44 protein-coding genes and 6 pseudogenes (1 of these 50 running past the window's edge) are annotated in these 51241 nt (G+C 54.4%); 28 read left to right on the forward strand and 22 right to left on the reverse strand.

Translation table 11 applies throughout. The features are described 5' to 3' along the window. Positions 1–44, reverse strand: the start of a protein-coding gene (mafA, locus tag Q9I99_RS03595) for an adhesin MafA (protein ID WP_301666883.1). The gene continues 898 nt to the left of window position 1, outside the view; 44 of the gene's 942 nt are visible here — the first part of the coding sequence; its start codon is at positions 42–44; the stop codon falls past the left edge of the window. Between the two features lie 118 nt (positions 45–162). After that, positions 163–1263 carry an anhydro-N-acetylmuramic acid kinase gene (locus tag Q9I99_RS03600; protein WP_301666994.1) on the reverse strand — a complete coding sequence of 367 codons (1101 nt, stop codon included), beginning with the start codon at positions 1261–1263 and terminating at the stop codon, positions 163–165. Positions 1264–1415: 152 nt separating this feature from the next. On the opposite strand from Q9I99_RS03600, the gene Q9I99_RS03605 reads away from it, so the two are divergent. Beyond that, positions 1416–2990: an inorganic phosphate transporter gene (locus tag Q9I99_RS03605; protein WP_301666882.1), complete on the forward strand. Its 1575-nt coding sequence runs from the start codon at positions 1416–1418 to the stop codon at positions 2988–2990. A gap of 117 nt (positions 2991–3107) precedes the next feature. Then, positions 3108–3233: pseudogene (locus tag Q9I99_RS03610) on the forward strand (IS5/IS1182 family transposase); the annotation flags it as partial. Positions 3234–3344: 111 nt separating this feature from the next. On the opposite strand, the gene hemN reads toward Q9I99_RS03610, so the two are convergent. Continuing rightward, positions 3345–4766 (reverse strand): oxygen-independent coproporphyrinogen III oxidase, encoded by a 1422-nt coding sequence (gene hemN / locus Q9I99_RS03615; RefSeq protein ID WP_301666881.1) that lies wholly within the window; start codon positions 4764–4766, stop codon positions 3345–3347. A 134-nt stretch (positions 4767–4900) separates the two neighbouring features. On the opposite strand from hemN, the gene fnr reads away from it, so the two are divergent. Next, positions 4901–5635 carry a fumarate/nitrate reduction transcriptional regulator Fnr gene (fnr, locus tag Q9I99_RS03620; protein WP_301666880.1) on the forward strand — a complete coding sequence of 245 codons (735 nt, stop codon included), beginning with the start codon at positions 4901–4903 and terminating at the stop codon, positions 5633–5635. 112 nt (positions 5636–5747) lie between these two features. On the opposite strand, the gene Q9I99_RS03625 is transcribed toward fnr, so the two are convergent. After that, positions 5748–6698: a CysB family HTH-type transcriptional regulator gene (locus tag Q9I99_RS03625; RefSeq protein ID WP_301666879.1), complete on the reverse strand. Its 951-nt coding sequence runs from the start codon at positions 6696–6698 to the stop codon at positions 5748–5750. Between the two features lie 363 nt (positions 6699–7061). Between Q9I99_RS03625 and Q9I99_RS03630 the strand changes: the two genes are divergently transcribed. The 3 genes from Q9I99_RS03630 to Q9I99_RS03640 all read left to right on the forward strand — a co-directional run bounded on the left by Q9I99_RS03630 (position 7062) and on the right by Q9I99_RS03640 (position 9554). After that, positions 7062–7757, forward strand: coding sequence for an OmpA family protein (locus Q9I99_RS03630; protein ID WP_025458266.1), 696 nt, complete (start codon positions 7062–7064; stop codon positions 7755–7757). Between the two features lie 362 nt (positions 7758–8119). After that, a complete protein-coding gene (gene thiL / locus Q9I99_RS03635; RefSeq protein ID WP_301666878.1) occupies positions 8120–9076 on the forward strand; it encodes a thiamine-phosphate kinase in 957 nt (318 codons plus the stop codon). Continuing rightward, a complete protein-coding gene (locus tag Q9I99_RS03640) occupies positions 9069–9554 on the forward strand; it encodes a phosphatidylglycerophosphatase A family protein (RefSeq protein ID WP_301666877.1) in 486 nt (161 codons plus the stop codon). Before thiL ends, Q9I99_RS03640 begins: the two co-directional genes overlap by 8 nt. A 59-nt stretch (positions 9555–9613) precedes the next feature. On the opposite strand, the gene ettA is transcribed toward Q9I99_RS03640, so the two are convergent. Then, the gene (gene ettA / locus Q9I99_RS03645; protein ID WP_301666876.1) at positions 9614–11290 is read right to left on the reverse strand and encodes an energy-dependent translational throttle protein EttA; all 1677 of its coding nucleotides are present in this window, start codon (positions 11288–11290) and stop codon (positions 9614–9616) included. Positions 11291–11525: 235 nt separating this feature from the next. Here ettA and Q9I99_RS03650 point away from each other — a divergent pair, with 235 nt between their 5' ends. The 3 genes from Q9I99_RS03650 to pgmB all read left to right on the forward strand — a co-directional run bounded on the left by Q9I99_RS03650 (position 11526) and on the right by pgmB (position 15891). Continuing rightward, on the forward strand, positions 11526–12878 hold the full coding sequence (locus tag Q9I99_RS03650; protein WP_301666875.1) for an SLC45 family MFS transporter: 1353 nt from the start codon (positions 11526–11528) through the stop codon (positions 12876–12878). A gap of 76 nt (positions 12879–12954) precedes the next feature. After that, entirely contained in the window at positions 12955–15213 is a 2259-nt protein-coding gene (locus Q9I99_RS03655; RefSeq protein WP_301666874.1) for a glycoside hydrolase family 65 protein, read from the forward strand. Between the two features lie 12 nt (positions 15214–15225). Further along, positions 15226–15891, forward strand: coding sequence for a beta-phosphoglucomutase (gene pgmB, locus Q9I99_RS03660; RefSeq protein WP_301666873.1), 666 nt, complete (start codon positions 15226–15228; stop codon positions 15889–15891). 161 nt (positions 15892–16052) lie between these two features. Here pgmB and nadB read toward each other — a convergent pair whose 3' ends face one another. Then, complete coding sequence (nadB, locus tag Q9I99_RS03665) at positions 16053–17561, reverse strand: L-aspartate oxidase (protein WP_301666872.1); 1509 nt, start codon at positions 17559–17561, stop codon at positions 16053–16055. Positions 17562–17612: 51 nt separating this feature from the next. Next, the gene (gene nadA, locus Q9I99_RS03670; RefSeq protein WP_042743379.1) at positions 17613–18725 is read right to left on the reverse strand and encodes a quinolinate synthase NadA; all 1113 of its coding nucleotides are present in this window, start codon (positions 18723–18725) and stop codon (positions 17613–17615) included. Positions 18726–18880: 155 nt separating this feature from the next. On the opposite strand from nadA, the gene Q9I99_RS03675 reads away from it, so the two are divergent. From Q9I99_RS03675 to Q9I99_RS03695, 5 genes are all read left to right on the forward strand, one after another. Next, entirely contained in the window at positions 18881–19819 is a 939-nt protein-coding gene (locus Q9I99_RS03675; protein WP_301666871.1) for an NUDIX hydrolase, read from the forward strand. 97 nt (positions 19820–19916) lie between these two features. Then, positions 19917–20183, forward strand: a complete 267-nt coding sequence (locus Q9I99_RS03680) for a hypothetical protein (RefSeq protein ID WP_500793371.1) — start codon at positions 19917–19919, stop codon at positions 20181–20183. After that, positions 20180–20656 (forward strand): immunity protein RhsI2 family protein, encoded by a 477-nt coding sequence (locus Q9I99_RS03685; RefSeq protein ID WP_002258798.1) that lies wholly within the window; start codon positions 20180–20182, stop codon positions 20654–20656. Before Q9I99_RS03680 ends, Q9I99_RS03685 begins: the two co-directional genes overlap by 4 nt. Positions 20657–20790: 134 nt before the next feature. Next, positions 20791–21672 carry a carboxylating nicotinate-nucleotide diphosphorylase gene (gene nadC / locus Q9I99_RS03690; RefSeq protein WP_301666870.1) on the forward strand — a complete coding sequence of 294 codons (882 nt, stop codon included), beginning with the start codon at positions 20791–20793 and terminating at the stop codon, positions 21670–21672. A 27-nt stretch (positions 21673–21699) separates the two neighbouring features. Continuing rightward, positions 21700–21840, forward strand: a complete 141-nt coding sequence (locus tag Q9I99_RS03695; protein WP_304666183.1) for a hypothetical protein — start codon at positions 21700–21702, stop codon at positions 21838–21840. Positions 21841–21902: 62 nt separating this feature from the next. On the opposite strand, the gene Q9I99_RS03700 is transcribed toward Q9I99_RS03695, so the two are convergent. Next, positions 21903–22142, reverse strand: a complete 240-nt coding sequence (locus Q9I99_RS03700; RefSeq protein WP_003676454.1) for a hypothetical protein — start codon at positions 22140–22142, stop codon at positions 21903–21905. A gap of 267 nt (positions 22143–22409) precedes the next feature. Between Q9I99_RS03700 and Q9I99_RS03705 the strand changes: the two genes are divergently transcribed. Together Q9I99_RS03705 and xth are read left to right on the forward strand one after the other, a co-directional pair. Further along, entirely contained in the window at positions 22410–22691 is a 282-nt protein-coding gene (locus Q9I99_RS03705) for an ArsR/SmtB family transcription factor (RefSeq protein WP_250314812.1), read from the forward strand. Positions 22692–22750: 59 nt separating this feature from the next. Further along, on the forward strand, positions 22751–23521 hold the full coding sequence (xth, locus tag Q9I99_RS03710) for an exodeoxyribonuclease III (protein ID WP_301666869.1): 771 nt from the start codon (positions 22751–22753) through the stop codon (positions 23519–23521). Between the two features lie 63 nt (positions 23522–23584). Here xth and Q9I99_RS03715 read toward each other — a convergent pair whose 3' ends face one another. The 3 genes from Q9I99_RS03715 to Q9I99_RS03725 form a co-directional block, all read right to left on the reverse strand. Then, positions 23585–24517, reverse strand: coding sequence for an AEC family transporter (locus tag Q9I99_RS03715; protein ID WP_301666868.1), 933 nt, complete (start codon positions 24515–24517; stop codon positions 23585–23587). A 104-nt stretch (positions 24518–24621) separates the two neighbouring features. Next, complete coding sequence (locus Q9I99_RS03720; protein ID WP_301666867.1) at positions 24622–25299, reverse strand: YiaD family glycine zipper/OmpA-like lipoprotein; 678 nt, start codon at positions 25297–25299, stop codon at positions 24622–24624. 79 nt (positions 25300–25378) lie between these two features. Beyond that, positions 25379–26260, reverse strand: coding sequence for a YoaK family protein (locus Q9I99_RS03725; RefSeq protein WP_301666866.1), 882 nt, complete (start codon positions 26258–26260; stop codon positions 25379–25381). A 130-nt stretch (positions 26261–26390) separates the two neighbouring features. On the opposite strand from Q9I99_RS03725, the gene Q9I99_RS03730 reads away from it, so the two are divergent. The 3 genes from Q9I99_RS03730 (at position 26391) to ileS (ending at position 30714) form a co-directional block, all read left to right on the forward strand. Beyond that, a complete protein-coding gene (locus Q9I99_RS03730; protein WP_003676442.1) occupies positions 26391–26762 on the forward strand; it encodes a hypothetical protein in 372 nt (123 codons plus the stop codon). A 100-nt stretch (positions 26763–26862) separates the two neighbouring features. Further along, a complete protein-coding gene (gene ribF, locus Q9I99_RS03735; RefSeq protein WP_301666865.1) occupies positions 26863–27783 on the forward strand; it encodes a bifunctional riboflavin kinase/FAD synthetase in 921 nt (306 codons plus the stop codon). A gap of 141 nt (positions 27784–27924) precedes the next feature. After that, on the forward strand, positions 27925–30714 hold the full coding sequence (gene ileS / locus Q9I99_RS03740; RefSeq protein ID WP_301666864.1) for an isoleucine--tRNA ligase: 2790 nt from the start codon (positions 27925–27927) through the stop codon (positions 30712–30714). 852 nt (positions 30715–31566) lie between these two features. Here ileS and Q9I99_RS03745 read toward each other — a convergent pair. Continuing rightward, entirely contained in the window at positions 31567–31695 is a 129-nt protein-coding gene (locus Q9I99_RS03745) for a hypothetical protein (protein WP_301666863.1), read from the reverse strand. A gap of 13 nt (positions 31696–31708) precedes the next feature. Further along, positions 31709–32353 (reverse strand): annotated as a pseudogene (locus Q9I99_RS03750) (opacity family porin); the annotation flags it as partial. Positions 32354–32730: 377 nt separating this feature from the next. Here Q9I99_RS03750 and lspA point away from each other — a divergent pair. Then, positions 32731–33225 (forward strand): signal peptidase II, encoded by a 495-nt coding sequence (lspA, locus tag Q9I99_RS03755; protein ID WP_301666862.1) that lies wholly within the window; start codon positions 32731–32733, stop codon positions 33223–33225. A 29-nt stretch (positions 33226–33254) separates the two neighbouring features. Next, entirely contained in the window at positions 33255–34223 is a 969-nt protein-coding gene (gene ispH / locus Q9I99_RS03760; RefSeq protein ID WP_301666861.1) for a 4-hydroxy-3-methylbut-2-enyl diphosphate reductase, read from the forward strand. 86 nt (positions 34224–34309) lie between these two features. Here ispH and Q9I99_RS03765 read toward each other — a convergent pair whose 3' ends face one another. Next, positions 34310–34969 carry an HAD-IA family hydrolase gene (locus tag Q9I99_RS03765; protein ID WP_301666860.1) on the reverse strand — a complete coding sequence of 220 codons (660 nt, stop codon included), beginning with the start codon at positions 34967–34969 and terminating at the stop codon, positions 34310–34312. Positions 34970–35128: 159 nt separating this feature from the next. Here Q9I99_RS03765 and Q9I99_RS03770 point away from each other — a divergent pair, with 159 nt between their 5' ends. From Q9I99_RS03770 to Q9I99_RS11545, 3 genes and pseudogenes are all read left to right on the forward strand, one after another. Continuing rightward, positions 35129–37243 carry a TonB-dependent siderophore receptor gene (locus tag Q9I99_RS03770; protein ID WP_301666859.1) on the forward strand — a complete coding sequence of 705 codons (2115 nt, stop codon included), beginning with the start codon at positions 35129–35131 and terminating at the stop codon, positions 37241–37243. A 187-nt stretch (positions 37244–37430) separates the two neighbouring features. Then, positions 37431–38240, forward strand: a complete 810-nt coding sequence (locus Q9I99_RS03775; RefSeq protein ID WP_301666858.1) for an alpha/beta hydrolase — start codon at positions 37431–37433, stop codon at positions 38238–38240. 199 nt (positions 38241–38439) lie between these two features. Continuing rightward, positions 38440–38574: pseudogene (locus tag Q9I99_RS11545) on the forward strand (zonular occludens toxin domain-containing protein); the annotation flags it as partial. A 419-nt stretch (positions 38575–38993) separates the two neighbouring features. Here the strand turns inward: Q9I99_RS11545 and Q9I99_RS03785 are convergent. Together Q9I99_RS03785 and dnaE are read right to left on the reverse strand one after the other, a co-directional pair. Further along, a pseudogene (locus Q9I99_RS03785) lies at positions 38994–39215 on the reverse strand (hypothetical protein); the annotation flags it as partial. A gap of 79 nt (positions 39216–39294) precedes the next feature. After that, entirely contained in the window at positions 39295–42729 is a 3435-nt protein-coding gene (dnaE, locus tag Q9I99_RS03790; protein ID WP_301666857.1) for a DNA polymerase III subunit alpha, read from the reverse strand. Between the two features lie 12 nt (positions 42730–42741). On the opposite strand from dnaE, the gene Q9I99_RS03795 reads away from it, so the two are divergent. Further along, positions 42742–42903: a hypothetical protein gene (locus tag Q9I99_RS03795; protein WP_301666856.1), complete on the forward strand. Its 162-nt coding sequence runs from the start codon at positions 42742–42744 to the stop codon at positions 42901–42903. 44 nt (positions 42904–42947) lie between these two features. Here the strand turns inward: Q9I99_RS03795 and Q9I99_RS03800 are convergent, their stop codons facing one another. Beyond that, positions 42948–43127, reverse strand: coding sequence for a hypothetical protein (locus Q9I99_RS03800; protein WP_003711002.1), 180 nt, complete (start codon positions 43125–43127; stop codon positions 42948–42950). Between the two features lie 110 nt (positions 43128–43237). On the opposite strand from Q9I99_RS03800, the gene Q9I99_RS03805 reads away from it, so the two are divergent. The 3 genes from Q9I99_RS03805 (at position 43238) to Q9I99_RS03815 (ending at position 44785) form a co-directional block, all read left to right on the forward strand. Next, positions 43238–43471, forward strand: a complete 234-nt coding sequence (locus Q9I99_RS03805) for an RNA-binding S4 domain-containing protein (protein ID WP_301666855.1) — start codon at positions 43238–43240, stop codon at positions 43469–43471. Next, on the forward strand, positions 43449–43667 hold the full coding sequence (locus tag Q9I99_RS03810; protein WP_301666853.1) for a hypothetical protein: 219 nt from the start codon (positions 43449–43451) through the stop codon (positions 43665–43667). The genes Q9I99_RS03805 and Q9I99_RS03810 overlap by 23 nt, the downstream gene beginning before the upstream one ends. 281 nt (positions 43668–43948) lie before the next feature. After that, on the forward strand, positions 43949–44785 hold the full coding sequence (locus tag Q9I99_RS03815; RefSeq protein WP_301666852.1) for a PHP domain-containing protein: 837 nt from the start codon (positions 43949–43951) through the stop codon (positions 44783–44785). Between the two features lie 51 nt (positions 44786–44836). Here Q9I99_RS03815 and Q9I99_RS03820 read toward each other — a convergent pair whose 3' ends face one another. From Q9I99_RS03820 to pglH, 5 genes and pseudogenes are all read right to left on the reverse strand, one after another. Beyond that, positions 44837–46129: a valine--pyruvate transaminase gene (locus Q9I99_RS03820; RefSeq protein WP_301666993.1), complete on the reverse strand. Its 1293-nt coding sequence runs from the start codon at positions 46127–46129 to the stop codon at positions 44837–44839. 66 nt (positions 46130–46195) lie between these two features. After that, positions 46196–48094, reverse strand: a pseudogene (locus Q9I99_RS03825) (polysaccharide biosynthesis protein); the annotation flags it as partial. A gap of 47 nt (positions 48095–48141) precedes the next feature. After that, positions 48142–49317 (reverse strand): DegT/DnrJ/EryC1/StrS family aminotransferase, encoded by a 1176-nt coding sequence (locus Q9I99_RS03830; RefSeq protein WP_301666992.1) that lies wholly within the window; start codon positions 49315–49317, stop codon positions 48142–48144. A gap of 130 nt (positions 49318–49447) precedes the next feature. After that, a complete protein-coding gene (locus Q9I99_RS03835; protein ID WP_301666851.1) occupies positions 49448–50689 on the reverse strand; it encodes a NeuD/PglB/VioB family sugar acetyltransferase in 1242 nt (413 codons plus the stop codon). Continuing rightward, a pseudogene (pglH, locus tag Q9I99_RS03840) lies at positions 50682–51241 on the reverse strand (glucosaminyl-a1,3-N,N'-diacetylbacillosaminyl-a1-diphospho-di-trans,octa-cis-undecaprenol synthase PglH); the annotation flags it as partial. The gene Q9I99_RS03835 and the pseudogene pglH, both read right to left, overlap by 8 nt.

Here is a 51241-nt window from a genome sequence, read left to right on the forward strand (position 1 = left end):
CAGGCGGTGAGGACGAGGGGGATGAGGAGGAACAGGATTTTCATGGCAGGGTTTGTTTTGTTTTGAACGGGTTTGAGTGTAAGGGGATTTTAAGATTTTGTAAACAAAAGGGGCGAAAATGCCGTCTGAACGGCGGAACGGGCTTTCAGACGGCATTTGCGCTCAATAATAATATCCCGCGCCCAGAATACACGGTTTGGATGCGCCGGTTGCTTTGTGCGGACTACCGGGAATGCGATTAATCCAACACGCCGCCAACCACGCGAACGCGGCGGCTTCCACCCATTGCGGATCGAGATTCAGGTCGGCGGTGCTGTGTAAGGAAACGCGTGTACCGAAACATTCTGCCAAATCTGCCATTAAAACAGGATTGCGGATGCCGCCGCCGCAAATGTACATTTGACGGGCATCTGCTGCTGCGTGTGAGACGGCGTCGCAAACGGTTTGCGCGGTGAATCGGGAAAGCGTCCGTAATACGTCGTATCGGTTTTCGCCGCCGTCAAGGTAGGTTTCGAGCCAATTTAGGGCAAACAGTTCGCGCCCCGTGCTTTTTGGGTGGGGTTGTGCGAAATACGGGTGGGCGAGCAGCCTGTCGAGCAGTTGCGGCAATATGTTGCCTTGTGCCGCCTTTGCACCGTTTTTGTCGTAAGGCAGCTGCCAGTGTGCCTGCGTCCACGCGTCCATCAGCATATTGCCGGGCCCCGTGTCGAAGCCGAAGGCGGGTGCGTCGGGGGGGAGTATGCTGATGTTGGCAATCCCGCCTATGTTTAGTACCACGCGTGTTTCTTTGTCGTCGCGGAACAGGGCTTCGTGAAAGGCGGGGACGAGCGGCGCACCTTGTCCGCCGGCCGCAAGGTCGCGGCTGCGGAAGTCGCCGACGGTAAAAATCTGAGTCAGTTCCGCCAGCAGCGGCAAATCGGCAAGCTGTACGCTGTAACCGTGTTCCGGCGCGTGTCGGACGGTTTGCCCGTGGCAGCCGAGGGCGGTAATGTCGCACGGTGCGAGGTTTTGACTGCACAGCAGTTCGGCGACGGTTTGCGCATACAGGCGGCTGAGTTCTTGCGACAAAATCCTGCTGCGGTGCAGTTCGTCCGTGCCTGTGTCTTGCAAATCCAGCAATTTGCGGCGCAACCGGTCAGGGTAGGGTATAAAGGCGTGCCCTTCCGCGCCCAGCCATTTGCCGCCGTCCATACGTATCAGTACGGCATCCGCCCCGTCCATGCTGGTTCCCGACATGATGCCGATGTAAAGCTGTGTTTCCATCATCACTCCCAAACTGGTGCAAAACGCCATTTTAACGTGTATTGACGCTCGTATACCGATTTGCTGCCGCAGTGTAAATAAATGTTTCAAGAAGGATTGCAAAAGGTTACAATATCCGCGAAAACCCTTCTGTGTTCACTAAGGAATCTTCCATGGCTCAAACTCAAATGAGTGCGAACTTGAAACTGATTAACGCCGTCTTTGCCGCCATGCTGGTAGGTATAGTCGGCTATTTTATCTATTGGGGTTTGGGTTATACCCACTACAATAACAGCGTGCTTTTCATCATCGCCACGATGTTCGGCGTGTTTATGGCGTTCAACGTCGGCGGCAACGATATTGCCAATTCTTTCGGTACCAGCGTCGGTTCCGGCACGCTGACTATTCCGCAGGCTTTGCTGATTGCGGCGGTGTTTGAAGTCAGCGGCGCGGTCATCGCGGGCGGCGAGGTAACCGATACCATACGCAAAGGCATCGTCAATCTGAACGGTATGGACCTCGAACCCATACAGTTTGTGTTTATTATGATGTCCGCACTTTTGGCAGCAGCGTTGTGGCTGCTGTTCGCGTCCCGTAAAGGCCTGCCGGTTTCGACGACGCACGCGATTATCGGCGGCATCGTCGGCAGTGCGTTGTGTATGGCGTTTACGCATAATGCGGACGGGGTGGCGTTGATACGGTGGGGCAAGCTGGGCGAAATCGGGATGTCTTGGGTATTGTCGCCCGTGTTGGGCGGCGCGGTGTCCTATTTCCTGTTTTCGCGCGTCAAGAAAAACGTCTTAGATTACAATGCTTGGGCGGAAGGCACGCTCAAGGGCATCAAGCAGGAAAAAAAGGCGTATAAAGAACAGCACCGCCTGTTTTTCGAGGGTTTGACCGAAGCCGAAAAAGTCGAATACGCCACCAAAATGGCGCACGACGCGCAAATTTACGACGAGCCCGAATTCGATCCGCAAGAGCTGCAATCCGAGTATTATCGCGGGCTGTATGTATTCGACAACCGCAAAGACAATGTCGATTCTTACAAGGCGTTGCACTCTTGGGTTCCCTTTATCGCTTCGTTCGGCGCGATGATGATTTCCGCTATGTTGATTTTTAAGGGCTTGAAAAACCTACATTTGGGGATGAGCAATGTCAACAGCTTCCTGACCATTTTTATGATAGGTGCGGCGGTGTGGATGGGGACGTTTGTGTTTGCCAAAAGCCTCAAGCGTAAAGACTTGGGCAAATCGACCTTTCAGATGTTTTCATGGATGCAGGTCTTTACCGCATGCGGTTTCGCATTCAGCCACGGGGCGAACGATATTGCCAACGCCATCGGTCCGTTTGCCGCGATTATGGATGTTTTGCGGACGAACAGCGTTGCCGCGCAAAATGCTGTTCCACCGATTGCCATGCTGACCTTCGGTATCGCACTGATTGTCGGTTTGTGGTTTGTCGGTAAAGAGGTAATTAAAACCGTCGGTACGAGTTTGGCGGAAATGCATCCTGCTTCGGGTTTTACCGCCGAACTGTCCGCCGCATCCGTCGTGATGGGCGCGTCGCTGATGGGGCTGCCCGTGTCCAGTACGCACATCTTGGTCGGCGCGGTACTCGGTATCGGTCTGGTCAACCGCAATGCCAACTGGAAACTGATGAAGCCCATCGGTCTGGCTTGGGTCATTACCCTGCCTGCCGCCGCCGTATTGTCGGTTGCCAGCTATTTGATTTTGCAGGCAGTGTTCTGATTGTAAAATACTGACGCCGTCTGAACCCGTGTTCAGACGGCATTTCGTTGATGGAATGTGCGGGCTTGTGCCTTATGCACAATCTGTTCTGTCGGGATATGCCGTTTGGTATAGCGGATTAACAAAAATCAGGACAAGGCGACGAAGCCGCAGACAGTACAAATAGTACGGCAAGGCGAGGCAACGCCGTACTGGTTTAAATTTAATCCGCTATATCTTGGTTTCGGAACGGTCGGACACAGAGGTGCGGAACGTTATGATATGCCGCCGCCTGTCCTTGAAAACACTTATCCTGCCGGCAGCAAAATGCCGTCTGAAAAAGCCTTTCAGACGGCATTTGTACGTTAGCCGCAATCACACCGTTTGCGAATATTTCGCCTTGGTTTCCTTGTGGCGCAGGTGGTAATCGAAGACCATGGCGATGTTGCGGATGAGGAAGCGTCCTTTCGGTGTAACGGTCAGCCCGTGGCTGTTCAGGCGCACCAATCCCAAACCGGCGAGTTTTTCCAAATCCGCCAGTTCGTCTTTGAAATAGCGGTCGAACGGGATGCCGAACATACTTTCGTAAATCCGGTAGTCGAGCGCGAAGCGGCACATCAAATCCTGAATGATATTGCGGCGCAGGATGTCGTCCTGATTGAGCTGATAACCGCGCATGATGGGCAGTCTGCCTTCGTCGATGGCGGCATAGTAGGCATCGATGTCGCGTTCGTTTTGGGAATAGGTGCTGCCGATTTTGCCGATGGACGACACGCCGATGGCGACCAAATCGCAATCCGCGTAGGTCGAATAGCCTTGGAAGTTGCGCTGGAGGAAGCCTTCTTTGAGGGCGATGGAGAGTTCGTCGTCAGGTTTGGCGAAATGGTCCATGCCGATGAAGACGTAGCCGCGCTCTGTCAGGGTTTGGACGCAGTATTGCAGCATATCGAGCTTCTCTTCGCTGTCGGGGACGGCGGCGGTATCGATGCGGCGTTGCGGTTTGAACACGTGCGGCAGGTGGGCGTAGTGATAAAGGGCGAGGCGGTCGGGATCAAGCGACAAAACGGTATCGATGGTGGTTTTAATGCTTTCGGAAGTCTGATGCGGCAGGCCGTAAATCAAATCGACGCTGACGGATTTAAACCCTGCTTCACGGGCGGCATCGATGACTTCTTTGGTTTCTTCGTAACTTTGGATGCGGTTGACCGCCGCCTGCACTTTGGGGTCGAAATCCTGAATGCCGACGCTCATGCGGTTGAAGCCGAGCCTGCCGAGCATGAGGACAGTGTCGCGGCTGACTTTGCGCGGGTCGATTTCGATGGAGTATTCGCCGGACGGTATCAGTTCGAAATGTTTGCGGATCATGCGGAAGACGCGTTCGATCTGTTCGTCGCTCAAAAAGGTCGGCGTGCCGCCGCCGAAGTGCAGTTGGGCAAGCTGGTGCCGTCCGTTCAGATGCGGGGCGAGCAGTTCCATTTCTTTTTCAAGATATTCGATGTAGGCATCGGCGCGGCTTTTGTCTTTGGTGATGATTTTGTTGCAGCCGCAGTAGTAGCAGATGGTGTTGCAGAACGGAATGTGAATGTAAAGGGAAAGCGGTTTGTTTAACGCGCCCATACCGCGCAAATGTAAAGCTTTGATATATTCGCCTTCTCGGAAACCGTCATGGAAACGGTCGGCGGTAGGGTAGGAAGTATAGCGCGGGCCGCTGGCGGGCAGGCTGGCAATCAGCGCGCGGTCAAACTCGGGGCGGTCATTGTTTACATTGTGATTGTTCTGTATCTGAATAATTTTCATGGTGTGTGTGCGGTTTTATGATGTTAGTCAAATTTTGGATAGTTTGGTAGAATGCCACAGTATGATAAACCTGTCTTGATATGTGTCAACAAGCACATAATCGGGATGGGGCAAAACACACGAAAAGGTACGGTATGGCTTCGCATAATACTACACATCAGATAAAAACCTTGTGTTCTTCCTGTTCTTTGCGGGAACTCTGCCTGCCTGTCGGATTGCTGCCCAACGAGTTCAGCCAACTCGATGCCGTCATCCGCCAAAGCCGCCGCCTGAAAAAAGGCGAATACCTTTTCCGTGCCGGCGAAGCCTTTACTTCGCTCTTTGCCATCCGTTCGGGCTTCTTCAAAACAACCGTCGCCAGTCAGGATGGCCGCGATCAGGTAACGGGTTTCTTTATGTCGGGCGAACTCATCGGTATGGACGGCATCTGTTCCCATGTGCACAGTTGCGATGCGGTCGCCTTGGAAGACAGCGAGGTATGCGAGCTGCCGTTTACCCACATCGAAGAGCTGGGGCAGAACATTCCCAGCCTGCGTACCCACTTTTTCCGCATGATGAGCCGCGAAATTGTGCGCGATCAGGGCGTGATGTTGCTTTTGGGCAATATGCGTGCAGAAGAGAGGATTGCCGCCTTTCTGTTAAACCTCTCCCAACGCCTTTATTCCCGCGGTTTTGCTGCCAACGATTTCATCCTGCGCATGTCTCGTGAAGAAATCGGCAGTTATCTCGGGCTGAAACTTGAAACCGTCAGCCGCACATTATCTAAATTCCATCAGGAAGGGTTGATTTCCGTCGAACACAAGCACATCAAAATCCTCAATCTGCAAGTGTTGAAGAAGATGGTGTCCGGCTGCTCGCACGCCATTTGATTAACCTGTACGAACATTTCAGACGGCATTCTCAATAAACACAGGGCGGAAGAAAACATCTGCCCTGTTTGTTTTATCTGCCGCAAAATGCCGTCTGAAAACCGGCAACCGCCTAAATCGAAAAATCCTCGCTGATGGGCGTGTACAGAATCCTGTCCACCTTTTCACGGGTCAGGTGCGTTGCAAACGATTGGATAAAGTCATACGCATATCCGCGCAAATAAGTATCGTTGCGTAAGGCAATCCATGTTGGAGAAGGTTCAAACAAATGTGCGGCATCCACAAGTTGCAAATCGTCATCCGTATCCGGGTTGTACGCCATTTTCGCCATCAGTCCCACGCCCAAACCCAAGCGCACATAAGTCTTCAATACATCCGTATCCGCCGCCGCCAATGCGACATCCGGCCGTTCCAAACGGGCTTTGGCGAATGCCCGCGCGATGCTGCTGCCCGCATTGAATGCAAATTCATAAGTAATCAGCGGAAATCTCGCCAAATCTTCAATGCGGAGGGGATTCCTGCATTCAAGCAGCGGATGGTCGTTCGGCACAATCACCGCGTGTGTCCAGTCGTAGCAGGAAAGTCTTCCCAATTCGGGGTGGTCGTCTATCCGTTCCGTAACAATCGCCAAATCCGCCTCGCCGGAGGTAACCATACGTGCGATGGCGGCAGGGCTTCCCTGTTTGATGGTCAGATTGACTTTCGGATAGCGTTTCACAAAATCGGCAACAATCAAGGGCAGGGCATAGCGTGCCTGAGTATGTGTTGTGGCTACCGTCAGCGAACCGCTGTCCTGTCCGGTAAACTCGCTGCCGATATTTTTAATGTTCTGAACATCGCGCAAAATACGTTCCGCAATATCCAAAACCACCTTGCCCGGCTGCGAGACCGAAACCACGCGCTTGCCGCTGCGGATAAAAATCTGAATGCCGATTTCTTCTTCCAGCAATTTGATTTGTTTGGAGATGCCGGGTTGTGATGTGAATAAGGCTTCGGCCGCTTCGGAAACATTCAGGTTGTGCCGGTAAACTTCTAAGGCATATTTCAATTGTTGTAATTTCATGGCGGGTCGGTGTGGATCTGTGTCGGGTGGCTGAACATTGTTTATAATTTATCATATTTTCTTGCCGGTACGGTATGGGGCTTTGCCGTTGTGTTTGTTGTTTTTGTGCAACGGCAATCGTGCGATATGGAAAAAATCCCCCTAAAGTAATGACACGGAATTGATTTTTCGGCATGATAGACTATCAGGAAACAGGCTGTTTTACGGTTGTTTTCAGGCGTTGAGTATTGACAGTCCGCCCCCTGCTTCTTTATAGTGGAGACTGAAATATCCGATTTGCCGCCATGTTTCTACAGCGGCCTGTATGTTGGCAATTCAGCAGTTGCTCCTGTATCTGCTGTACAAATTTAATGAGGGAATAAAATGACCAAACAGCTGAAATTAAGCGCATTATTCGTTGCATTGCTCGCTTCCGGCACTGCTATGGCGAGCGAAGCCCATATCCACGGTTATACCGTGAGCGGCCAATCACAAGAAGTCGTACGCAACAACTACGGCGAATGCTGGAAAAACACCTACTTCGACAAAGCAACCCAAGGCCGCGTAGAGTGTGGCGATGCAGTTGAACCGGCTCCTGTTGCTGTTGTAGAGCAGGCTCCGCAATATGTTGACGAAACCGTTTCTCTGTCTGCCAAAACCCTGTTCGGTTTCGACAAAGACGTACTGCGTGCCGAAGCCCAAGACAACCTGAAAGTATTGGCTCAACGCCTGGGTCAAACCAACGTACAATCCGTACGTGTTGAAGGTCATACCGACTTCATGGGTTCTGAAAAATACAACCAGGCCCTGTCCGAGCGTCGCGCCAACGTAGTGGCAAATTACCTGGTCAGCAACGGTGTGCCTGCCTCTAAAACTTCTGCTGTCGGCTTGGGCGAATCTCAAGCGCAAATGACTCAAGTTTGTGAAGCTGAAGTTGCCAAACTGGGTGCAAAAGCCTCTAAAGCCAAGAAACGTGAGGCTCTGATTGCATGTATCGAACCTGACCGCCGTGTTGACGTAAAAATCCGCAGCATCGTAACCCGTCAGGTTGCTCCGGCTCATGTTCACACCCAACAATAAGCTTTAAAAGCATCTTGCCGATGGGTAGGGTTGGATTCCTCTTCTGTATAAGAGAAGAGGTACGTATCAAACTTTAATCGGTTCTGATGAAACAAAACAAACCCCGCTTTTGCGGGGTTTGTTTTTAGGATGCTTGCGGAAACGGTTATTGTCAGAATATGGGGTAGGGTTTATGCTTCATCAAAATCTTCCTGGTGCTTGAAACTCCGGTTTTGAAGGCGATAGAATTTGGATTTGTTTGTGAGGGAACAAACTCTATCAAATCAGTGCTGTACGCGGTGCTGCGTTTTATGTGCGGTACTGCGTAAAATACAGCAGATCAATAAAAATCAACATGGCGGTGCGTTCGGACATTTTGCGACATGAAAGAATTCGACTTCATCAAACGGTATTTGCAAACAGGCACGGATAAGGATGTCGTATTGGGCATAGGCGACGATGCGGCGATTGTCCGCCCGCGTGAAGGCTTCGATTTGTGTTTCAGTGCGGATATGCTGCTGAGGGACAGGCATTTTTTTGCAGATGTCAAACCTGAAGACTTGGCTTGGAAGGTTTTGGCCGTCAATATTTCAGATATGGCGGCGATGGGCGCGATACCGCGTTGGGTGTTGTTAAGTGCGGCGTTGCCCGAATTGGATGAAGTATGGCTGGAACGGTTTTGCGGCAGCTTTTTCGGTTTGGCAAAAAAGTTTGGCATCACCTTAATCGGCGGGGATACGACTAAGGGCGATATGGCGTTCAATGTAACCATTATCGGTGAATTGCCGAAGGGTAGGGCATTGCGGCGTGATGCGGCGGTTGCGGGCGACGATATTTGGGTGTCGGGGCATATAGGGATGGCGGCGGCGGCTTTGAACTGCCGTCTGAAACAGTGTGTTTTGCCTGACGATGTATTTGCCGTGTGCGAACAAAAGCTGCTCCGCCCCGAGCCAAGGGTTGGGCTGGGGCTTGCGCTGTTGCCGTTTGCCCGGGCGGCGCAGGATGTTTCAGACGGCCTCGCGCAAGATTTGGGGCATATCCTGACCGCTTCTGGCAAGGGTGCGGAAATTTGGGCCGATTCGCTGCCGTCTTTATCCGTATTGAAAGATATTTTACCCCGAGCTCAATGGCTGTCTTATACTTTGGCCGGCGGCGATGATTACGAACTGGTATTTACCGCGCCGGAAAGTTGCCGCAGCCGCGTGCTTGATGCGGGGGAACGGTGCGGCGTGCCGGTAACGCGCATCGGCAAAATCAATGGAGGATGCCGTCTGAAGGTTTTAGATGCCGACGGCAGGGAATTGGAACTACATTCTTTAGGATTCGATCATTTTGGCTGATTTTAAACCTGACTTTGCGTGGCTGTTGAAACGGCCGTTGTGTTTTTTGGCTTTCGGTTTCGGCAGCGGGCTGGCTCCGTTTGCGCCGGGCACATTTGGAACTTTGGCGGCATTGCCTTTGGCATTTGTGCTGGTATTGGCGGGTGTGGACGGATGGCTGCTGGCTTTTTTGTGTATCGTGCTGTTTATGTGGGGCATACGCATTTGCGCGTGTGCGGAAAAGGAAAGCGGTGTATCCGACCACGGCGGCATTGTGTGGGATGAAATCGTCGCCATGATGTTTGTACTGGCTTTCGTTCCGTTCAAGTGGACGTGGTGGTTGGCAGCGTTTGTCCTATTCCGCCTGTTTGACGCGCTCAAACCGCCTCCCGTCGGTTGGTTTGACAAGAATCTGCACGGCGGTTTGGGCATTATGGCGGACGATATGGCGGCTGCGGTGATGACCTTGATTGTTTTGAGGATTGCAATGCTGTTTTAAACGGTGCTGCCTTGTAACAATGCCGTCTGAAAGCCTTTCAGACGGCATTGTTTCGGAGGTTAACGCGTTACCGGTTTATATTTAATCCGTTTCGGTTTCGCGCCTTCTTCGCCGAGTCGGCGTTTCTTATCGGCTTCATACTCCTGATAGTTGCCGTCAAAGAACACCCATTTAGAGTTGCCTTCACAAGCCAAGATATGCGTAGCGATACGGTCGAGGAACCAACGGTCGTGCGAAATCACCATCACGCTGCCGGCAAATTCCAGCAACGCGTCTTCCAGCGCGCGCAGGGTTTCTACATCAAGGTCGTTAGACGGTTCGTCCAGCAGCAACACATTGCCGCCGCTCAACAAGGTTTTTGCCAAGTGCAGACGGCCACGTTCACCGCCCGACAATTGACCTGCAATTTTGCTTTGGTCGCTGCCTTTGAAGTTGAAGCGTCCCAAATATTGGCGGGCAGGGATTTCAAACTGTCCGACCTGCAAAATGTCGCGGCCTTCGGCGATGTTGTCGAACACGGTTTTGTCGTTTTGCAAACCTTCGCGGCTTTGGTCAATCAGGCTCATTTTCACGGTTTGCCCGATTTTCACTTCGCCCGAATCGGGTTGCTCTTTGCCCGCAATCATTTTAAACAGCGTAGATTTACCCGCACCGTTCGGGCCGATGATGCCGACAATCGCGCCCGCAGGCACTTTGAAGCTCAAACCGTCAATCAGCACTTTATCGCCGAACGATTTGGAAACATTTACAAATTCAATCACTTCGTTACCCAAACGCTCGGCAACAGGGATAAAGATTTCCTGCGTTTCATTGCGTTTTTGGTATTCGTAGTTGCTCATTTCTTCAAAACGCGCCAAACGCGCTTTAGACTTGGCTTGGCGGCCTTTGGCATTTTGGCGCACCCATTCCAATTCCTGCTTCATCGCTTTCACGCGCGCGGCTTCGGATTTCGCCTCGTTTTCCAAACGTTTTTCTTTCTGCTCCAGCCAAGACGAGTAATTGCCTTTCCATGGGATACCGTGTCCGCGGTCGAGTTCCAAAATCCATTCGGCGGCGTTGTCGAGGAAGTAGCGGTCGTGCGTTACCGCAACGACTGTACCGGGGAAGCGTACCAAGAATTGCTCCAGCCACTCGACCGATTCCGCATCCAAGTGGTTGGTCGGCTCGTCCAGCAGCAGCATGTCCGGCTTGCTCAGCAAGAGTTTGCACAAAGCCACACGGCGTTTTTCACCGCCGGACAGATTGCCGATTTTGGCATCCCAATCAGGCAGTCGCAGCGCATCGGCGGCGATTTCCAATTCGTGTTCCGCACCGCCGCCCGTGGACGAACCCGCCGCAATAATCGCTTCCAAACGGCCCTGTTCTTCCGCCAGCGCGTCAAAATCCGCATCAGGATTGGCGTACTCGGCATACACCTCTTCCAAGCGTTTTTGTGCAGCAGCCACTTCGCCCAAACCGCTTTCCACTTCCTCACGCACGGTTTTCTTAGGATCAAGCTCCGGCTCTTGCGGCAGATAGCCGATTTTGATGCCGCCCATCGGCACGGCTTCGCCCTCAAATTCCTTATCCACGCCCGCCATAATCCGCAGCACAGTGGACTTGCCCGCGCCGTTCAAACCGAGCAGGCCGATTTTCGCGCCGGGGAAGAAAGAAAGGGAAATGTCTTTAATAATGGTTTTCTGCGGCAGCACAACCTTGCTCACGCGCAGCATAGAATAGACGTATTGTTGGGACATGGTTTTCTCGATTCGGTCAAACAAATTTCAGACGGCCATTTTAACCGATAATTTGATTTAAGCCAGTTTATCCGCGAACCGATATTGCCAAAATCGGGCAGGATTCATAAAATCCGCCTATCTCTTTGAAATTAGACAAACAAAAAAAATAATAATGATAGAGGGTTGCCGCACCGGCAACCATTTCGGATTTTCCAAAGCAAATACTTTTCAAATCAAAAAAAGGATTTACCTTATGTCGGAATATACGCCTCAAACAGCAAAACAAGGTTTGCCCGCGCTGGCAAAAAGCACGATTTGGATGTTGAGCTTCGGCTATCTCGGCGTTCAGACGGCCTTTACCCTGCAAAGCTCGCAGATGAGCCGCATTTTTCAAACGCTAGGCGCTGACCCGCACAATTTGGGCTGGTTTTTCATCCTGCCGCCGCTGGCCGGTATGCTGGTTCAGCCGATTGTCGGTTATTACTCCGACCGCACTTGGAAGCCGCGCTTGGGCGGCCGCCGCCTGCCGTATCTGCTTTACGGCACGCTGATTGCGGTTATCGTGATGATTCTGATGCCGAACTCGGGCAGCTTCGGTTTTGGCTACGCTTCTTTGGCGGCTTTGTCGTTTGGCGCGCTGATGATTGCGCTGTTGGATGTATCTTCCAATATGGCGATGCAGCCGTTTAAGATGATGGTCGGCGACATGGTCAACGAGGAGCAGAAAAGCTACGCCTACGGGATTCAAAGTTTCTTAGCGAATACGGGCGCGGTTGTGGCGGCGATTCTGCCGTTTGTGTTCGCGTATATCGGTTTGGCGAACACAGCCGAGAAAGGCGTTGTGCCGCAGACCGTGGTTGTAGCATTCTATGTGGGCGCAGCATTGCTGATTATTACCAGTGCGTTCACTATTTTCAAAGTGAAGGAATATGACCCGGAAACCTACGCCCGCTATCACGGCATCGACGTCGCTGCGAATCAGGAAAAAGCCAACTGGTTCGAACTTTTGAAAACCGCGCCTAAAGCGTTTTGGACGGTTACTTGGGTACAATTCTTCTGCTGGTTTGCCTTCCAATATATGTGGACTTACTCGGCAGGCGCGATTGCGGAAAACGTTTGGCAGACAACTGATGCCTCTTCCGTAGGCTACCAAGAAGCAGGCAACTGGTACGGCGTTTTGGCGGCAGTACAATCCATTGCCGCCGTTATCTGCTCGTTTATTCTGGCAAAAGTACCGAATAAATACCATAAAGCCGGTTATTTTGGTTGCTTGGCTTTGGGTGCGCTCGGTTTCTTCTCCGTTTTCTTCATCAGCAATCAATACGCGCTGGTGTTGTCTTATACCTTAATCGGTATTGCGTGGGCCGGTATCATTACCTATCCTCTGACAATTGTGACCAATGCCCTCTCAGGCAAACACATGGGTACTTATTTGGGCCTGTTCAACGGCTCTATCTGTATGCCTCAAATCGTCGCTTCGCTGCTGAGTTTCGTCCTCTTCCCTATGCTGGGCAGCCATCAGGCAACCATGTTCTTGGTTGCCGGCGCAGTCTTGCTGATGGGGGCTTTTTCAGTATGCCTGATTAAAGAGACCCACGGCGAATAATCCGTTTCAACACCATCGGCAAAGGCCGTCTGAAACCTTTGCCGATCTGACAATTTTAATAACAGGAGCTTCATAAATGTACACGAGAATCATGGAAGTCAGCCCTTGGACACTGCGTTCGACAAAACTGGAAAAAGAGCACAAACGGTTGCAAGAAAGCCTGACCAGCTTGGGCAACGGCTATATGGGTATGCGCGGCAGCTTTGAGGAAACCTACTCCGCCGACAGCCACTTGGGCACCTACATCGCCGGCGTGTGGTTCCCCGACAAAACCCGCGTCGGCTGGTGGAAAAACGGCTATCCCAAATATTTCGGCAAAGCCATCAACGCGCTCAATTTCAGCAAAGTCAAAATCTTTGTCGACGGGCAGGAAGTGGACTTGGCGAAAAACGGCGTTGCCGGCTTCTCCGTCGAACTCGATATGCAGCACGGCGTGTTGCGCCGCTCGTTCACCGTATTCGGCGTGCGTTTCGATGTGTGCAAATTCCTGTCCGTCGCGCAAAAAGAGCTGGCGGTCATCCGCTGGGAAGCCGTATCCGTTGACGGTAAAACCCACCAAGTCCGCATCGATTCCATCATCGACGCCGACGTGAAAAACGAAGACTCCAACTACGAAGAAAAATTCTGGCAGGTATTGGACAAAGGCGTTTCAGACGGCCTCTCATACATTGCCACCCAAACCGTCGCCAATCCTTTCGGCGTGGAACAATTCATCGTCAACGCCGAGCAAACCTTCTCCGGTAGCTTCAAAGCCCTCGGCGGCAGCCAAACCGACCGGCAGGTCTCCAATTCTTTCGAAGCCGAAGTCGGCGGCACGCCTGAAACCTTTGAAAAACGCGTAATTGTTACCACCAGCCGCGATTATCAGGGCTTGGAAGCAGTGAAAGCCGCAGGCCGCGCCTTGTCGGAAAAAATTGCAGGCGTTGAGTTTGAAACCTTGCTGGACGCACACAAAGCAGGCTGGCTGCACCGTTGGGAAATCGCCGACGTGGTTATCGAAGGCAGCGACGAAGCGCAGCAGGGCATCCGCTTCAACCTGTTCCAACTGTTCTCCACCTACTACGGCGAAGACGCGCGCCTGAACATAGGCCCGAAAGGCTTTACCGGCGAAAAATACGGCGGCGCGACCTATTGGGACACCGAAGCCTACGCCGTGCCGCTCTACCTCGCACTGGCGGAACCCGAAGTTACCCGCAACCTGCTGCAATACCGCCGCAACCAACTGCCGCAGGCGCAACACAACGCGCGCGAACAGGGTTTGGCGGGCGCGCTCTATCCGATGGTAACGTTTACGGGTATCGAGTGCCATAACGAATGGGAAATCACCTTCGAAGAAATCCACCGCAACGGCGCGATTCCTTACGCCATCTACAACTACACCAACTACACCGGCGATGAAAGCTATCTTGCCAAAGAAGGCTTGGAAGTTTTGGTCGAAGTATCCCGCTTCTGGGCGGACCGCGTCCATTTCTCCAAACGCAACGGCAAATACATGATTCACGGCGTAACCGGCCCGAACGAATACGAAAACAACATCAACAACAACTGGTACACCAACACCCTCGCCGCATGGGTATTGGACTACACCCGTGAAGCCTTGGCGAAATATCCGCGCCCCGATTTGAACGTGAGTGCCGCCGAGTTGGAAAAATGGGCGGACATCAGCGCGAATATGTACCGTCCGCATGACGAAGAACTCGGCGTATTCGTACAGCACGACGGCTTCCTCGACAAAGACATCCGCCCCGTGTCCGCGCTTTCGTCCGACGATTTGCCGCTCAACCAGAAATGGTCGTGGGACAAAATCCTGCGTTCGCCTTTCATCAAACAGGCGGACGTATTGCAAGGCATCTATTTCTTCGGCGACCGTTTCAACATGGACGAAAAACGCCGCAACTTCGACTTCTACGAACCGATGACCGTGCACGAAAGCTCGTTGTCGCCGTGTATCCACGCCATCCTTGCCGCCGAACTGGGCAAAGAAGAAAAAGCCGTGGAAATGTACCAGCGCACCGCCCGCCTGGACTTGGACAACTACAACAACGATACCGAAGACGGCCTGCACATCACTTCCATGACCGGCTCGTGGCTCGCCATCGTCCAAGGTTTCGCCCAAATGAAAACTTGGGGCGGCAAACTCAGCTTCGCACCGTTCCTGCCGAGTGCGTGGACAGGCTATGCCTTCCACATCAACTACCGCGGCCGTCTGATTAAAGTCGCCGTCGGCAAAGAAAACGTCGTCTTCACCCTACTCAAAGGCGAACCGCTCGATTTGCAGGTGTACGGCAAAGACATCACGCTCAACGGCAGCCACACCGTCGCGTTGGAAAAATAAGGAGGGCGCAAAATGACTTTTACCGCAGTCCTATTTGACCTCGACGGCGTCATCACCGACACCGCCGAATACCACTACCGCGCATGGAAAAAGCTCGCCGAAGAACTGGGCATCAGCATCGACCGCAAGTTTAACGAGCAGCTCAAAGGCGTGTCGCGCGACGATTCGCTCAAACGCATCCTCGCACACGGCGGCAAAACCGTCAGCGAAGCCGAGTTCGCCGAACTGACCAGCCGCAAAAACGACAACTACGTCGAAATGATTCAGGCAGTCAAACCCGAAGACGTGTACCCCGGCATTTTGCCGCTGCTGGAGGCATTGAGGGCAAACGGCAAAAAAATCGCCCTCGCGTCCGCCAGTAAAAACGGCCCGTTCCTGCTGAAACGCATGGGGCTGACCCACTTCTTCGACGCCGTCGCCGACCCTGCCGCCGTCGCGCATTCCAAACCCGCCCCCGACATCTTCCTCGCCGCCGCCGAGGGCGTGGGCGCGGACATCCGCCAATGCATCGGCATTGAAGACGCCGCCGCCGGCGTAGCCGCCATCAAAGCCGCCGGCGCCTTGCCCATTGGCGTGGGCAAAGCCGAAGACTTAGGCAGCGACATCGCGCTGGTGTCCGATACCGCCGAGCTGACCTACGCCTATCTGCAAAGCGTGTGGAAACAGTCAGGCAGATAAAATATTAAGGAAGTAAAAAGGCCGTCTGAAAAATATTTCAGACGGCCTTTTTACTTTTAGAACAGAGTGATAACCCAACCTACTCAACCCTAAAAACTGAATACCAACTTTCAACCATGCTATTCAAATTTATTTAAACGATTTTCTCTGGCCTGCCAACCTTAACAATCACTATTGAAATGCGCGCCGATGTTTTGCCGCCTTGCGTATGCAGCTTGGGCAACGGCGAGGCTGCATTCGAGCAAGTTGCGGTCTTCGTATTCGGACGCGGTGCGCGGCTCAGCTTGGTTTTGTTTCCAAAGCCGTAGTTGGGCGATGGCACGGCGCAGGCCGGTATCGTTGCGGAGGATGCCCAGATGGCGTTGGTTGAATGCTTGCAGGACGGGGCGGCTGAATGTGTTTTGGAGGTCGTCTGAAAAGATGTCTGCTTCGGCGGAGAGGTTTTCAGACGACCTTTGGGACGGCGCGGTTTGGAATGCTTGTCCGTCCGCGATGATTTGGGCGGCAAGCCTGGCGGTCACGACGCATTCGAGCAGGGAATTACTGGCGAGGCGGTTGGCTCCGTGCAAGCCGGTGCAGGCGGTTTCACCTAAGGCATAGAGCTGCGGCAGGGAGGTTCTGCCGCAAGGGTCGGTTTGGATGCCGCCGCAGGTATAGTGTTGCACGGGGCGGACGGGGATGGCTTGGCGCGTGATGTCCAAGCCACATTGGGACAGGCAGTGCCGATGGATGGACGGGAAATGCCGGCGGACGAATGCTGCGGGTTGATGGCTGATGTCGAGCGAGACAAAGTCTTGCGTTTGTTTGGCGATTTCGGCAGCGATGGCGCGGGCAACAACGTCGCGCGGCGCGAGTTCGGCGCGGCGGTCGTAATGTGGCATAAACCGTTCGCCCGCTTGGTTGGTCAGGATGCCGCCTTCGCCGCGCACGGCTTCGGAAATCAGGAAGGTGCGGCCGTTTTCAGACGGCCTTGCCAAGCCTGTGGGGTGGAATTGGATAAATTCGAGGTTTTCGACTGCGCAGCCTGCGCGTATCGCCATAGCGATGGCGTCGCCTGTGCATTCGGGCGGCGTGGTGGTGGCGGCATAAATCTGTCCCAAGCCGCCGCCTGCGAGTACGGTATGGCTGGCGCGGATGCGGTGGGTTTCTTGCGTTCGGCGGTCGAGGACGGTCAGTCCGCACGCTGCGCCTGATTCGGTTTGGATGTCCAACGCCATCTGCCGCTCGCAAACTCGGATGTTCGGGCGGCGGCGTATTTGGGCAATCAGGCTCTGCATGACGGCTTCGCCCGTGTAGTCGGCGACGTGGGCGATTCGGCGGCAGGTGTGCCCGCCTTCGCGCGTCAGGTGCAAGTCGTTATTATTTTGGTCGAACGCTACGCCCTGCGTCAACAGCCATTCGATTGCCGGTTTGCCCTGCGACAGGATGGTGTGGACGGCGGCTTCGTCGCACAAACCCGCGCCCGCTTCCAAAGTATCGGCGACGTGTTTTTCGATGTCGTCCTCTCCCGACCACGCCGCCGCAATCCCGCCTTGCGCATGACGGCTGGCGGTGTCGTCCAGCCGGTTTTTGCACAAAATGACGATGCGGAACGATTCAGGCAGCGACAGGGCGAGCGTCAGTGCCGCCAGCCCGTTTCCGGCAATCAATACGTCGCAATCGGTTTGCATGGTGTTGTCCTTGTTTGAGAGATCGTCTGAAACGGCAATACGGACGGCAAATCAGGCGGGGCCCATGCCGTTGAACACATCCCCGCGTTTGAGTCCTGCCGCGAAGTCGAGCATACGCTGCAAAGGCAGTTTGGCGGCTTCGCCCAGCTTCCTGTCCAACAGGATTTCGTTACGTCCGCTTGTCAGGGCGTATTTGATACCACCCAGCGAATTCATCGCCATCCAAGGGCAGAACGCGCAGCTTTTGCAGCTTCCGCCGTTGCCCGCCGTCGGTGCGGCGATAAATTCTTTGTCGGGCGCCTGCTTTTGCATTTCGTGCAGGATGCCCAAATCGGTCGCCACGATGAATTTTTTTTCAGGGCGCGATACGGCGGCTTTGAGCAGTTTGCTGGTCGAGCCGACCACGTCGCCCAGTTCGATGACGCTTTGCGGCGATTCGGGATGAACCAGCACCACAGCGTCGGGATGCTCCGCCTTCAACGCCGCCAGCTCCTGCCCTTTGAATTCGTTATGGACGATGCACGAACCCTGCCACAACAGCATATCCGCGCCCGTTTCGCGGCGGATGTAGTCGCCGAGGTGGCGGTCGGGCCCCCAAATCAGCTTCTCGCCGCGCGATTTCAGATACGACACGATTTCCAACGCCACCGAAGACGTGACCACCCAGTCGGCACGCGCTTTCACGGCGGCGGAAGTGTTGGCGTACACTACGACTGTGCGGTCGGGGTGTTGGTCGCAAAACGCCGAAAACGCCTCTTCCGGGCAACCCAAATCCAAAGAACATTCTGCTTCCAAATCAGGCATCAGCACCGTTTTTTCAGGGCAGAGGATTTTCGCGCTCTCGCCCATGAAGCGCACACCCGCCACCACCAGCGTACCGGCTTCGTGTTCCGCGCCGAAGCGCGCCATCTCCAACGAATCGCCCACGCATCCGCCCGTTTCCAAAGCCAAATCCTGAATCAGCGGATCGACGTAATAATGCGCCACCAAGACCGCGTTTTTCTCCTTCAGTAAAGCCTTGATTTCATCTTTCAGACGGCCTGCCGTTTCGCGGTCGGGCGTGTCGGCAACCTTCGCCCACGCCTGACGGATTTGGCAGGCGGAAGTCGGCGTCTGAATGAGGGGCATATCGTAATCGAACGAGCGGCGGGCGGCGGTTTGCATGATGTTTCCTTGTGGCTGTTTTTCAGACGGCATAAAGGTTTGCCGTCTATGTTTCAAATAGTTTTTATATTATGCTCAACTTGAGTATAATATGCAAGGTCGTCTGAAAACCGCTTTGGTTTACAATAAGGTTTTCTCTTGAATGAAAGCCACGCATGGATGCCTACCCCGAAGCCGAAGCCCCGCCGCAAAGCATCGTCGAGCTGGTTCCCGTATTGATTGCCGTTACCGACGGCGGCCTGCGGGTATTAACCGTCGCCCAAGGCACGCTCCTGCCCAACGGCCCGCTCTCCCCTCTGCGCAATTCTCTGCAGGCGGGCGTGAAGCTGTGGGTTGCCAAGCAGACTTCGCAGCCTATGGGCTATGTGGAACAGCTTTACACCTTTGTCGATACCCACCGCCGCAACGAACACGGCATGCCCGTCTTGTACGTCAGCTATTTGGGGCTGGTGCGCGAGGCAGCCGACAGCATCCTGCACCCGGATGCGAAATGGCAGGACTGCTACGACTATTTCCCGTGGGAAGACTTGCGCACCGACGGCGGGCAGCGCGACGCCGTCGTCAGCCGCCTGCGCATTTGGGCAAACTCGGCGGACACGGAGGAAGTCCGCCAAAAGCGGCTCAAGCGCATTCATTTGTGTTGGGGCGTCGAACCGGAAAACTGGTCGGAAGAATACGTTTTGCAACGCTATGAAATGCTGTATGAAAGCGGCCTGATAGCGGAAGCCGCCGAGCCGCAGGCAAACTTCGACTTCGCGCTCACGGGGCAGCCCATGCGCCACGACCACCGCCGCGTACTGGCGACCGCCCTGTCCCGCCTGCGCGCCAAAATCAAATACCGCCCCGTGATTTTCGAGCTGATGCCGCCCGAATTCACGCTGCTGCAACTGCAAAACAGCGTCGAAGCCATCAGCGGCAGATTGCTGCACAAGCAAAACTTCCGCCGCCAGATTCAGCAGCAAAACCTCATCGAGCCGTCGGATACCGGCGTATCGGGCAGCAAAGGCCGTCCCGCACAGCTTTACCGCTTCCGCGACGACGTCCTGCCCGATCGGTTGATTTCGGACATCGGACTGCCGCTGGGCAGCCGTTAGCCCGTTTTCAGACGACCTATAGTGGATTAACAAAAATCAGGACAAGGCGACGAAGCCGCAGACAGTACAGATAGTACGGAACCGATTCACTTGGTGCTTGAACACTTTACCAGGAACTATGGAAGTTTTAAAAAAGATTGGCACCACAGGCAACTCAGCCACAGGCAAACTTTTTCCAGATTTACCTCGCACAAATAAGGGATGGACTGAAAAAACACAAGTGCAATTCAAGCTTGAAGGCCAAGGAAAACCACATGTGAATAAAGGAAAAGGGGTAGTCAATACAGGGCTGGGGAAATCTGGCGGCAAAGAAGCTTTTGAGAAACAGATTATTTATTTTGAAAAAATTGGAGACGTAAAATGAGTTATTTGATTTTGGATGATGATATGTATTTAATCTATGATTTTAAAAAAGTCATGAAAAGAGAAAAAGAATTTATTGAAAAGACAAGATTATTATCATTAAATGACGAAAGTATCTTTGGCATCAAAAAAGACAAAGGCTTATTTGCATCAGAGGAATGGTGGAGTAATATTGATTCCGGACAGATTATCACCAGAAGCGTTTCCGGAGTGATATCGTCAATATATGAAGCGGGAATGGAACGAAGAAATATACCGAATAGTTTTAGTTTTATAGATGGTGAAGGCATCGTAAGGAATGAAAGTATGTATATGATGAATAAATCCGACAGACATTTATTTTGTGAAGGGAAGAAAATCGTCATTTTTTATGCATATAATGAACTAAAAAAATCAAATCAAAGAAAAGGAGACGTAATTGATTTGGAAAACAACTATGTTGAGCAAGTCATTGAAATGGCAATTTCAAAATAATCAGATGACGCCGGAGAGAATTGTTCTCTTTGAGCTAAGGCGAGGCAACGCCGTACTGGTTTTTGTTAATCCACTATAAAATGAAGTTTTGCCCCATCGGTGCAACATCAATCTTTTTCAACAAAGGAAACCCCATGCCGTCTGAAAACACCCTCTTTCCCCTGCCCGACACCCTGTTGCACCCCATGGTGGAACAAGCCTTGAGCGAAGACTTGGGCAGGCGTGGCGACATTACGTCCGCTGCTGTCATCACGCCCGATAAAACCGCCAAACTTTTCCTGATCAGCCGCGAAGACGGTGTTATCGCCGGTATGGACTTGGCGCGCCTCGCCTTTCAGACGATGGATCCGTGCGTCCGCTTCCAAGCTGAAATCCACGACGGACAAGCCGTCCGCGCAGGTCAGACGCTTGCCGCCGTCGAAGGCAACGCCCGCGCGCTGCTCGCCGCCGAACGCACCGCGCTCAACTACCTTACGCACTTAAGCGGCATCGCCACCGCCACCGCGCGTGCCGTTGCCGAAGTCGCCGAATACGGTACAGACATCGTGTGCAGCCGCAAAACCATCCCCCTGCTGCGCGTCCTGCAAAAATACGCCGTCAGGGCAGGCGGCGGCGTGAACCACCGCATGGGTTTGGACGACGCCGTACTCATCAAAGACAACCACCTCGCCTATTGCGGCAGCATCGCCCAAGCAGTTCGTCAGGCAAAACAGGCAGTCGGACCGTTGACCTGTGTAGAAATCGAAGTGGACACGTTGGCACAACTGGACGAAGCCATCGCAGCGGGCGCGGAACGGATTTTGCTGGACAACATGGACGACGAAACCCTGAAAGAAGCGGCAAACCGCTGCCACACGCAAACCGCACACCCCCACACCGTCTATTGCGAAGCATCGGGTGGCATCGGCTTCGACCGACTGAAGCGCGTGGCACAAACCGGCGTGGACGGCATCGCCCTCGGCTATCTGACCCACAGCAGCCGCTCGTTGGACATCGGTTTGGATTTCGTGGCGTGAGTTTTAAGGTGCGGGCGGCTGTCTGATATGTCAGGCGATGAACTGCTTAAGCGTAATCCGGTTATTGCCTCAGGGAGGAAATGCCGTCTGAAATATTCTTCAGACGGCATTTTTCGTGAAGGTCGTGATGCTTTAGAAAAAACAGCATTTCAGGCAGGCGCGATTTAGGCATTTCGGCATTGGAACCATTTGATGAACGGTAGCCGAAAGATACTTCATCAACGGAGCGGTCAGCCGGAACACCTATCCAATGTATCTATATCTGCCCATATCGCCACCGCGTCTTTCACTACCGCCGGCAACGTTAAAGCCATATCGGTATGTATCTGGTTTTCCTTGTCGAGGATGCGGTGCATCGTCAGGAAGGCACGACCGATACGCATCTTGCCCGTATCGTCGTCGGCGATGATGAAATGCAGAACCGGATGTTGGCGTTGGACAGTCTGTCGCGCAGAACGACCTTGATTCACGGAAAATATCCATAATGGTTTTCTTAAAAAATACGGATGATTCCGTTCGGCGGCAGGGTAGGGAGCAGGGTAGGGGCGGAGGTTTTATGCCGTCTGAAAGCCTGTCTTTACGCTTGTTTGCAAAAATAGTGGGAAAAGGAACATACAATCCTGTACAATTAGCTATAAATAATTGATTTATAATATAATTTATAAAGATAATCAAAATCATCCATATCTGCCGCCCGTCAATCCGCTTGGCGGGCGGAAAAGGTTTTAGGAATACCGATGAACACAATACCGCTCCACACCATACTCAAACTTATGGCGCATCCCGAACGTATGGCGATACTGATCCAACTGTTGGACAGCGAACGCAATATCGTCGAACTGGCAAAATCCTTATCCCTGTCGGCTACCGCAGTTTCCAACCATTTGAACCGCCTGCGCGTGGAAGGTTTAGTCGATTTTACGCGTTACCACCGCATTATCGAATACCGCCTGGTTTCCGAAGAAGCGGCGGCGATTCTGCACACGGTTCGCGATTTGGAAAACAAACGCGTGGCATAGTGTTAGAATCCTTTCCTTTTGCCGTCTGAACGTTTCAGACAGCATTTTTCGGAAATGTTATGAAAATCACCACTTGGAACGTCAATTCGCTCAATGTGCGGCTGCCGCAGGTGCAAAACCTGCTTGCCGATAATCCGCCGGATGTCCTTGTTTTACAGGAACTCAAACTCGATCAGGACAAGTTTCCCGCCGCCGCCTTGCAGATGATGGGCTGGCACTGTGTTTGGAGCGGGCAGAAAACCTACAACGGCGTGGCAATTGTCAGCCGCAGCGCGCCGGAAGACGTGTATATCGGGCTGCCCGCGCTGCCGGACGATCCGCAACGCCGCGTGATTGCGGCAACCGTCGGCGGCGTGCGCGTCATCAATGTCTATTGCGTCAACGGCGAGGCTTTGGACAGCCCCAAATTCAAATATAAGGAACAGTGGTTTGCCGCATTGACGGAGTTTGTCCGCGATGAAATGACCCGCTACGGCAAACTGGTGCTGCTGGGTGATTTCAATATCGCGCCTGCCGATGCGGACTGTTACGACCCTGAAAAATGGTATGAAAAAATCCACTGTTCGTCCGTCGAACGGCAGTGGTTCAAAAACCTGCTGGATTTGGGACTGACCGACAGCCTGCGCCAAGTCCATCCCGAAGGCGCGTTCTATACTTGGTTCGACTATCGCGGCGCGATGTTCCAACGCAAACTGGGCCTGCGTATCGATCATATTTTGGTGTCGCCTGCGATGGCGGAGGCGTTGAAGGATGTCCGCGTCGATTTGGATACGCGCGCGCTGGAGCGTCCGAGCGACCACGCGCCCGTGTGTGCGGAATTCGATTGGTAGGATGAAAGGCAGATGCCGTCTGAAACCGTTTTCGGGTTTCAGACGGCATCTTTGTTTGAAGGTTCAAACCGTGTATCGGTAAAGCGCAATCATCAGCGGCATGGTGATAACGCACAGCAGGGTAGTGATGCCGTAAATCGCGCTTGCCTTGCGTGCGTCGTTGCCGTGCACGACCGCCATTTGCGTGATGGTTGCCGCCGATGGGCTGATGGTGGCGAGAAAGCTGATGAGGACGACGGTTTCGGACAGGGCGTTGAGGTGTGCCAGCCCCGACAGTTTGACGACGGCAAGCAGTATCAGCGGAATCAGAATCAGCCGCAGGAATGCCACGGCATACAGCCTTGCCGAACACAAAAGCGCGTGCGGCGGCACGGAGGCAATCAGCATTCCGGCAACAATCATGGCAACCGGCCCGATCATGCTGCCGACGGCGGCGAGGGTGTTGTCCATCAGGCGGGGCAGTTTGATTTGGAAGGCAAACATCAGCAGTCCGGTAAAAATGCAGAGGATGTTGATGTTGGTCAGGATGGTTTTCCATGAAAGTCTGACGTTGCCCGAGACCAGCAGGCGCAGGTGCGTCCAAAACAGGACGGTTTGCACGATGATGAAGCCGCCGGTGTAGATGACCCACTCCGAACCGAAAACGGACATGACCAGCGGAATAATCAGGTTGCCCGAATTGCTGTACACCATCGCGGCGTGTTCCAGACTGTCGAGCCTGAGCAGCTTTTTCAGGATTTTGCCGATGGCAATCAGCAGGATGTGGAAGATGACGGCGAGCTTGACTGAAAGCAGCAGGCCTTGTGCCACTTCGGGCGTGTAGCCGATTTGGAAGGTGTGCAGCATTACCGACGGACTGATGAGGTAGAGGGCGATGACCGACAGCGGATAGCTGTTTTCCGATTTGAGCAGCCCCGATTTCACCAAACCGATGCCCATAAAAACAATCAGTGTCAGTTCGGCGATTTTGCCTGCAAGGAGCAGGGCGGTATCCATAGAATCACCGTGTCAGAAAAAAGGGAAAGATTGTACGCCTGCGGGCGCAAATACGGAAATGCCGTCTGAAAAGCATTCAGACGGCATTGGCGTTGCAGGGCGCGTTATATGTGCCGTGCGGCGTTGACGGCACGTTGGTCGGGGTTGATGAGGATTTCGACGCGGCGGTTTTGCGCGCGGCCTTCAGCCGTAGCGTTGGACGCGACCGGTATATGCGAGCCGTAGCCGTAAACCGTCAGGCGCGAAGCCGCCACGCCGCGCGTCTGCAGATAGTAGGCAACCGCTTGGGCGCGGTGTTGCGAAAGCGGATTGTTGACGGCATCGGAACCCGTGTTGTCGGTGTGCCCGTTGATGGTCAGCGTCGTGTCGGGATACTGCACCAGCGTCTGTGCGGCAGTATTCAGCGCAAATTGCGCATTGTCGCTTAAAACTGCGCTGCCGGTGGCAAAGGTAACGTTTTCAGGCATCACCAGCTTGATTTGGTTGCCTTGGCGTTGGATTTCGATTTGCGTGCCGGCGAGGTTTTGGCGCAAACGCTGCTCTTGGTAGTCCATATAGCCGCCCACGCCCGCGCCGATTGCGCCGCAGGCAAGCGCGGAATTGCGTGCGCCTTTGCCGCTGTGGGTCAGTGCGCCGACGATGCCGCACACTGCCGCGCCGCCCAAACCGTACATGGCGGATTTGCTTGGGGACTGCTGTCCGGTTACAGGGTCGGCAACGCAGCCGGAAAGCGTGAGTGCGGATGCGGTCAGCACGACGGTAAAGGGTTTGAAGAAAGTCATGGTGTTTCCTTCCGTGTATATGTCAAACCGTACAACTATAAACAATCATGCCGTCCAAATAAGCGGCGTTAACCTGAAATTACCCGATTTTTCCCGAAACAACACCGGTTTGTCGGTATTTGCGCCGAAACCGCCGCCATATCCACAAAAAACGGACCTTGACATCGTAACCGACCGAGCCAGCACCCAGTATCAGCAATACCGCCGAAACGGGCAGGGCGAAGTGGTGTCCGATTTTATGGTAGCCCCACGCACCGATGATGCCGCCGAGCAGAAAGGCCTGCATCATGCCGCTGAGCAGCCACATTTTGGGTTTGTTGACGCGGACGTGCGGCAGGCGGGGATGGTGGGTTTTGGAGTAATACAGGGCGCGTGAGATTTCGATGCCCAAGTCGGTCGCCGTACCCGTCATGTGGGTAGAGCGGATGGCGCCGCCCGATAAAAGCGTCATGACTGTGTTGTGCATCCCCATGATGAAGCAGAGCAAGAACAGCGCGAGGGAAGGGAAGACCAAGCCTCCGTCCGTATCCCATTGCAGCGCGGTAATGCCAAACAGGCCGAAAACCAGCAGGTAAACCGCTTCCAGCCACATCGACAACCCGTAGCTGCCCCGAAAGCGCATTTGCTGCGTCCATAAAATCACCCAGCCCGAATGTGCCGCACCCGCGATGAAACACAACACGCTGACCATCGCCACCGCTGCCGCCGTCCATTGCTTCAGATAAACCATATCCGCCAGCAGCGACATCGAACCGGTAACGTGCGAGGTATAGCGCGCAAACGCAAAAAAACCGCCGGCATTGATTGCGCCTGCCAGCAGCGACATGATGTAGCCCAATCGGCGGAAACGCGCATCGGAGATATGGTGTTCGTGCAGATAGGGGCGGTCTGCCTGCCAAAACGGCGGGATGTGGTGGCGGCTGTGGCGGGCGTGTTTGGCGTGGTGGTCGGATTCGGTCATAATAATGGGCAGACGGTTCGGAAAGCATGTTCAAGAACCGCATTTTATAGCGAAAACAATCTAGGGGCGAACTTCACAAGTTTTTGAAAAGAGCGTACATTGAATCTGTTTCCGAGGAGGGTAGAACACCATGCGCCGATACATCGCGGCGGCCGCCGCAATACTCATACTGACTGCCTGCGCCACACCCGAACAGCAGGCGGCATACCGTCAGGCACAGCAACGCTATGAACAGGACTTGCAAGTCGCCCTTGCAGCGCAATGCGACCGCGAGGCCGCACAGCTTATCCGCCGTCAGTTCGATTCAGGATATGCGCCCATGCCCGATGCCGAAAGACAGATATTTAAAACACGCTATACCGAAAAGCTTTCCGATCCCATGTTCCAAGCCTGTTACAAAATGGCGTGGCAGAACTACATCTCGCAACAGCAGCTGAAAGAAGTACGCCTGTCGCGCTATTACGACGATTGGGGCTATCCGTTTTACCGTCCTTGGTGGTAGTCAGAAGCGGCGGCATATGCCGTCTGAACGCGCCTACTGTCTATAAACTGCAATACCGTTTACAATGACCGCCTGTTTCACCACATACCCGAACGCAACAATGAGAATCAGGCTGGGGCGGCACAACGCGCCCGACTTTCCGCACGGGGCCGCCGTAACCATAGGCAATTTCGACGGCGTACACCTTGGACACAAACACATCCTCCAAAAACTCCGCCTCGAAGCCGATACGCGCGGATTACCCGTCGTTGCCGTTATCTTCGAACCCCAACCCAAAGAATTTTTCGCACTCCGCACCGGCAGGATGCCGCCGTGTCGGATCAGCCCCCTGCGTACCAAACTGGAATTGCTGGAAGGGACGGGCTGCGTCGATGCCGTCTGGGTTTTGCGTTTCGATCAAAATTTTTCCGAAATATCCGCGCAAGCATTTATCGACCGCCTGCTGCGTCAAACCTTGAATACGCGTTATTTGCTCGTCGGCGACGATTTCCGTTTCGGTGCGGGGCGGGAAGGCTGTTTTGAACTTTTGGCACAACAGCCCGATATGCAGACCGAGCGCACGCCTTCCGTCATCGTCGAAGACATTCGCACCAGCAGTACCGCCGTGCGACAAGCCCTTTCAGACGGCAACCTTGCCTATGCGAAAAAACTTTTGGGACACGACTATGTTTTGGGGGGCAGGGTGGTGCACGGCAGAAAACTCGGACGCACTCTAAACGCCCCGACCGCCAATATCCGCCTGCCCCGCCACCGTTATGCCCTCGGCGGCGTGTTTGTCGTCGAAGCGGACGGCGTGTTCGGCACGCGGCGCGGCGTGGCGAGCTTCGGCTTCAATCCCACTGTTGATAGCGGCTGTTCTCAAAAGCTTGAAGTCCACCTGTTCGACTTTCAAGGCGACCTGTACGGACAAGGGCTGAACGTCCGCTTCCTGCACAAACTGCGCGATGAGGAAAAGTTTGACGGTATGGAAGAACTGAAAAGGCAGATTGAAGCCGATATGGAAGCCGCAAGGCGTTGGTAGAAAAATCTTATACAAACCATCCGATTGGGCTACAATCAACCTTTTAACTGTTCGGACGGCACAGGGTTTTCCCGTTGTGAAATACTATTTGGGGCGCAATGCCGTCTGAAACCGAAATATTGTAACAATAGAGATTAAAAAATGACCGATTACAGTAAAACCGTCAACCTGCTCGAAAGTCCGTTTCCGATGCGCGGCAATCTTGCCAAGCGCGAGCCTGCATGGCTGAAAAGCTGGTACGAGCAAAAACGCTACCAAAAACTGCGCGAAATCGCCAAAGGCCGTCCGAAATTCATCCTGCACGACGGCCCTCCGTATGCCAACGGCGACATCCACATCGGTCATGCCGTCAATAAAATTCTCAAAGACATCATTATCCGCAGCAAAACCCAAGCCGGTTTTGACGCGCCTTATGTACCGGGTTGGGACTGCCACGGTTTGCCTATCGAAGTGATGGTAGAAAAGCTGCACGGCAAAGATATGCCCAAAGCGCGTTTCCGCGAATTGTGCCGCGAATATGCCGCCGAACAGGTTGCCCGTCAGAAAAAAGATTTTATCCGCTTGGGCGTGTTGGGCGATTGGGACAAGCCCTACCTGACGATGGATTTCAAAACAGAAGCCGATACCGTGCGTATGCTCGGCGAAATCTACAAATCGGGCTATCTCTACCGCGGTGCGAAACCGGTTCAGTTCTGCTTGGACTGCGGCTCTTCGCTGGCGGAAGCGGAAGTGGAATACAAAGACAAAGTATCGCCTGCGATTGACGTTGCCTATCCGTTTAAAGACACCGCCGCGCTTGCCGCCGCATTCGGTTTGGCAGGTATCGAAGGCAAAGCGTTTGCCGTTATCTGGACAACCACGCCTTGGACGCTGCCCGCAAGCCAAGCCGTGTCTGCGGGTGCAGACGTGGTGTATCAACTGATTGATACGCCCAAAGGCAAATTGGTGTTGGCTAAAGATTTGGCAGAAGACGCGCTCAAACGTTACGGTTTTTCAGACGGCATTGCTATTCTTGCCGAAACCACCGGCGACAAGCTGGAAAACCTGCACATGAACCATCCGTTCCTCGAACGCGATATTCCCATGCTCAACGGCGACCACGTTACTACCGATGCCGGTACGGGCTTGGTGCACACCGCCCCCGCGCACGGTTTGGAAGACTACGCCGTCTGCAATAAATACGGCATCGAGCTTTACAACCCCGTCAACGCCGAAGGCCAATACATCATCGAAACGCCGCGTGTTGCCGGTATGCGCGTTTGGGAAGCCAATCCCGTCATCCTGCAATGGCTGGAAGAAACCGGCAACCTCTTGGCAAACGGCAAAATCGAACACAGCTACGCCCACTGCTGGCGGCACAAAACGCCACTGATTTACCGCGCGACGGGTCAGTGGTTTGTCGGTATGGACAAAGCCGGTGCCGACGGCAAAACCCTGCGCGACAAAGCCATCAAGGCCGTGGACGACACCGAGTTTTTCCCGTCTTGGGGGCGCGCGCGTTTGGAAGCGATGATCGAAGGCCGCCCCGACTGGGTGGTTTCGCGCCAACGCTATTGGGGCACGCCGATGACTTTCTTCGTTCACAAAGAAACGGGCGAACTGCACCCGAACTCTGCCGAGCTTTTGAAAAAAGTTGCCCTGAAAATCGAAGAAAAAGGCATCGAGGCTTGGTTCTCCCTCGATAAGGGCGAATTGTTGAGCGCGGAAGATTGCGAAAATTACGACAAACTTTCCGACACGATGGACGTATGGTTCGATTCCGGTTCGACCCATTATTCCGTTTTGAAACAACGCGAAGAATTGGAATGGCCGGCGGATTTGTATTTGGAAGGCAGCGACCAGCACCGGGGCTGGTTCCAGTCGTCCATGCTAACCGGCTGCGCCTCTTCGATGGGTCGCGCGCCTTACAAACAGCTGCTGACCCACGGTTTCGTGGTGGACCAAAACGGGCGCAAAATGTCGAAATCCATCGGCAACGTCGTCGCTCCGCAAGAAGTGTATAACGAGTTCGGCGCGGACATTTTGCGCCTGTGGGCGGCATCCACCGATTACAGCGGCGAATTGGCGATTTCCAAAGAAATCCTCAAGCGCGTAACCGAAAGCTACCGCCGTATCCGCAATACCTTGAGCTTTTTGTTTGCCAACTTGAGCGACTTTAATCCGATTGAAGATGCCGTGCAACAGGCGGATATGGTGGAAATCGACCGCTACGCCCTGGTATTGGCGAGGCGGCTGCAAGAACGCGTTGCCGGTGATTTTTATCCGCGTTATGCCTTCCACTTTGCCGTGAAAGAAATGGTTTCTTTCTGCTCGGAAGACTTGGGCGCGTTCTACCTCGACATCCTGAAAGACCGCCTCTACACCACCAAAGCCGACAGCCACGCCCGCCGCAGCGCGCAAACCGCCTTGTACCACATCACGCGCAGCCTGGTTCTCTTGATTGCACCGATTTTGTGCTTCACCGGCGAAGAAGCATGGGACATCATCGGTGGCGGCGAAGAAGACAGCGTCCTCTTCCATACTTGGCACGAGTTCCCGACCATCAACGAAAAAGCCGAAGCCGAACTGGTGAAAAAATGGACGGCAATCCGCGAAGCGCGCGAAGCCGTAACCGCCGCCATCGAGCCTTTGCGCGCCGACAAGACCGTCGGTTCGTCCTTGCAGGCGGAAGCCGAAATCACCGCGCCGGAAGAAATGGCCGGCTATCTGAACGCTTTGGGCGAAGAATTGCGCTTTGCCCTGCTGGTGTCTAAAGCCGAAGTTAAAACCGGCGACGCGCTTGCCGTAACCGCCAAAGCCAGCGACGGCGAAAAATGCGAACGCTGCTGGCACTACACACGCGATGTGGGCGCGGTTGCAGGCTATGAAACCGTCTGCAAACGCTGTGCGGAGAATGTCGGCGGAGAAGGTGAAACGCGCCATTACGCCTGACAAAGTTTGAGCAAATGCCGTCTGAAACCGCCAAACAGCATTTCAGACGGCATTTTTTGCGCCGCGATTTGTCTTCATAACGGCGTAGGGGTTTCAAGATTACGGTGTTGTCGGGAATGATGGTTCGGGTATTTCCCTGCGCCTGTAAACGGCAAGTGCATCAAAAATGCCGTCTGAAGGTTCAGACGGCATCGGTGTCGGGGAATCAGCGGGCTGTAGGGTGGGCTTCAGCCCGCCATTTTCATCAATCCAACATTTCTACCGTTTTCATTGAATCCATCGAATCCGCCCCTTTCGACAACCCAGCCCTACGCAACTGAACCGTCATTCCCACGAAAGTGGGAATCTAGAACGCGGGGTTTCAGTCATTTCCGATAGATTCCCGCCGCGTCAGGGGTCTGGATTCCCGCCTGCGCGGGAATGATGGGTTTCGAGAATGTTTTTTGGGGATTCGGCGGTTTTGGTTTTCGGTGGGAAAGGGGGATTTGCGGGATGGGTAACATTGACGGAATTATTGGAAACGGTGGAATCTTTGAAATTGGCGGAGTTGGTGGGCTGAAGCCCACCCTACGTCCACCCTACGGCACTGAAGCCCACCCTACAGCCACGCTACAGTTTACCTTGCAGCCAACCCTGCGGCGTACTCAAACCAACACAGAAACTTATATGCCGTCATTCCCGCGCAGGCGGGAATCCGAACATGTCTGCACGGAAACCCGCATCCCGTCATTCCCACGAAAGTGGGAATGACGGGATGCGGGGTTTGAGCAACTGTTTTTATCCGATAAGTTTCTGTGCGGACAGGTCTGGATTCCCGCCTGCGCGGGAATGACGGGTTTTAAGATTACGGTGTTATCGGGAATGACGGGTTTCAAGATTACGGTGTTGTCGGGAATGACGGTTCGGGTATTTCACTACGCCCGCCCCGCGCCTGTAAACGGCAAGTGCATCAAAAATGCCGTCTGAAGGTTCAGACGGCATCGGTATCGGGGAATCAGAAGCGGTAGCGCACGCCCAATGAGGCTTCGTGGGTTTTGAAGCGGGTGTTTTCCAAGCGTCCCCAGTAGTGGTAGCGGTATCCGGTGTCCAAGGTTAGGTTGGGTGTGATGTCGATGCCTACGCCTGCCACTGCGCCGAAGCCCACGCGGCGGATGCTGCGGCTTTGGTGGATGGGCGCGTGGGCGTTGGTCGGTCCGCTCACGATATTGGCGATGGTAACGGTTACTTGGTCTTCTACGGCAATGCTGTGTTTGATTTTGCCTAAACCAACCCGTGCACCGACATAGGGTTTGAAGCGGGTGCCGGTATCGAAATCGTAGATGGCGGAGATGCCGTAGTTGGATTCGGCTTTGAATGTGCCTTTGTCGGTGTGGTTTATTTCTGTTTTTGTGTCAACAGGCTTACCTTGAGAGGGGGTGATTGTTTTAGAATTTTCTGCGTGAATATGCTTGCCATGTCTCCAGGTATTGTAACGGGCGTAATCGAGAGCGATGCGCCAGTTGCCGAAATCGTAGCCGACGGAAAGGCGGGGGTGAGTGGAATGGGTTTTGATGTCGCGGTAGTCGTCGAAGATTTTGGCGTTGTCAGCGGGATAATCGTGGGTAATGTGTTCGTAGGCGTAGGCTAAATCTGCCTGTACATACGGGCCACGGCCATTGTCTTCACTTGCCGCCTGCGCTGCGGAAGAGAAGAGAAGAGAAGAGAAGAGAAGAGAAGAGAAGAGAAGAGAAGAGAAGAGAAGAGTTTTTTTGGGGCTGGATTCATTTTCGGCTCCGTGATTCGGTTTAACTGATTAAAAAAGAACGATTTTCACTGATGGTTCAAAGGCGGATTGTATCGGGTTTGGGGCGATGTTTCAACACATAGGACCGTGCCTGATGCGCGCTTTATGCGTTTGGTGCGTTCGGAGGCGGGAAATTTGCCTGCATTAAGCGTTTCAGACGGCATTTGCCGTTTCGGGTACAGGCAGGGGGTTTTCGGGTAAAATGGCACTCTTTTATCCGGCTGTTGAAAAATATGTCTTCATCTGTTTCAAGTAAAACGCGCTATTGGGTATTGGCACTTGCCGCCATCGTGCTGGACCAGTGGTCGAAGTGGGCGGTGCTGTCGTCGTTTCAGTATCGGGAACGCGTCAACGTCATCCCTTCGTTTTTCGATCTGACCTTGGTGTACAACCCAGGCGCGGCGTTCAGCTTCCTTGCCGATCAGGGCGGCTGGCAAAAATACTTTTTTTTGGTGCTGGCGGTGGCGGTGAGCGCGTATTTGGTACGCGCCATTTTGCGCGATGAGTTTGCAACCCTCGGCAAAATCGGGGCGGCAATGATTATCGGCGGTGCGTCGGGCAATGTCATCGATCGCCTGATACACGGTCATGTGGTCGATTTCTTATTGTTTTATTGGCAAAATTGGTTTTATCCCGCCTTTAATATTGCCGACAGTTTTATCTGCGTCGGCGCGGTGTTGGCAGTGTTGGACAATATCGTCCATCGCAAAGATAGCAAAAAAACGTGAATGCCGTCTGAACACGGAATGCAAAACTTATGAACGGAAAAACCATCATCCTTGCCAATCCGCGCGGCTTCTGCGCCGGCGTGGATAGGGCAATCAGTATTGTCGAACGTGCTTTGGAAGAATTCGGCGCGCCGATTTATGTGCGCCACGAAGTCGTCCATAACAAGTTCGTCGTCGATAACCTGCGCGAAAAAGGTGCGGTGTTTGTCGAAGACTTGGCGGAAGTGCCGCCGGGCGCGACACTGGTTTATTCGGCACATGGCGTATCGAGGGCGGTGCAGCAGGAAGCGGCGGAACGTGGTTTCCGCGTGTTTGATGCGACTTGCCCGCTGGTGACGAAAGTGCATAAGGAAGTCGCCCGACTGGATGCTCAAGACTGCGAAATCATCATGATCGGGCATAAGGGGCACGTCGAGGTTGAAGGCACGATGGGGCAGCTTGCGCCGGGCAAAATGCTTTTGGTCGAAACGGTCGGAGATGTGGCAAAACTCGAAGTCAGAAACCCCGACAAACTCGCCTATGTCAGCCAAACCACGCTCTCGGTCGATGAAACCAAAGACATCATTGCCGCGCTGAACGCGCGTTTCCCCAATATCCGCAATCCGCACAAGGAAGACATCTGCTATGCGACGACCAACCGGCAAACCGCCGTCAAAGAGCTGGCGGAACAGTGCGACATCGTGATTGTGGTCGGTTCGCCCAATTCGTCCAACAGCAACCGCCTGCGCGAAGTGGCGGCAGGCATCGGGACCGATGCGTATATGGTGGACAACGCGTCCTACCTGCAACGCGCGTGGTTTGAGGGCAAAAACAAAGTCGGCGTAACGGCAGGCGCGTCCGCGCCCGAAGTGTTGGTGCAGGAAGTATTGGCAACCATACGCGGGTGGGGGCATGAAACCGTACGCGAAGGGGAGGGTACGGAAGAAAGCATCGTGTTCGTCCTGCCCAAAGAGTTGCGCCGCGAGGGCGAAACCAAACCCGATTTGTGCAAACGTTGAGCAAGCGTTGAATGTTTGGGCAAAACAAATGCCGTCTGAACAGGCTTCAGACGGCATTTTTGCCGCGTGCCGGATACGGAAACCGATCAGGCGTAATGTCGTGCAAGAAAACCGGGCAGTTCGGACAAACCGTCCAATACGGCGAGATGCGGTGCGCCAAGGAGCTGTTCGCGCGAATGTGCGCCGGTGGTCACGCCGACTGCCGCCGCCCCCGCGTTTGCCGCCATATGCAGGTCGTGCGCCGTATCGCCGACGACCAATGCCTCTTTCGGGTCGAGTCCCAGTTCGCGGCAGATTCCGAACACCATTTCGGGCGAGGGTTTGGAGGGATATTCCCCTGCGCAGGCGGTGGCGAGCCAATAGCCGCCGGTGGCGGTTTGGCTGATGGCGTTGTCCAAGCCCGCCCGCCCTTTGCCCGTGGCAACGGCAAGCCGGAAGCCTTGCGCTTTGAGCGTGTCTAGACAGGGCAGTGCTTGAGGAAATAAAGACATATTGCGGTTGTTGGGATTGAGGTAATGTGCGGAATAAGTGCGCGCGATGTCGGCAACGGCGGTTTCAGACGGCATTTCGAGCAGGGTGCGGATGATGGCGGGCAGGCTGTAGCCGATCAGGCTGCGGACGCGTTCCGCTTCGGGCGGCGGAAATCCGCATTCGGCGAAGCTGCGGCGCATCGTGTCGATGATGGGTTGGGTCGTGTCGGCAAGCGTGCCGTCCCAGTCGAAGATGATGAGTTTGGGCGTGGTCATAGCAGGTTGGTTGCAGTAAAAAAGCAGATTTTATGCGGAAAACGCAGACGTGTCGCATTTTCGACAAAATTTGTCGGCTGCGCGATATGTTTTTCCGAACAAGCCGCGTTGTGCTTTATTAAAATAGAACCATTATCATTTATGTGAATGGGACAGTTTATGTCAGTTTTCCGCATCAATATGACCGCCACCACGGTTTTGGCAGCACTTTCGTCTTCGGTTTTTGCCGCACAAACGGCGGATTTGGAAACCGTCCACATCAAAGGGCAGCGTTCTTACAACGCGATTGCCACCGAGAAAAACGGCGATTACAGCTCGTTTGCCGCCACCGTCGGCACAAAAATCCCCGCTTCTTTGCGCGAAATTCCGCAATCCGTCAGTATCATCACCAACCAGCAGGTCAAAGACCGCAATGTTGACACCTTCGACCAACTGGCACGCAAAACGCCCGGCCTGCGCGTGTTGAGCAACGACGACGGACGCTCTTCGGTTTACGCGCGCGGTTACGAATACAGCGAATACAACATCGACGGCCTGCCTGCGCAGATGCAGAGTATCAACGGCACGCTGCCCAACCTGTTTGCCTTCGACCGCGTGGAAGTAATGCGCGGGCCGAGCGGACTGTTCGACAGCAGCGGCGAGATGGGCGGCATCGTGAATCTGGTGCGCAAACGCCCGACCAAAGCGTTCCAAGGTCATGCGGCGGCGGGATTCGGTACGCACAAACAATATAAAGCCGAGGCGGACGTATCGGGCAGCCTCAATTCAGACGGCAGCGTGCGCGGCCGCGTGATGGCGCAGACCGTCGGCGCGTCTCCGCGTCCTGCCGAGAAAAACAACCACCACGAAACCTTCTACGCGGCGGCGGATTGGGACATCAATCCCGATACGGTTTTGGGCGCGGGCTATCTTTACCAGCAACGCCACCTCGCGCCGTACAACGGCCTGCCTGCCGATGCAGACGGCAAATTACCGTCCCTGCCGCAACACGCATTTGTCGGCGCGGATTGGAACAAATTTAAAATGCACAGCCACGACGTGTTCGCCGATTTGAAACATTACTTCGGCAACGGCGGCTACGGCAAAGTCGGTATGCGCTATTCCGACCGGAAAGCCGATTCCAATTACACGTTTGCGGGCAGCAAACTCAACAATGCCGGAAAAGCCAACGTGGCGGGTTTGGGTACGGACATCAAACAAAAAGCCTTTGCGGTTGACGCAAGTTACAGCCGGCCGTTTGCCTTGGGCAACACCGCCAACGAATTTGTGATTGGTGCGGACTACAACCGTTTCCGCAGCACTAATGAACAAGGGCGTTCGACTGTTGCAAACAATATCGCCTTGGACAGTTTCCACTCTACCCCCTATGTCAGCCTGATACAAAATGCCCGTGCCGGCGCGCACGGCTACAAGCATACCCTTGACACCGAAAACCTTGATAAATTCGGCGTTTACGGCAAATCCGTCTTCCATCCTGCCGACGGGCTGTCGCTCATCGGCGGCGGACGTTTGGGACACTACAAAATCGAAGCGGGCGAAGGCGACGAGTTGCACAAAGCCAGCAAAACCAAGTTCACCGGCTACGCAGGCGCGGTTTACGACTTGAACGACAACAACAGCCTCTACCTGAGCCTGTCCCAGCTCTACACACCGCAAACCAACCTCGATGCCGACGGCAAGCTGCTCAAACCACGCCAAGGCAACCAGTTTGAAGTCGGCTACAAAGGCAGCTACATGGACGACCGCCTCAATACCCGAGTTTCGTTCTACCGCATGAAGGATAAAAACGCCGCCGCACCGTTGAACCCGAACAACAAAAAACCCCGTTACGCCGCATTGGGCAAACGCGTGATGGAAGGTGTTGAGACCGAAATCAGCGGCGCGGTTACACCGAAATGGCAAATCCATGCAGGTTACAGCTATCTGCACAGCCAAATCAAAACCGCCTCCAATTCGCGCGACGACGGCATCTTCCTGCTGATGCCCAAACACAGCGCAAACCTGTGGACGACTTACCAAGTTACGCCCGAGCTGACCATCGGCGGCGGCGTGAACGCGATGAGCGGCATTACTTCATCTGCAGGGATGCATGCAGGCGGTTATGCCACGTTCGATGCGATGGCGGCATACCGCTTCACGCCCAAGCTGAAGCTGCAAATTAATGCCGACAACATCTTCAACCGCCATTACTACGCCCGCGTCGGCGGCGCGAACACCTTTAACATTCCCGGTTCGGAGCGCAGCCTGACGGCAAACCTGCGTTACAGTTTTTAAAGACCAATATGCCGTCTGAAACGGCAGCCGCAGCATAATCAAACCACAACAAGCTGCGCTGCATACCCTATGCTCTCACAACTGGAGTATGGCATTGCGAAGGAAAACAGACCGAACCGGCAGGCAGACCGCTTTGCCGGTTCGGTTTTACCGTTTTACTGCCCATATGACCGAAGAACGAAACATCATGAAAACCACATACGCCACACAAGCCGCACGCCTTCCCCAAGCCTTTGAAACCGAAATCAAATCCACCTGCACGGGGCGAATCTATCGGATTCAGACGGCAACACTCGGCGAAATGCCGTCTGAAGGCTATCCCGTCCTCTTTGTCCTCGACGGCGAAGCCTTTTTCCCCGCACTTTTCAACATCATGCAGTCGCTGATGAACAATCCCGTTACCCGAAGCAACGCCCCCTGCCTGATTGTCGGTATCGGCTACACGACAGGCAGTGTGCGCGATTTGGCACAACGTGCTGCCGACTACACACCGCCGCTTGGAGACAACGCCACAGCAGACGAACGGCGGCAGTTCGGACAGGCAGACCGCTTCGCCGACTTTATCGACAGCGAACTGACCGCCTTTTTAGAAAGCCGCTACACCCTAAACCGCAATGAAACCGCCGTATTCGGGCATTCGTTCGGCGCACTGTTCGGACTGTATTCCCTGCTTTCCCGCCGCCGTTTCAGACGGCATTGGCTCGTATCCCCCTCGATTTGGTGGCACAACAGGCGGATACTCGACTTTATGCCGTCTGAAAACCGGTTGGACGGCATCGATGTCTGCCTCAACATCGGTGCGCTCGAGCGGGGCAGCGGTTGCAAACGTAGGGAAGGACGCGATATGGCAGGGCAGGCCGAACAAATGGCGGCAGAGTTGGTCAGACACGGGGCCGCCGTTTTTTTCCGGGAATATCCGAATGCCGACCACGGCAATGTCCCGTTCTACTCACTGACCGACTGCGTCGAATATTTGAGGAAGGCTTGGCAGAGGTAGGGAATCAGGGGTGGGCATAAAGGCATTTCTCACCGCAAAGCCGGAAGCCCAAAAAACCGACATCGCCGCATTGGTGCGTAAGCAGGCAGCGATTGCATACCGCACAGACAAGAAAATCGAAGATAACGGCTTATCGCGTGACAAACCGGCGGAAATCCCGCCCGTGCCCTTAAACCGCACACGGCAGATACCGTTCGCAAAGGCAATGTGCAACTTTGCCCGAAACAATCCGTCTTTCAACCCTTGCAAGGACGAACGGCAAAGGACGGAACAGCCCGCACAATACGCGAAAGCGGACAAGCCCCAAGTTTTAGTAATGGATGCGGTAAAATAGAAAACCGCCCGTTAATCAGGCGGTTTTGGTGGTCTATTGACTTAAAAGCACAATCAAGGCTAGAATAACCCTAGCATCAATCGTAACAGTCAATTGCAAAATTCCTATGGTAAGAGAGATTTGCATTTGGATGTTTCCTGTAAAGTTTCAAAACTAGGCAGGAATGCAAAAAATCCCCTTGTTCTCAGGCTTGGGGATTTTTGTTTGTGCCTGCCGCTTTTTTAAAGTTCGCGCCCGAACCCGTCTCATAAAATCCCTTATATATTGCACCCCGTCAAAGGGGCGCATTACTTTTCTCTCATTTCGCAGTGCCACAATGCTTGCGGCTTGCCGTAAGCTTGCAGCGGCGTTGTCGCTCCCGTTCTCATTTTATTTTGATATAAAAATCCCTGCTTCAGGCCGTCTGAAACAGGGATAGATTAATTTAACGGACGGGCGGGCATTTTTTTCAGACGGCACGGTCTGATTTCTTTGCCCGGTTTGTCGATTTGGTATTTTTGGAATGAAAGGGCGGTTTTGATACCGATACTTTAGAAAATGCCGTTTTTCCCTTTGGTGCTGTCTGTGTCATGTACACGGATATCAATCGCCCCGGTTGCTCTATTTAGACTGGCGAAATAACCAAAAATACGTTTTTCTTGGCAGTTACTTTTATTCAATCATTCGAATAAAGTACGAATGAAACCGATTTTGGGCTTCAGACGGCATTTATATTTTGGGTTACCAATTCACGCGCACCGACCGGCTGCCGAGCAGTTTTTCCAGTTCGCCGAATAAGGTGGAACTCGGTGTAACCGTCCATTTCGGCGGCACTTGAAACCTGCCCGACGCTTTTTCGTTGGCATACGACAGTTGCAGCGGGATGCGCGGCGTGTCGGGCAGTTGGTGGGCGGCAAGCAGTTGTACCAGTCCGCCGATGTCGTGATGCGGGGCGAGGGCGAGGCTGAGGCTGCGGGCGTAGCGTTCGCGCGCCGTTTGCAGGGTCATGACTTGGTTTGCCAGAATACGCAGTCCGTCGCCGCCGCCGTAGTCGTCGCGGCTGACTTTGGATTCGATAATCAGCACTTGGTCGGCTTTGAGGCAGTCGGCGCAGTTTTCCAGCGTCTGTCCGCCGATCATGATTTCAACCTGCCCGCTCAAGTCTTCGAGGCTGACGAAGGCGATTTTGCCGCGCTTGCCCATCATCGTGCGCACGGCGGTAACGAATCCGGCGAGGCGCACGCTGTCTTGCGGTTTGAGTTTCGACAGTTTCTGCGGGGCGATTTGGCGGACTTCTTGGGCATACGGGCCGAACGGGTGGCCGGACAGGTAAAAGCCGATGACGGTTTTTTCTTCGGCGAGTTTTTCCGATTCGCTCCACATCGGTGCGTCAATGAGCCGCACCGGTTCGATGGCGTCTTCCATCATGTCGAACAGACCGCCCTGATTGGCGTTGGCGGCTTTTTGGTCGGCGTTGTTCATGGCAAGGTCGATGTTTGCCAAGAGCATGGCGCGGTTGGGTTCGATGCTGTCGAACGCGCCGCCGCGGATCATGGCTTCAAGGGTGCGGCGGTTCATATGTTCTTTGCCGACGCGCTCGCAGAAGTCCAAGAGGCCGGTAAACTTGCCGCCGCTTTGCCGCGCGGCGATGATGGATTCGACGGCTGCTTCGCCCGTGCCTTTAATCGCGCCGAGTGCGTAGCGGATTTTCATGTTCGGATACGGCGTGAAGCAGTAGTCGGATTCGTTGATGTCGGGCGGCAGGAACTCGATGCCGTTGGCGCGGCAGTCGTCGTAGAAATGCTTGAGCTGGTCGGTGTTGTCCAATTCGGACGACATGGTCGCCGCCATAAATTCGGCGGGGTAGTGGGCCTTGAGCCATGCGGTCTGGTAGGAAATCAGGGCGTAGGCGGCAGCGTGGGATTTGTTGAAACCGTAGCCGGCGAATTTTTCCATGTAGTTGAAGATTTCGTCGGATTTTTCGCGCGAAATACCTTGTTTTGCCGCACCTTCGGCAAAGATTTCGCGGTGTTTTACCATTTCTTCGGGCTTTTTCTTACCCATGGCGCGACGCAGCAAGTCCGCGCCGCCGAGCGAGTAGCCGCCGATAATCTGCGCTGCCTGCATCACTTGTTCTTGATACACCATAATGCCGTAGGTCGGCGCGAGGATGCCTTCGAGCAGCGGGTGGATGTATTGGAATTCCTGACCCTTCATACGCGCGACGAAGTCGGGGATGTTGTCCATCGGGCCTGGGCGGTAGAGCGATACGAAGGCGATGAGTTCTTCAAACTTGGTCGTATGCGCCGTTTTCAGCATTTTCTTCATGCCGGTCGACTCGAACTGGAACACGGCGGTGGTGTTCGCGTCGCGGAAGATTTGATAGGCGGCCTGGTCGTCGAGCGGAATTTTGCCGACATCGATGATGTCGCCGGTGGTGCTTTTGATGTTGTTCTGCGCCATTTCGATAATGGTCAGGTTGCGCAGGCCCAAAAAGTCGAATTTCACCAAACCCACGTCTTCCACGTCGCCCTTGTCATACATCGATACGGGCGAGGCGGATTCGTCTGCCTGATACACGGGGCTGTAATCGGAAATCTTGCCCGGCGCAATCAACACGCCGCCCGCGTGCATACCCAAACCGCGCGTCAAATCTTCCAGCTTTTTCGCCAGCGTAATCAGTTCGTCCGCTTCTTCCGCTTCGATTAATTCCTGAATCTGCGGCTCGGCCTCCATGGCTTTTTCCAAACTCAGGGGTTTGTTGGCTTCCAACGGAATCAGCTTGGACAGTTTGTCGCACAGCATAAACGGCAGTTTCAGCACACGCCCCACGTCGCGAATCACCGCTTTGGACGACATTGTGCCGAAGGTAACAATTTGGCTGACTGCTTCCGCGCCATATTTTTCGCGCACATATTCAATCACGCGGCCGCGATTTGCCTGACAGAAGTCCACGTCAAAGTCGGGCATGGAGATGCGTTCAGGGTTTAAGAAACGCTCGAACAGCAGCGCGTATTTGAGCGGATCAAGGTCGGTAATCTTCAATGAATACGCCACCAGCGAGCCTGCGCCCGAACCACGTCCCGGCCCGACCGGACAGCCGTGCGTTTTCGCCCAGTTGATAAAGTCTTGTACGATAAGGAAATAGCCGGGAAATTTCATCTGGATAATGATGTTCAGCTCAAAATCCAAACGTTCCTGATATTCCGGCATTTTTGCCGCACGCTCCGCCTCGTCGGGATAAAGCTGAACCATGCGTTCCTGCAAACCCTCGTTGGACAGTTTTACCAAATAATCATCCAGCGACAGGCCGTCCGGAGTAGGGAAGAGCGGCAGGAAGTTTTTGCCCAATGTGATGTGCAGATTACAGCGTTTGGCAATTTCTACCGTGTTTTCCAAGGCTTCGGGCAAATCGGCGAAACGTTCCAGCATCGTTTCCGGCGGAATGAAAAACTGGCTCGGCGTAAAATCGCGCGGACGTTTTTTGTCCGTCAATACCCAGCCGCCTGCGATGCACACCCGCGCCTCGTGCGCGTTGAAATCGTCGCGGCTCATAAACTGTGTCGGATGCGTCGCTACCACCGGCAAACCCAGTTCCTCCGCCAGCTTCACGCTGCCGGAAACGCAAGCCTCCCATTCGGGACGCTCGGGCAGGCGTTGCAGCTCTAAATAAAACGCATCGGGAAACCACGCCGCATATTTCAACGCCGCCGCCCGCGCCGCGTCTTCATTGCCGTTCAACAGATTCACGCCCACTTCGCCGTAATGCGCGCCGCTCAAACAAATCAAGCCGCTGTTGTCGCCGTTTTCCAGCCATTCGGGATTGAGTTCCGCGTGATGGATATTGCGGTCTTTGCCGACATAGGCCGCCGTCAAAAGCTCGCTCAAACGCAGATAGCCCGCATCGTTGCGGATAATCAGCATGGCGCGGAACGGCTTGTCGGGCGCATTCGGATTGCCTATCCACACGTCCGCCGCCCCGATGGGCTTAATCCCCGCGCTGCGGCAGGCTTTATAGAATTTCACCAAACCAAATTCGTTCATCAAATCGCTGATGCCCAAAGCAGGCAAACCGTATTCCTGCGCTTTGGCAATCAGTTTTTTAATCCGCACCATACCGTCGGTAATCGAAAATTCGGTATGCAGGCGCAGGGGGATGTAGGTCGGCTCGGTCATGGCAAAATCGGCGTGAACAATAAAAGGCGTATTGTAGCAGGGTTGTCTTCAGATGGCGGTGTAGGTCATGCCGTTTCGGATTCAGACGGCATTGCCTGCCAATGGTTTCCGCGCTTTTGCGGCGGCAAAAAAATGCCTCCTGCCGTGTGGCGGAGGCTTCCCAAGGAGTATTGATAGATATAAAGGACTATCAAACTAGTTATAAAGAACTATATACCTTATTCGGACGGATGGCAAGCAGTTAAATTAATTTTACGTTCAAACAGGTTTTTGATTTCGTTTTGATGGCTGATGCCGATGACCAGCGTATCGGGCAGTTCGTGTTTGAGGATGTGCATCAGCGTCAATGCGGATTCGTCGACGGGTCGGATGGCGGCATATGGGGTTTCAGACGGCATTTTTACTTTTACGGAACAGCTGGTGTGGGATGTGCTGCCGGTTTTGCGGTAATTTTGGGTACGGCGGCGGCAGGTGCTACAATAACGGCCTCTTTCTGCAAGGGAACATTATGGAAGCCACCGTCTATCTCGAAGACAACGAATACATCGCCCTGTGCGACCTCTTGAAATTGGCCGGACTTGCCGAAAGCGGCGGGCAGGCAAAAGCGTTTATCGCCGAAGGGCTGGTGTTGCGCAACGGCGAAACCGAAACCCGTAAATCCGCCAAAATACGCGGCGGCGAAGTCATCGAGTTTGACGGCGCGCGCTTGGAAATCGCCGATGGATACGACCCTGAAGCATAAAGCCGAAGCCCTTTTGGGCGAGCCGCTTTTAGACGAACCCGTCCGCCCCGAGTCGTGGGAATGCTGCGGCAGCGACTGCGGCGAGGCGTGCATTCAGACGATTTATTGGGCAGATAAGGCCCGCTACGACGCGCAACGGCGGAAATTGAAAGAAGCGGGTTGGGCAGATGACGAAGATAACGGAAAGGCCGTCTGAAACGGTTCGGCTTGATGGAAACCGCGTTTTGAGACGACCTTTTATTGTGGATTGAAATAGAAAATACTTATTTCGTCATTCCCGCGCAGGCGGGAATCTAGGTCCTGATTTATCAGAAATATTTAGCTTTTCAAACTTCTGGATTCCCGCCTGCGCGGGAATGACGGTATAGGGACTTTTCCTTTGCATTTGCCATACGCCCGTCTTCAACCTTACCGCCGCCACACCGCCCGACAATATTGAAACACCCTGCCCACCATTTACCACACACATAACGCCTTATGATAGACCTGCACTGCCATTCCACCGTTTCCGACGGTATGCTCTCCCCTGCCGAAGTCGTGCGCCTCGCGCATCAAAACGGCTGCACGCTGCTGGCGTTGACCGACCACGACCACACCGGCGGCATCGCCGAAGCGCGTGCCGAAGCCGACAAACTCGGTTTGCGCCTGATTAACGGCGTGGAAATCTCCGTAACGTGGCGCGGGCGCACGATACACGTTGTCGGTTTGGATTTCGACGAGCAGGACGAAAACCTGCAAAACCTGTTGGCAGATGTCCGCAAAGGCCGTCTGAAACGCCTCGAAGCCATCGCCGCCAAGCTCGAAAAGAAAGGCATCGGCGGCGCATACGACGGCGCGCTCGCGCTGGCGGCAAACAAAGAAATGGTCAGCCGCACCCACGTCGCCGAGTTCCTCATCCAAGCGGGACATGTCAAAAACAAGCAGCAGGCGTTCACCAAATACTTGGGCGACGGCAAGTCCTGCGCCGTCCGACACGAATGGGCGACGCTGGAAGACTGCGTATCCGCCGTCAACGGCGCGGGCGGGTTGGCGGTCATTGCCCATCCGATGCGTTATGATTTGTCCGCCACCGCCAAGCGCAATCTGTTTGAAGAATTTAAAAACCTCGGCGGCGCAGGCATCGAAGTCCACAGCGGCAACTGCTGCAAAAACGACCGCCTCAACTACGCGCTTTTGGCAGAACGCTTCGGTATGCTCGCCAGCGCGGGCAGCGACTTCCACCGTTTAAACGACTTCAGCGGCGGCATCCTCGGCGCGTGTCCCGAGCTGCCGGAAAACTGTAGGCCGGTGTGGGCGCATTTTTCCCGACATTGAATGCAGATAAAAATGCCGTCTGAAAACTTTTCAGACGGCATTTTTTGCGGTTTAAACGTTGTCGTACAGTTTTCGGACGGTCTTACCGATGGCGGCAATGCCTTTTTCCAGCGTTTCCGCATCCTGCGCGATGCTCATACGAATGCACTCGCCCGCGTGCGGGTAATCCTGCGTGTCGATGCCGACGAAGAAATGCTCGCCCGGAATAATCAGCGTACCTTCGGCTTTGAGCATTTCGTACAGGGTTTGCGAAGGAACGGGCAGGTTTTCAAACCAGAGCCACAGGAAAATCGCGCCTTCGGGTTTGTGGATTTTCATCGGGTACGCGCCCAGCTCCCGCTTGAGCAGCGAGACGGCGGTTTGCGCCTGATTGCGGTAAAACGGCCGGATGACTTGGTCGGCAAGCCGTTTCATCTCGCCGCTTTCCAGCAGCGGGGCGGCGATGGCCGCGCCGAAGCGCGTGGGGGCAAGGTTCACAATCGCGTTCAGGCTGCTGACGGCTTTGACGACTTCCGGCGCGGCGACGATGATGCCGGTGCGAACGCCCGGCAGGCCGACTTTGGAAAGGCTGAAGCAGAGGATGATGTTTTCGTGCCAATTCAGCGTTACGTCGCTGTAAATGATGTTGGGGAACGGCATTCCGTAGGCGTTGTCGATAATCAGCGGAATGCCGTGTTTTTGCGCCAAAGCGTCCAGCCGCGCCATTTCGCCGTCGGTTAGCACGTTGCCGGTCGGGTTGGTCGGGCGCGAACAGCAAATCGCGCCGATTTTGCCTTCTTTCAGCTCGGGCAGGCTTTCCAGCGCGTCAAAGTCCACGCGGTATTTGAAGAAGCCGGCTTCGCCTTCGTGTTCGACGTTTTCAATTTTGGGCTTGACGGAAACGAAGTGCTGCCCTTCGATATGCACGTCGGCATAGCCGATGTATTCGGGCGCGAGCGGCAACAAAATGGCTTTTTCTGCGGATGTGCCGTCTGAAAGCTTGAATTTGCCGCCGAAGAGGTTGAATAAATAGAAAAACGCGTTTTGCGAACCATTGGTCAGCGCGATATTGCCGGCGGTCAGATTCCAGCCGTATTCGCGATTGAGGAAGGCGGTCAGCGCGTCAATCAGCGCGGCATCGCCTTGGGGGTTGGAGTAGTTGCCGATGTTTTCGACGGCGTGTTCCGCCGCCAGCTTGGAAAATATGTCGGCGAACGCCTGATCGATTTCCGGAATGCGCGCCGGGTTGCCGCCGCCGAGCATGTTGACGGGCTTGTCGCTTTTGAGCGCGTCGCCGAGGTCGTCCATCAGTTGGAGGATGCCGCTGTGTTGCGTGAATTTTTCGCCGAATGCTGAAAACTGCATGTCAAACTCCGTGTGTGTAAGGTAGGTTGGTTTGTACGTTATGCCGTCTGAAGGTTCAGACGGCATTTTTTTGTGTGTTTCTCGTACCCAAAGCAGGTCGCAGATGCCGTCGCTCGGGGCAAAGCCGGTCGGGGCGTTGATGAGCAGGGTACGGATTGCCTGCTGGTCGTAACGGTCGCAGGCCGCACGGATGCGGTCGAGCAGGGCGGAGAGCTCGTGCCACGGCAGCATGGTCTCGTTGGCGGTCATGATGCGCGGATGGCCGGTTTTGCGGACGTTGTCGCCGATGAGCAGCTCTTCGTAGAGTTTTTCTCCGGGACGCAGTCCGGTAATGAGGATTTCGATGTCGCCGTCGGGTTGTTCGGGTGTTTTGGGTTTGAGGCCGCTTAGGGTAATCATTTGGCGGGCAAGGTCGATGATTTTGACGGATTCGCCCATATCAAGGACGAACACGTCGCCGCCCGTACCCATCGCACCCGCCTGTATGACGAGTTGGGCGGCTTCGGGTATGGTCATGAAATAACGTGTGATTTCGGGGTGGGTCAGGGTAAGCGGGCCGCCTTCTGCAATCTGTTTTTCAAACAGCGGGACAACGGAGCCGGACGAACCTAAAACATTGCCGAAACGTACCATGCTGAAGCGGGTTTTTTGTCCGGGTTCGGCGGCGAGTGCTTGAAGGCAGAGTTCCGCCATGCGTTTGCTGGCACCCATGGTGTTGGTGGGGCGGACGGCTTTGTCGGTGGAGATGAGGACGAAGGTTCTTACGCCCGATGCCGTGGCGGCAAGCGCGCACTCGAGTGTGCCGAAGATGTTGTTGCGTATGCCTTCGACGGTGTTGAATTCGACCATGGGGACGTGTTTGTAGGCGGCGGCGTGATAGACGGTCGCAACGGAAAAGGCGGTCATGACGTGTTCGAGCAGGGTGCGGTTTTGCACCGAACCCAAAAAGGGCAGGATTTCGGTATCGGTATTGTTTTGGGTGCAGTATTCGCGCAATTCTTTTTCGATGGCGTACAGGGCGAATTCGGATAACTCGAACAGCAGCAGCTTTTCGGGGCGGCGGCGGATAATCTGGCGGCAGAGTTCCGAACCGATGGAGCCGCCCGCGCCGGTTACCATGACGGTTTTGCCTTCGATGTCGGCACTCATCAGACGGTCGTCGGGTGCGACGGAATCGCGCCCGAGCAGGTCGGACACAGAGATTTTTTTGAGCGTGCCGATGCTGATTTTCCCGTCCATCAGGTCTTTCATTCCGGGAATGGTCAACACTTCGCACGGATAGGCTTCCAGTTTGCTGATGATTCGGCGGCGTTGTTCCTGAGTCGCGCTGGGAATGGCGAGCAGGATTTTTTCCACGCCGCAGCGTCCGATGAGGGCGGCGATGTCGTCGGGGCGGTAAACGGCAAGGCCGCAGATGACGGTGTGCCAAAGCTTGGGGTTGTCGTCCACAAAGGCGGCGGCGGAATATTCGCGCATTTGTTTGACGGCCTCGAGAAGCTGCCTGCCCGCCTGCCCCGCGCCGTAAATAATGACGGGGGTCATCTGTTTTTTGGGGTGTTCGGACAACAGCCCGCGCAAAACCATACGCGAGCCGGTCACGGAAACAAACAGCAGCAGGAAATAGACGACGGGCAGGGCGAGGCGCAATTTTTCTTCAAATATCAGCGTATTGAGGAAAAACAGTACGGCGGAGGCGAGGCTGCCTGCCAGCGCGGTGGAGAGGATACGGAAGCTGATGAAGCGTGTGACGGCGCGGTAAAGCCCCATTCTGAAGAACAGGCAGGCGGTCAAAAGCGCGGTCAATAGGAAAGACTGCCAGTTGGCGGGGTCGAACCATTCTTCGGAATAGTCGGCCTTCAGGCTTTGGGTGAACCAGAATGCAATGAAAATCATCAGAAAATCGTGTATGAGGAAACAGGTTTTCTTGATGTTGCGCGGCAGGGCGATCAGGGTTTCCAGATTCATATCGTGGGGCGGTATGTGTTTTCAGACGGCGTATGCCGTCTGAAGGGTTATCGTGCGGCTTCGGTCAATACGGCTTCGATGTGTTCTTTGCAGAACGCGATTTCGCCGTCGGTCAGCGTCGGATGCACCAAAAACATCAGGCTGGTGTCGCCCAGTTCGACGGCGTTTTTCAGCCGCTCTTTCGGCCGCCACGGCGTGTTGTCGAAGGCTTTTTCCAAATACACTTCTGAGCAGCTGCCTTGATAACAGGGGACTTTGCGCGCGTTCAGTTCGCTGACGATGCGGTCGCGCGTCCAGCCGTCTTTCAGGTGTTCGGGTTTGACGAAGGCGTAGAACTTATATTGCGCGTGTTCGATGTAGCCGGCGACTTCAATCAAACGGATGCTGCTGAATTTGCCCAGGCTTTCCGCCAGCTTGGCGGCGTTTTCTCGGCGGCGCGCCGTCCATTCTGGCATACGTTTGAGCTGGATGCGCCCGATGACCGCCTGCATTTCCATCATACGCCAGTTTGTGCCGAAACTTTCGTGCAGCCAGCGGAAACCGGGTGCGTGTTGGCGGCAGTACACGGCATCGTAGCTTTTGCCGTGGTCTTTGTACGACCACATTTTTTCCCACAGGGTTTTGTCGTTGGTCGTAACCATACCGCCCTCGCCGCCGGTGGTCATGATTTTGTCTTGGCAGAACGACCACGCGCCGACGTGTCCGATGCTGCCGACGGATTTGCCTTTGTATTTCGCGCCGTGCGCTTGGGCGCAATCTTCGATCACCCAAAGATTATGTTCTTTTGCCAAAGCCATAATGCCGTCCATTTCGGCGGGCATACCGGCAAGGTGGACGACGATGACGGCTTTGGTATTCGGGGTCAGCACAGCCTTGACGGTTTCCGCGCTGATGTTTTGGCTGTTCAAATCCACATCGGCAAACACCGGATTTGCGCCCGCGTTCACAATGCAGGACGCGGAAGCCAAGAAAGTGCGCGAGGTAACGATGACATCGTCGCCCGCGCCTATGCCGATTGCTTTGAGCGCGGCATCGAGTGCCAGCGTGCCGTTGGCAAGGGCGACGGCGTATTGCGTACCGGCGAAGGCGGCAAATTCTTTTTCAAATTCGCGGCATTCGTTTCCCGTCCAGTAATTGACTTTGTTGGACAGCAGGACTTTGGAAACGGCATCGGCTTCTTCTTGGGTGAAGCAGGGCCACGGGGAAAGGGAAGTGTTCAACATGATGGTTTGTCCGTCGGGTTCAGACGGCATTTCCGACCCTATGCCGTCTGAAGGGGGTGCGTCCCGAAGAATCGGGCGCACGCCGCAGGTGTTGTCAAAATCGGTCTGTACGGGGGTGTATTTTAATCGCTTATGCTGTCGAGGTCTCGGGGTTTTTGCGCGGCAGCGGCTTTGCCGGGTTGCCCGCGACGGTTATGCCGTCTGAAACGTCGCGCACGACGACTGCGCCCGCTCCAATGGTTGCGCGGCTGCCGATACGGATTTGCTGGCGGCTGCACGCGCCCGTGCCTATCCAGCTTTCTTCGCCGATACGCGTGTTGCCCGACAGGTGCGCGCCCGGGCTGATGTGGACGAAAGCGTCAAGCAGGCAGTCGTGATCGACGGTGGCGGCAGTGTTCACAATCACGCCGTCTTTCAATACGCTGCCGGCCTGTACGACTGCCTGAGCCATCACGACGCTGCCCTGACCGACGGTTGCCGACGGGGAAACGTATGCAAGCGGATGAATCAGGACGGGCAGTTTAAAACCCAATGCGGCGGCGCGTCCGGCGATTTGGCGGCGGATGCGGTTGTTGCCGACGGCGACGGCGATGTCGAATTGTTCGGGCAATAAACCGTTTTCAAGCAGCAGCGTCGTGCCGATGACGGGAAAGCCGTCGATACTGCCTTGTGCGCGGTCGTCCAGAAAAACGATTTCGCCGTATGTGCCGAGTGCGGCGGCAAGGTCGGCAACGACTTTGCCGTGTCCGCCCGCGCCGACGACGGCAAGTTTGCGTTTTCCTGTGAAAGGGGGCATAGTGGCTTCGCCCTCCGCCGAAATACCTTCTTTGATCAAGACTTTTCTGACTGTCAAAAACAGGATTTTCATATCCAGCCAAAAACTGTAATGGTCGATATACCAAACATCGCAGGCGAATTTTTCGTCCCACGAAAGCGCGTTGCGCCCGTTGACCTGCGCCCAGCCGGTAATGCCCGGTCTCATTTCGTGGCGGCGGTTTTGAAATTCGTCGTAAAGCGGCAGGTAGTGCATCAAAAGCGGGCGCGGGCCGACCAGGCTCATCTCGCCTTTTAAGACATTCCACAGTTCGGGCAGTTCGTCCAAGCTGGCGGCACGCAGTTTTTTGCCGAAATCGGTCAGGCGTTCGCTGTCGGGCAGCGGAATGCCGTCTGAATCAAGCGCATCGCGCATAGAGCGGAATTTAATCATTTTAAACGGCTTGCCGTCCTTGCCCGGCCGCTCTTGGATGAAGAACACGGGCGAACCCAGATTCTTGCGGATGAGGTACGCCAAAATCAGGAAAACGGGTGAGAGGACAATCAGCCCCGATGCGGAGGCGGCAATGTCGAACAGGCGTTTGAAAAATTTATTCATCAGCTAATCTTTCAATCAGGTTGACGATTTTTTGATAGGCAACGTCGCGCCTGAAGCGGCGGACGATTTCGTCGGACTGAACGGGGTCGTTTTTGCGTTTCAAAATATTTTTGGCGGCTTGAACGAAGCTGTCCACGTCGCCGGAACGGTAGTTTTCGTGCGGCAGCAGATTCATGAGGTCGAGGACTTCGGCATTGGTCTGGCTGTTCAGAATCGGTTTTTGCAAAGCCATATAGTCGGAAAGTTTGTTGGTAACCGACTGCATGGCGTGGCTATGGATGGCGTTGACGGCAATGTCGCACGCTTTGGCAATCGACATCATTTCAGAATAGGGTAAATAACCGTAAAACTTGATGGCGCGATTTTCATATTGTTTGAGTTTCTCCAAATCGGGGCCGCCGCCCATAATGTGCAATTCGACGTTTTCGCCGTCGTCTAAAAGTTTCCGAACACCTTTGCACACGGTTTCCACGTCGTAGCTGTAACTGAGCGTGCCCAAGTAGAAAAGGCGGACGGTTTTGGAGCGGAATCGCGGGGGGGGGGGGGGGGTGG

The sequence above is a fragment of the Neisseria basseii genome (assembly GCF_962707005.1).
Lineage (GTDB): Bacteria > Pseudomonadota > Gammaproteobacteria > Burkholderiales > Neisseriaceae > Neisseria > Neisseria bergeri.

What these genes read in the sequence shown, in the direction of transcription:
- Q9I99_RS03600 (WP_301666994.1), bottom strand. Translation starts at nt 1,263, where the DNA reads ATGGAAACACAGCTTTACATCGGCATCATGTCGGGAACCAGCATGGAC.
- Q9I99_RS03605 (WP_301666882.1), top strand. Translation starts at nt 1,416, where the DNA reads ATGGCTCAAACTCAAATGAGTGCGAACTTGAAACTGATTAACGCCGTC.
- hemN (WP_301666881.1), bottom strand. Translation starts at nt 4,766, where the DNA reads ATGAAAATTATTCAGATACAGAACAATCACAATGTAAACAATGACCGC.
- fnr (WP_301666880.1), top strand. Translation starts at nt 4,901, where the DNA reads ATGGCTTCGCATAATACTACACATCAGATAAAAACCTTGTGTTCTTCC.
- Q9I99_RS03625 (WP_301666879.1), bottom strand. Translation starts at nt 6,698, where the DNA reads ATGAAATTACAACAATTGAAATATGCCTTAGAAGTTTACCGGCACAAC.
- Q9I99_RS03630 (WP_025458266.1), top strand. Translation starts at nt 7,062, where the DNA reads ATGACCAAACAGCTGAAATTAAGCGCATTATTCGTTGCATTGCTCGCT.
- thiL (WP_301666878.1), top strand. Translation starts at nt 8,120, where the DNA reads ATGAAAGAATTCGACTTCATCAAACGGTATTTGCAAACAGGCACGGAT.
- ettA (WP_301666876.1), bottom strand. Translation starts at nt 11,290, where the DNA reads ATGTCCCAACAATACGTCTATTCTATGCTGCGCGTGAGCAAGGTTGTG.
- Q9I99_RS03650 (WP_301666875.1), top strand. Translation starts at nt 11,526, where the DNA reads ATGTCGGAATATACGCCTCAAACAGCAAAACAAGGTTTGCCCGCGCTG.
- Q9I99_RS03655 (WP_301666874.1), top strand. Translation starts at nt 12,955, where the DNA reads ATGTACACGAGAATCATGGAAGTCAGCCCTTGGACACTGCGTTCGACA.
- pgmB (WP_301666873.1), top strand. Translation starts at nt 15,226, where the DNA reads ATGACTTTTACCGCAGTCCTATTTGACCTCGACGGCGTCATCACCGAC.
- nadB (WP_301666872.1), bottom strand. Translation starts at nt 17,561, where the DNA reads ATGCAAACCGATTGCGACGTATTGATTGCCGGAAACGGGCTGGCGGCA.
- nadA (WP_042743379.1), bottom strand. Translation starts at nt 18,725, where the DNA reads ATGCAAACCGCCGCCCGCCGCTCGTTCGATTACGATATGCCCCTCATT.
- Q9I99_RS03675 (WP_301666871.1), top strand. Translation starts at nt 18,881, where the DNA reads ATGGATGCCTACCCCGAAGCCGAAGCCCCGCCGCAAAGCATCGTCGAG.
- Q9I99_RS03685 (WP_002258798.1), top strand. Translation starts at nt 20,180, where the DNA reads ATGAGTTATTTGATTTTGGATGATGATATGTATTTAATCTATGATTTT.
- nadC (WP_301666870.1), top strand. Translation starts at nt 20,791, where the DNA reads ATGCCGTCTGAAAACACCCTCTTTCCCCTGCCCGACACCCTGTTGCAC.
- Q9I99_RS03695 (WP_304666183.1), top strand. Translation starts at nt 21,700, where the DNA reads ATGTCAGGCGATGAACTGCTTAAGCGTAATCCGGTTATTGCCTCAGGG.
- Q9I99_RS03705 (WP_250314812.1), top strand. Translation starts at nt 22,410, where the DNA reads ATGAACACAATACCGCTCCACACCATACTCAAACTTATGGCGCATCCC.
- xth (WP_301666869.1), top strand. Translation starts at nt 22,751, where the DNA reads ATGAAAATCACCACTTGGAACGTCAATTCGCTCAATGTGCGGCTGCCG.
- Q9I99_RS03715 (WP_301666868.1), bottom strand. Translation starts at nt 24,517, where the DNA reads ATGGATACCGCCCTGCTCCTTGCAGGCAAAATCGCCGAACTGACACTG.
- Q9I99_RS03720 (WP_301666867.1), bottom strand. Translation starts at nt 25,299, where the DNA reads ATGACTTTCTTCAAACCCTTTACCGTCGTGCTGACCGCATCCGCACTC.
- Q9I99_RS03725 (WP_301666866.1), bottom strand. Translation starts at nt 26,260, where the DNA reads ATGACCGAATCCGACCACCACGCCAAACACGCCCGCCACAGCCGCCAC.
- Q9I99_RS03730 (WP_003676442.1), top strand. Translation starts at nt 26,391, where the DNA reads ATGCGCCGATACATCGCGGCGGCCGCCGCAATACTCATACTGACTGCC.
- ribF (WP_301666865.1), top strand. Translation starts at nt 26,863, where the DNA reads ATGAGAATCAGGCTGGGGCGGCACAACGCGCCCGACTTTCCGCACGGG.
- ileS (WP_301666864.1), top strand. Translation starts at nt 27,925, where the DNA reads ATGACCGATTACAGTAAAACCGTCAACCTGCTCGAAAGTCCGTTTCCG.
- Q9I99_RS03745 (WP_301666863.1), bottom strand. Translation starts at nt 31,695, where the DNA reads ATGCCGTCTGAACCTTCAGACGGCATTTTTGATGCACTTGCCGTTTAC.
- lspA (WP_301666862.1), top strand. Translation starts at nt 32,731, where the DNA reads ATGTCTTCATCTGTTTCAAGTAAAACGCGCTATTGGGTATTGGCACTT.
- ispH (WP_301666861.1), top strand. Translation starts at nt 33,255, where the DNA reads ATGAACGGAAAAACCATCATCCTTGCCAATCCGCGCGGCTTCTGCGCC.
- Q9I99_RS03765 (WP_301666860.1), bottom strand. Translation starts at nt 34,969, where the DNA reads ATGACCACGCCCAAACTCATCATCTTCGACTGGGACGGCACGCTTGCC.
- Q9I99_RS03770 (WP_301666859.1), top strand. Translation starts at nt 35,129, where the DNA reads ATGTCAGTTTTCCGCATCAATATGACCGCCACCACGGTTTTGGCAGCA.
- Q9I99_RS03775 (WP_301666858.1), top strand. Translation starts at nt 37,431, where the DNA reads ATGAAAACCACATACGCCACACAAGCCGCACGCCTTCCCCAAGCCTTT.
- dnaE (WP_301666857.1), bottom strand. Translation starts at nt 42,729, where the DNA reads ATGACCGAGCCGACCTACATCCCCCTGCGCCTGCATACCGAATTTTCG.
- Q9I99_RS03800 (WP_003711002.1), bottom strand. Translation starts at nt 43,127, where the DNA reads ATGCCGTCTGAAACCCCATATGCCGCCATCCGACCCGTCGACGAATCC.
- Q9I99_RS03805 (WP_301666855.1), top strand. Translation starts at nt 43,238, where the DNA reads ATGGAAGCCACCGTCTATCTCGAAGACAACGAATACATCGCCCTGTGC.
- Q9I99_RS03810 (WP_301666853.1), top strand. Translation starts at nt 43,449, where the DNA reads ATGGATACGACCCTGAAGCATAAAGCCGAAGCCCTTTTGGGCGAGCCG.
- Q9I99_RS03815 (WP_301666852.1), top strand. Translation starts at nt 43,949, where the DNA reads ATGATAGACCTGCACTGCCATTCCACCGTTTCCGACGGTATGCTCTCC.
- Q9I99_RS03820 (WP_301666993.1), bottom strand. Translation starts at nt 46,129, where the DNA reads ATGCAGTTTTCAGCATTCGGCGAAAAATTCACGCAACACAGCGGCATC.
- Q9I99_RS03830 (WP_301666992.1), bottom strand. Translation starts at nt 49,317, where the DNA reads ATGTTGAACACTTCCCTTTCCCCGTGGCCCTGCTTCACCCAAGAAGAA.
- Q9I99_RS03835 (WP_301666851.1), bottom strand. Translation starts at nt 50,689, where the DNA reads ATGAATAAATTTTTCAAACGCCTGTTCGACATTGCCGCCTCCGCATCG.